47 protein-coding genes (1 of these 47 running past the window's edge) are annotated in these 57,671 nt (G+C 61.1%); 28 read left to right on the top strand and 19 right to left on the bottom strand.

The annotated features are described in order from the left end of the window. Positions 1-259, bottom strand: the 5' end (the start) of a protein-coding gene (locus LDN12_RS17225) for a CHAD domain-containing protein (RefSeq protein WP_223923879.1). Its footprint begins 1,289 nt before the window's first position; 259 of the gene's 1,548 nt are visible here — the first part of the coding sequence; its start codon is at positions 257-259; its stop codon lies beyond the left edge, outside the window. A gap of 102 nt (positions 260-361) precedes the next feature. Next, on the bottom strand, positions 362-766 hold the full coding sequence (locus tag LDN12_RS17220) for a hypothetical protein (RefSeq protein WP_223923878.1): 405 nt from the start codon (positions 764-766) through the stop codon (positions 362-364). A gap of 327 nt (positions 767-1,093) precedes the next feature. Here LDN12_RS17220 and fdnG point away from each other — a divergent pair, with 327 nt between their 5' ends. The 4 genes from fdnG to fdhE all read left to right on the top strand — a co-directional run bounded on the left by fdnG (position 1,094) and on the right by fdhE (position 6,824). Then, entirely contained in the window at positions 1,094-4,150 is a 3,057-nt protein-coding gene (gene fdnG / locus LDN12_RS17210; RefSeq protein ID WP_274382227.1) for a formate dehydrogenase-N subunit alpha, read from the top strand. Positions 4,151-4,385: 235 nt separating this feature from the next. Further along, the gene (gene fdxH / locus LDN12_RS17205) at positions 4,386-5,276 is read left to right on the top strand and encodes a formate dehydrogenase subunit beta (RefSeq protein WP_223923875.1); all 891 of its coding nucleotides are present in this window, start codon (positions 4,386-4,388) and stop codon (positions 5,274-5,276) included. Continuing rightward, entirely contained in the window at positions 5,260-5,892 is a 633-nt protein-coding gene (locus LDN12_RS17200; protein WP_223923874.1) for a formate dehydrogenase subunit gamma, read from the top strand. Before fdxH ends, LDN12_RS17200 begins: the two co-directional genes overlap by 17 nt. Continuing rightward, the gene (fdhE, locus tag LDN12_RS17195) at positions 5,889-6,824 is read left to right on the top strand and encodes a formate dehydrogenase accessory protein FdhE (RefSeq protein ID WP_223923873.1); all 936 of its coding nucleotides are present in this window, start codon (positions 5,889-5,891) and stop codon (positions 6,822-6,824) included. Before LDN12_RS17200 ends, fdhE begins: the two co-directional genes overlap by 4 nt. A gap of 223 nt (positions 6,825-7,047) precedes the next feature. Here the strand turns inward: fdhE and LDN12_RS17190 are convergent, their stop codons facing one another. Beyond that, a complete protein-coding gene (locus LDN12_RS17190) occupies positions 7,048-7,269 on the bottom strand; it encodes a hypothetical protein (protein WP_223923872.1) in 222 nt (73 codons plus the stop codon). Positions 7,270-7,669: 400 nt separating this feature from the next. Between LDN12_RS17190 and LDN12_RS17185 the strand changes: the two genes are divergently transcribed. Together LDN12_RS17185 and LDN12_RS17180 are read left to right on the top strand one after the other, a co-directional pair. Further along, on the top strand, positions 7,670-8,767 hold the full coding sequence (locus LDN12_RS17185) for a hypothetical protein (protein ID WP_223923871.1): 1,098 nt from the start codon (positions 7,670-7,672) through the stop codon (positions 8,765-8,767). Positions 8,768-9,094: 327 nt separating this feature from the next. After that, positions 9,095-11,089 (top strand): methyl-accepting chemotaxis protein, encoded by a 1,995-nt coding sequence (locus LDN12_RS17180; RefSeq protein ID WP_223923870.1) that lies wholly within the window; start codon positions 9,095-9,097, stop codon positions 11,087-11,089. 52 nt (positions 11,090-11,141) lie between these two features. Here the strand turns inward: LDN12_RS17180 and LDN12_RS17175 are convergent, their stop codons facing one another. Continuing rightward, on the bottom strand, positions 11,142-13,067 hold the full coding sequence (locus tag LDN12_RS17175; protein ID WP_223923869.1) for a PAS domain S-box protein: 1,926 nt from the start codon (positions 13,065-13,067) through the stop codon (positions 11,142-11,144). A 534-nt stretch (positions 13,068-13,601) separates the two neighbouring features. On the opposite strand from LDN12_RS17175, the gene LDN12_RS17170 reads away from it, so the two are divergent. From LDN12_RS17170 to prfB, 11 genes are all read left to right on the top strand, one after another. Next, positions 13,602-15,323 (top strand): diguanylate cyclase, encoded by a 1,722-nt coding sequence (locus tag LDN12_RS17170; protein ID WP_223923868.1) that lies wholly within the window; start codon positions 13,602-13,604, stop codon positions 15,321-15,323. Between the two features lie 257 nt (positions 15,324-15,580). Further along, a complete protein-coding gene (locus LDN12_RS17165; RefSeq protein ID WP_223923867.1) occupies positions 15,581-17,302 on the top strand; it encodes an Ig-like domain-containing protein in 1,722 nt (573 codons plus the stop codon). A 35-nt stretch (positions 17,303-17,337) separates the two neighbouring features. Then, a complete protein-coding gene (locus LDN12_RS17160; RefSeq protein ID WP_223923866.1) occupies positions 17,338-17,991 on the top strand; it encodes an outer membrane protein in 654 nt (217 codons plus the stop codon). 169 nt (positions 17,992-18,160) lie between these two features. Beyond that, a complete protein-coding gene (locus LDN12_RS17155; RefSeq protein WP_223923865.1) occupies positions 18,161-18,448 on the top strand; it encodes a hypothetical protein in 288 nt (95 codons plus the stop codon). Positions 18,449-18,484: 36 nt separating this feature from the next. Further along, the gene (locus LDN12_RS17150; protein ID WP_223923864.1) at positions 18,485-18,766 is read left to right on the top strand and encodes a DUF503 domain-containing protein; all 282 of its coding nucleotides are present in this window, start codon (positions 18,485-18,487) and stop codon (positions 18,764-18,766) included. Between the two features lie 128 nt (positions 18,767-18,894). After that, positions 18,895-21,348 (top strand): HD family phosphohydrolase, encoded by a 2,454-nt coding sequence (locus LDN12_RS17145; protein ID WP_223923863.1) that lies wholly within the window; start codon positions 18,895-18,897, stop codon positions 21,346-21,348. After that, a complete protein-coding gene (ybeY, locus tag LDN12_RS17140) occupies positions 21,335-21,709 on the top strand; it encodes an rRNA maturation RNase YbeY (RefSeq protein WP_238482118.1) in 375 nt (124 codons plus the stop codon). The genes LDN12_RS17145 and ybeY overlap by 14 nt, the downstream gene beginning before the upstream one ends. Continuing rightward, a complete protein-coding gene (locus LDN12_RS17135; RefSeq protein WP_223924102.1) occupies positions 21,670-22,413 on the top strand; it encodes a diacylglycerol kinase in 744 nt (247 codons plus the stop codon). Before ybeY ends, LDN12_RS17135 begins: the two co-directional genes overlap by 40 nt. A 200-nt stretch (positions 22,414-22,613) precedes the next feature. Next, positions 22,614-23,468 (top strand): hemolysin family protein, encoded by an 855-nt coding sequence (locus LDN12_RS17130; RefSeq protein WP_223923861.1) that lies wholly within the window; start codon positions 22,614-22,616, stop codon positions 23,466-23,468. A gap of 59 nt (positions 23,469-23,527) precedes the next feature. Continuing rightward, the gene (gene lnt, locus LDN12_RS17125; protein ID WP_223924101.1) at positions 23,528-25,036 is read left to right on the top strand and encodes an apolipoprotein N-acyltransferase; all 1,509 of its coding nucleotides are present in this window, start codon (positions 23,528-23,530) and stop codon (positions 25,034-25,036) included. 169 nt (positions 25,037-25,205) lie between these two features. Further along, positions 25,206-26,325 (top strand): peptide chain release factor 2 gene (prfB, locus tag LDN12_RS17120; RefSeq protein WP_223923860.1). Its coding sequence is split into 2 segments (ribosomal slippage): positions 25,206-25,274 and positions 25,276-26,325, totalling 1,119 coding nucleotides; the frame shifts between segments, so codons are not numbered across the junction. 92 nt (positions 26,326-26,417) lie between these two features. Here prfB and LDN12_RS17115 read toward each other — a convergent pair. Beyond that, positions 26,418-26,804, bottom strand: a complete 387-nt coding sequence (locus LDN12_RS17115; RefSeq protein WP_223923859.1) for a hypothetical protein — start codon at positions 26,802-26,804, stop codon at positions 26,418-26,420. A gap of 267 nt (positions 26,805-27,071) precedes the next feature. Here LDN12_RS17115 and LDN12_RS17110 point away from each other — a divergent pair, with 267 nt between their 5' ends. The 5 genes from LDN12_RS17110 to LDN12_RS17090 all read left to right on the top strand — a co-directional run bounded on the left by LDN12_RS17110 (position 27,072) and on the right by LDN12_RS17090 (position 34,329). Continuing rightward, positions 27,072-27,935, top strand: coding sequence for an NlpC/P60 family protein (locus tag LDN12_RS17110; RefSeq protein WP_223923858.1), 864 nt, complete (start codon positions 27,072-27,074; stop codon positions 27,933-27,935). A gap of 230 nt (positions 27,936-28,165) precedes the next feature. Further along, on the top strand, positions 28,166-29,407 hold the full coding sequence (locus LDN12_RS17105) for a DUF1015 domain-containing protein (protein WP_223923857.1): 1,242 nt from the start codon (positions 28,166-28,168) through the stop codon (positions 29,405-29,407). Positions 29,408-29,418: 11 nt separating this feature from the next. Next, positions 29,419-30,228, top strand: a complete 810-nt coding sequence (locus LDN12_RS17100; RefSeq protein WP_223923856.1) for a Sir2 family NAD-dependent protein deacetylase — start codon at positions 29,419-29,421, stop codon at positions 30,226-30,228. 109 nt (positions 30,229-30,337) lie between these two features. Further along, complete coding sequence (locus tag LDN12_RS17095) at positions 30,338-31,234, top strand: hypothetical protein (protein WP_223923855.1); 897 nt, start codon at positions 30,338-30,340, stop codon at positions 31,232-31,234. Positions 31,235-31,533: 299 nt separating this feature from the next. Then, on the top strand, positions 31,534-34,329 hold the full coding sequence (locus tag LDN12_RS17090; RefSeq protein ID WP_223923854.1) for a PAS domain S-box protein: 2,796 nt from the start codon (positions 31,534-31,536) through the stop codon (positions 34,327-34,329). A 125-nt stretch (positions 34,330-34,454) separates the two neighbouring features. Here the strand turns inward: LDN12_RS17090 and LDN12_RS17085 are convergent, their stop codons facing one another. From LDN12_RS17085 to LDN12_RS17035, 11 genes are all read right to left on the bottom strand, one after another. Continuing rightward, positions 34,455-35,147 (bottom strand): response regulator, encoded by a 693-nt coding sequence (locus LDN12_RS17085; protein WP_223923853.1) that lies wholly within the window; start codon positions 35,145-35,147, stop codon positions 34,455-34,457. Between the two features lie 3 nt (positions 35,148-35,150). Next, positions 35,151-36,644, bottom strand: a complete 1,494-nt coding sequence (locus LDN12_RS17080; RefSeq protein WP_223923852.1) for a DUF4118 domain-containing protein — start codon at positions 36,642-36,644, stop codon at positions 35,151-35,153. Positions 36,645-36,688: 44 nt separating this feature from the next. Beyond that, complete coding sequence (locus LDN12_RS17075) at positions 36,689-38,668, bottom strand: APC family permease (protein WP_223923851.1); 1,980 nt, start codon at positions 38,666-38,668, stop codon at positions 36,689-36,691. After that, on the bottom strand, positions 38,661-38,870 hold the full coding sequence (locus LDN12_RS17070; RefSeq protein WP_223923850.1) for a hypothetical protein: 210 nt from the start codon (positions 38,868-38,870) through the stop codon (positions 38,661-38,663). Before LDN12_RS17070 ends, LDN12_RS17075 begins: the two co-directional genes overlap by 8 nt. Positions 38,871-39,285: 415 nt before the next feature. Continuing rightward, on the bottom strand, positions 39,286-40,692 hold the full coding sequence (locus LDN12_RS17065; protein WP_223923849.1) for an efflux transporter outer membrane subunit: 1,407 nt from the start codon (positions 40,690-40,692) through the stop codon (positions 39,286-39,288). 7 nt (positions 40,693-40,699) lie between these two features. Beyond that, a complete protein-coding gene (locus LDN12_RS17060; protein WP_223923848.1) occupies positions 40,700-42,658 on the bottom strand; it encodes a MacB family efflux pump subunit in 1,959 nt (652 codons plus the stop codon). Between the two features lie 2 nt (positions 42,659-42,660). Continuing rightward, positions 42,661-43,869: a macrolide transporter subunit MacA gene (macA, locus tag LDN12_RS17055; RefSeq protein ID WP_223923847.1), complete on the bottom strand. Its 1,209-nt coding sequence runs from the start codon at positions 43,867-43,869 to the stop codon at positions 42,661-42,663. Between the two features lie 15 nt (positions 43,870-43,884). Next, positions 43,885-44,523, bottom strand: coding sequence for a CerR family C-terminal domain-containing protein (locus LDN12_RS17050; protein ID WP_223923846.1), 639 nt, complete (start codon positions 44,521-44,523; stop codon positions 43,885-43,887). 267 nt (positions 44,524-44,790) lie between these two features. Then, positions 44,791-45,171: a PDZ domain-containing protein gene (locus LDN12_RS17045; protein ID WP_223923845.1), complete on the bottom strand. Its 381-nt coding sequence runs from the start codon at positions 45,169-45,171 to the stop codon at positions 44,791-44,793. Positions 45,172-45,263: 92 nt separating this feature from the next. Continuing rightward, the gene (locus LDN12_RS17040; RefSeq protein ID WP_223923844.1) at positions 45,264-45,890 is read right to left on the bottom strand and encodes a Spy/CpxP family protein refolding chaperone; all 627 of its coding nucleotides are present in this window, start codon (positions 45,888-45,890) and stop codon (positions 45,264-45,266) included. A gap of 69 nt (positions 45,891-45,959) precedes the next feature. Continuing rightward, positions 45,960-46,232, bottom strand: a complete 273-nt coding sequence (locus LDN12_RS17035; RefSeq protein WP_223923843.1) for a hypothetical protein — start codon at positions 46,230-46,232, stop codon at positions 45,960-45,962. 234 nt (positions 46,233-46,466) lie between these two features. Here LDN12_RS17035 and LDN12_RS17030 point away from each other — a divergent pair, with 234 nt between their 5' ends. Both LDN12_RS17030 and LDN12_RS17025 read left to right on the top strand, forming a co-directional pair. Then, entirely contained in the window at positions 46,467-47,933 is a 1,467-nt protein-coding gene (locus LDN12_RS17030; protein ID WP_223923842.1) for an ATP-binding protein, read from the top strand. Further along, positions 47,930-48,601 (top strand): response regulator, encoded by a 672-nt coding sequence (locus LDN12_RS17025; protein WP_223923841.1) that lies wholly within the window; start codon positions 47,930-47,932, stop codon positions 48,599-48,601. Before LDN12_RS17030 ends, LDN12_RS17025 begins: the two co-directional genes overlap by 4 nt. Before the next feature lie 245 nt (positions 48,602-48,846). Here LDN12_RS17025 and LDN12_RS17020 read toward each other — a convergent pair whose 3' ends face one another. Then, complete coding sequence (locus LDN12_RS17020; RefSeq protein WP_223923840.1) at positions 48,847-50,073, bottom strand: DUF3443 domain-containing protein; 1,227 nt, start codon at positions 50,071-50,073, stop codon at positions 48,847-48,849. Beyond that, positions 50,060-50,530, bottom strand: coding sequence for a DUF2844 domain-containing protein (locus LDN12_RS17015; protein ID WP_223923839.1), 471 nt, complete (start codon positions 50,528-50,530; stop codon positions 50,060-50,062). The genes LDN12_RS17020 and LDN12_RS17015 overlap by 14 nt, the downstream gene beginning before the upstream one ends. A gap of 416 nt (positions 50,531-50,946) precedes the next feature. Here LDN12_RS17015 and LDN12_RS17010 point away from each other — a divergent pair, with 416 nt between their 5' ends. Then, positions 50,947-51,852: a hypothetical protein gene (locus LDN12_RS17010; protein ID WP_223923838.1), complete on the top strand. Its 906-nt coding sequence runs from the start codon at positions 50,947-50,949 to the stop codon at positions 51,850-51,852. 188 nt (positions 51,853-52,040) lie between these two features. Here the strand turns inward: LDN12_RS17010 and LDN12_RS17005 are convergent, their stop codons facing one another. After that, complete coding sequence (locus LDN12_RS17005; protein WP_223923837.1) at positions 52,041-52,775, bottom strand: Crp/Fnr family transcriptional regulator; 735 nt, start codon at positions 52,773-52,775, stop codon at positions 52,041-52,043. A 214-nt stretch (positions 52,776-52,989) separates the two neighbouring features. Between LDN12_RS17005 and LDN12_RS17000 the strand changes: the two genes are divergently transcribed. The 3 genes from LDN12_RS17000 to LDN12_RS16990 all read left to right on the top strand — a co-directional run. Then, positions 52,990-53,451, top strand: a complete 462-nt coding sequence (locus tag LDN12_RS17000; RefSeq protein WP_223923836.1) for a universal stress protein — start codon at positions 52,990-52,992, stop codon at positions 53,449-53,451. Positions 53,452-53,728: 277 nt separating this feature from the next. Continuing rightward, the gene (locus tag LDN12_RS16995; protein WP_223923835.1) at positions 53,729-55,426 is read left to right on the top strand and encodes a sigma-54-dependent Fis family transcriptional regulator; all 1,698 of its coding nucleotides are present in this window, start codon (positions 53,729-53,731) and stop codon (positions 55,424-55,426) included. A gap of 251 nt (positions 55,427-55,677) precedes the next feature. Then, the coding region (locus LDN12_RS16990) for a methyl-accepting chemotaxis protein (RefSeq protein WP_223923834.1) at positions 55,678-57,671 on the top strand (1,994 nt) is incomplete at its 3' end.

The raw sequence follows: 57,671 nt of genomic DNA, 5'->3' as shown, positions 1-57,671 counted from the left end.
GCCAGAACCGCCGTCCGCCACCGGCCCGCTCCTCGCACACCGTCGCCCCCGGCCAGCCATCCTCGCGGACGCACAGGCGATACACCCCGTCGGAGCTGTACAGGACATGCCCGCCGAACCACAGGCCCCACTCGAACGTATCCCAAAACGTCAAGGTCCGGGACTCCTGCGGGTGGAACTCCACATCCCACTCCTCCCGCAGGCATTCCGGCCCAAGATCGCCGGGGAGCGTCAAACGAACCGATTCCTTACCGTACACCCCACCCTCCCGTGGCCGGCACTCCGAAGCTGGGCTGCCCACCGCCGTCACGATCCAACACCGGCAATTTTACCACAAAAGCAGGGGCGCGTCCGGTGCGGATCACGGCTTTTTGGAAGCCCCATTGGCGGCCTGGGGGATCTTGCCCAGCTTTTCCTCCACCGCCAGGACGATGAATTCATTCATGCTGATGCCGGCCTCGGCAGCCTCTTTTTTAACGCTCTTGCGCACCGATTTTTTCATGCTCACCAGGAACTTGGTCGGCTTGTCCTCCTTCGCCGCCTTGGGAGCCTTGGGAGCCTTCGGTGCTTTCTCGGCCTTGGAGGCCTTCGGCTCGGCAGCCTTCCCGGCGGCTTTCTCCGGCTTTGCTTTTTTTACCTTGGGAGCCGCTGCCGCCGCTTCTTCTGCCTTTTTGTTTTTTTTCTTTTTCTTCGCTGCGGCGTCCTTGTCCGGTGTCTCCGTTGCAAGAGGTTTCACGGCGGCCGGTTTCGGCTTTTCATCTTTCATGGTCTTCTCCTCGTTCACGGGTATCTGAAACTGCCGCATCGGCAGTTGTGCAGTATTTTCAACAACTTTCATAGCGGCATACATCATCATATAATAACTATTATAATTATAATACTTATAGTGGAAAATGCAATCCTTCCCGTGCCACGATTCCGCAGCCAGCCCGCCATGACCGGCCGAAGACTTTTCAGGCCGGATTTTTTTTTCGCATGAGGGTTGATTTTTGCTCTTTGAGCGCTAGAATCTTTAAATCGTTGAATGAACCACCCCAGTCGGGACATCGGGAAGCTATTGACCATACAGACAACGAACCAAGGAGGGTCAAACATGCAAATAACACGAAGGCAATTTTTCAAATTCTCCGCCGGGGGATTGGGGGGTTCCAGCATTGCGATGCTGGGCTTCTCACCTTCCGTTGCGCGTGCCGAGGTGCGTGAATTCAAGTTGGCCCGCAGCAGCGAGACCCGCAACACCTGTCCCTATTGCTCGGTAAGCTGCGGCCTGATCATGCACAGCCTGGGAGACCGGGCGAAAAACGCCGAGCCGGCGATCTTCCACATCGAGGGGGACCCGGACCATCCGGTGAACCGCGGCACCCTCTGCCCCAAGGGCGCGGGGCTGGTGGACTTCATCCACAGCGAAAGCCGCCTCAAGTTCCCGGAATACCGCGCCCCCGGCTCCAAAGAATGGCAGCGCATCTCCTGGGATGAGGCGTTCACCAGGGTGGCGCGGCTGATGAAGGACGACCGGGACAAGAACTTCATCGCCAAGAACGCCGCCGGCGCCACGGTCAACCGCTGGGTGACCACCGGCTTCCTGGCGGCCTCCGCCTCCAGCAACGAGTCCGGTTACATCACCCACAAGGTCATCCGCAACCTGGGGATCCTGGCGTTCGATAATCAGGCCCGGGTCTGACACGGACCAACGGTGGCCAGTTTGGCCCCCACATTCGGTCGCGGTGCAATGACCAACCATTGGGTAGATATCAAGAACGCCAACGTCATCGTCGTCATGGGCGGCAACGCCGCCGAGGCTCACCCCTGCGGCTTCAAATGGGTGACCGAGGCCAAGGCCCACAACCACGCCACCTTCATCGTGGTGGACCCCCGCTTCACCCGCTCGGCATCGGTGGCGGACTTCTACGCGCCCCTGCGCACCGGCACGGACATCGCGTTCCTGGGCGGCGTGATCAACTACCTGCTCTCCCACGACAAAATCCAGCACGAATACGTCAAGTCCTACACCAATGCCTCCTTCATCATCAACGAGGGCTACCGGTTCGACGAAGGCCTGTTCTCGGGCTACGACGAACCGGCGCGCAAGTACGACAAGGCCACCTGGTCCTACGAAATCGGCCCGGACGGCTTCGCCAAGGTGGACGAGACCCTGCAGCACCCCCGCTGCGTGCTGCAACTGCTCAAGCAGCACTACTCCCGCTACACGCCGGAGGCGGTGAGCAACATCTGCGGTACCCCCAAGGACGCCTTCCTCAAGGTGTGCGAGACCATCGCCACCACCTCGGCGCCCGACCGCACCCTGACCTTCATGTACGCCCTGGGCTGGACCCAGCATTCGGTGGGTTCGCAGATGATCCGCACCGCGGCCATGGTGCAACTCCTCCTGGGCAACGTCGGCATGGCGGGAGGCGGGGTGAACGCCCTGCGCGGCCACTCCAACATCCAGGGTCTCACCGACCTGGGGCTCTTGTCCAACCTCCTGCCCGGCTACCTCACCCTGCCGGGTGAAAAGGAGACCGACTACCAGGGTTACATCGACAAGCGGGCTCTCAAGCCGTTGCGCCCCGGCCAGATGTCCTACTGGCAGAACTACGGCAAGTTCCACGTCAGCCTGATGAAGTCCTGGTTCGGCGACGCGGCGACCAAAGAGAACAACTGGTGTTACGACTGGTTGCCCAAGCTGGACAAGGTATACGACGTGCTCCAGGTGTTCGAACTGATGCACCAGGGCAAGCTGAACGGCTACATCTGCCAGGGCTTCAACCCCCTGGCCTCGATCCCGAACAAGGCCAAGCTGATCCAGGGCATGTCCCAGTTGAAGTACCTGGTGGTGATCGATCCCCTGGCCACGGAGACCTCGTGTTTCTGGGAGAACCACGGCGAATACAACGACGTGGACCCGGCCAAGATCCAGACCGAGGTGATCCGTCTCCCCTCCACCTGCTTTGCCGAGGAGAACGGCTCCCTCACCAACTCCGGGCGCTGGCTGCAATGGCATTACAAGGGCGCCGAACCGCCGGGAGAGGCCTTGCCCGACGCCGACATCATCGCCGGGATCTTCCTCAAGCTGCGTGATCTGTACAAGAAGGAGGGGGGCGCCTTCCCCGACCCGGTCCTGAACCTCACCTGGAACTACAGCATTGCCCGTGCCCCGTCGCCCGACGAGCTGGCCAAGGAGTACAACGGCAAAGCCCTGGGCGATCTCGCCGATCCCAAGGACCCGACCAAGGTCCTGGTGAAAAAGGGCCAACTGCTGGACGGCTTCGCCCAACTCAGGGACGACGGCTCCACCTCCTGCGGCTGCTGGCTCTATTCGGGGGCCTGGACGGAGAAGGGGAACATGATGGCCCGACGGGACAATTACGATCCCTCGGGTCTGGGCAACACCCTCAACTGGGCCTTTGCCTGGCCGGCCAACCGGCGCGTCCTGTACAACCGCGCCTCCTGCGACCTGTCCGGAAAGCCGTGGGACCCGAAACGCAGACTGGTGTACTGGGACGGCAGCAAGTGGGGCGGCGCCGACGTGCCCGACTTCAAGCCGGATTCCGATCCCGCGGACCACATGAACCCCTTCATCATGCTCCCGGAAGGGACGGGGCGGCTCTTTGCCCTGGACAAGATGGCGGAAGGACCGTTCCCCGAGCACTACGAGCCGTTCGAGACCCCCATCGACACCAACTCCCTGCACCCGAAGGTGATCAGCAACCCGGCGGCGCGGGTGTTCAAGGGCGACCTGGAGGCCTTCGGCAAGAGCAAGGAATTCCCCTACGCCGCCACCACCTATCGCCTCACCGAGCACTTCCACTTCTGGACCAAGCACACCAGGCTGTCTGCCATCATGCAGCCGGAGCAGTTCGTGGAGATCAGCGAGGAGTTGGCCAAAGAAAAAGGGATCAAGGACGGCGGCCGGGTCAAGGTCTGGTCGAGCCGCGGCTTCATCAAGGCGGTCGCGGTGGTGACCAAGCGCATCAAGCCCCTCACGGTGAACGGCAAGACCGTCCACCACGTGGGCATCCCGATCCACTGGGGCTTCAAGGGGGTGGCCAAGAGCGGCTACCTGGCAAACATCCTGACCCCCTTCGTGGGGGACGCCAACACCCAGACGCCGGAGTTTAAGTCGTTCCTCGTCAACATCGAGAAGGCTTAGGAGGTTGTTGAAAAGCCCAGGTTGTTCAAAAATAGTCAGATCGCCGCACCCGCAGTATAATCGCCTACGGCGATTATCGGTGACGAAGCGGAGCGGAGTTCATCCCGCAGGGACAGAACCGGAACGGTTCTGCTAAAAGCCATGAGGAGGCGTAGCAGCGCTACGCCGCACGAAAGGGCTTTCGAGGACGGTGGCGAGATGGCTGTTTTTCAACAACCTCTATAGGAGATGGATTATGGCACTGCAATCACTTGACATCACCCGCCGTTCCGCCACCACCACCCCTTCGCCGGGCCAGCGCCGGACCATGGAGGTGACCAAGCTGATCGACGTCACCAAATGCATCGGCTGCAAGGCCTGCCAGGTGGCGTGCATGGAGTGGAACGACCTGAGGGACGAAATCGGCACCTGCCACGGTGTTCTCGACAACCCCATGGACCTCACCGAGAACTCCTGGACCGTCATGCGCTACGCCGAGGTGGAACTGGAACCGGGGAAACTGGAGTGGCTGATCCGCAAGGACGGCTGCATGCACTGCGGCAACCCCGGCTGCCTCAAGGCCTGCCCGGCGCCCGGCGCCATCGTCCAGTACAGTAACGGCATTGTGGATTTCCACGAGGAAAACTGCATCGGCTGCGGCTACTGCATCACCGGCTGCCCGTTCAACATCCCCCGCCTGTCCCAAAAGGACAGCAAGGTCTACAAGTGCACCCTCTGCTCCGACCGGGTGGCGGTGGGGTTGGAACCGGCCTGCGTCAAGACCTGCCCCACCGGCGCCATCGTCTTCGGCTCCAAGGAAGACATGCTCCACCACGCCGAGGAACGTATCGCGGACCTGAAGGCGCGGGGCTTCGCCAAGGCGGGGATCTACGACCCCAAAGGGGTGGACGGCACCCACGTGATCTACGTGCTGCACCACGCCGACAAGCCGGAGATCTACAGCGGCCTTCCCAAGGAGCCCTCCATCGGCGCCATGGTCGAGGTATGGAAAGGGGCCGCCAAACCGCTGGCTTCCCTGGCCCTCGGCGCGATCGCCGCGGGAGCCTTTTTCCACTACGTGACCACGGGGCCCAACGAGGTTTCGGAAGAGATCGAGAAGGAGTGCAAGGATGATACGAGATCCTGAAAAATTAGACCGTTATACGGCCCCCGAGCGGGTCAACCACTGGCTGGTGGCGCTGACCTTCATCCTGCTGGCCCTCTCCGGCCTGGTGCTGTTCCACCCGTTCTTCTTCCCCCTGAGCCAGGTGTTCGGCGGCGGCGTCTGGACGCGCATCCTCCATCCCTTCATCGGGGTGGCGTTGATCATCTTCTTCGGCAGCATGTTCTTCCGGTTCCGGAAGTTGTGCATCATGTCGCCCGGCGATTGGGAGTGGCTGCGCCATAGCCGGGAGATGATGAGCGGCGACGACCGGAACATGCCGGAGGCGGGCAAGCTGAACGGCGGCCAGAAGTTGCTCTTCTGGCTGCTGGTGGCCTGCATGGCGCTGCTCGTCCTGTCCGGCGTCGTCATCTGGCGCGCCTACTTCACCCACCTGTTCCCGGTGGGCCTGGTCCGGTTCGCCGCCATCGTGCACGCCGCCGCGGGAGCGGGGATCATCGCCCTGATCATCGGGCACATCTACCTGGCCATCTGGACCAAGGAGAGCATCGGCGCCATGCTGTACGGCAAGGTCCGGCGCGCCTGGGCGAAACAGCATCATCCGGCATGGTTCCGGGAGATGACCGGAGGGCGTAAATGAGCATGGCAGACCGCATCCTCAAACCGGGGGAGATCGAGGCCCCGGCCGGTGAGATCCGCTTCCTGTTCCTCCCCGGCCGCGACCTGTTCGCCCGCCGTGCCGAACGTTTCCGGCTCCTTGCCCCCGGCCACAGCCTGGGGGGATACCTGGGTTTCCTGGCGCTGTTGGCCGATGCGCAACAGGAGGCCTTGGACGGCTTCCCCCCCCTGCCCCCTCCCACCCTGGAAGAACAGACGCTGTGCCGCGAACAGGGCATGCCGCTCCTGGACGCCCGGCTCCGGTCCCGGAACCGGGCCTGGCGGGAGGGCCTGGCGCTGATCCTGCGCCGCATGGCCGTGGCGGAGGTGCCGACGGCTGCCCGCGAAACTGCGGCCGGCCTGTTGTGTGCGGCTGAAAGCAGGCTGGAGGAGATGGCGGACTGGATACTGGCGGGCGAATCGGCCGCCGTCCCTCCCCAAGAGTCTCCCTTTATCGCCGCCGCCCTCCAGGTCTATTGGGTGCACATGGCAACGGCCCTGGGGGAACACGTCTTTGTCCGGCTGGAAGCGGGCGGGGTCTGCCCGGTGTGCGGTTCGGCCCCGGCCAGCGGCGTCGTCCACGCCCACGGCTCGGAGCAGGGTTTGCGCTATCTCTCCTGCTCCCTCTGCGCCACCCAGTGGCACATGGTCCGGCTCAAATGCAGCAGTTGCGAGGCCACCGAGGGGATCGCCTACTACAGCCTGGAGGGGACGAACGGCGCGGTCAAGGCGGAAAGCTGCCCGGACTGCAACACCTACCTGAAGCTGTTGTACCTGGACAAGGACAACCGGATGGAGGCCACGGCCGACGACCTGGCCACCCTGGCGTTGGATATGCTCATGGACGAGGCGGGCAAGGCACGGAGCGGTCCCAATCTGTACCTCCATCCCGGCGGCGAGGTGGAGGAGGGCTGAGGCGGCCATCGCGCTGCATCAAAACGATACAACCAGGGGCACCCGGAGACGATCCTGGTGCCTTTTTTTGCGTGATATCTGGGTGATGAGCGGATTACTGGAGTAGAAGGATAGACTGCCTTTGGGCGGGTACAGGGACGTTTTCCATCTCCACCTTCACACACCGAAAGGGCCGCTTCATGGGCGGCCCTTTCATTGCTGCGCTTGTTTCATGATCTCCTCCTTATGCGGTATGTTTCTCCGTTTCCTTCCCGGTCAATCCCTTGGCAAAGCCGATCATCATCAACACTGCCGGTATCGCCTGCCCTATGATGACCAAAGCTCCGAAGCCCAAGAAGATCCAACCCATTAACCCTGTGTTTTCCACTGTTGCCGTGGTGGCCGCGAAAGCGGCGGCAGGTACGAACCCTGCGATTGTTCCGATTATGGTAGTGAGCGTTCTCATGGCATCCTCCTTGTTCTGCGTTTTTGTCCTTTTGTAAATCTAAAATTGCATCAGCGGTGCCAGCGCGGAAACATATTTTTCACCGCATGGATAACATGCTGAAACAATAACATATTTTATTTTAAAGACATTGAAACAGGCCTCTATCCGGGTGAGAATGAAGGTGCGGGTGTATATGATACGTATACGGTACGGTGGCGGGGGTCACCACGCAAATCGGCTTGTAATGGGGTTTTACACGGATCAGGCGTTGGCTGGGGGGTGTATAGGGATTAAGGACAGACAGGGAGGCGTGTCCGCAGCGGGCTTCCCGTTCCTGAATGCAATGCAGTTGCCGTATTTGATCGGATGTGGCATAAATGGATAGTATAGGGTTAGACCGTAACGCGAGGCATGACCAATGGCACGTCTTGGCGAAATACTTCTTTCGGAAAAGGTCCTTACGGCACGGGATCTGGATACGGCGCTGGAAAACCATGTGCTGCACGGGGTCAAACTCGGGACCTGCCTCGTGGAGATGGGGCTGGTCGCCGATGACGATCTGGCCCGGTGCCTGGGCAAACAGACCGGCCTGGCCTTTCTCACCAAGGAACAACTCCTGGGGTTCGGAGCCCGGAACCTTTCCATCATCCCCCCGGCCGCCATCAAGAAGCACCGGCTCATCCCCGTGGGGAGCAACGGCACGGCGGTCCGCATCGCAACCGATCAGGCCATTTCTCCCAAAAAACGGGCGGACCTGGAACTGTTTCTCGGGCGGAAGATCGAGCCGGTGGCTGTTTCCGGCTACGCCATCGACCTCTTCTTCGAGCAGATGTTCGGGATACAACGCCCCGGCAGATTCCTCCCCAGATATTCGGACCTGAAGACCCGGGAAAAGACGCCCGCAACCGCACCCAAGGCCGACGGAAAAGTACCGCCGGTCATTATCGACGGGATCGAATGGAGGCGCCTGGGGGACGCACCCCAGCCCGAAGGAGCCGCCGCGTCCGATGGCGACTCCGCCCTGCCCAAGGGACGTGGCGGTGCGCCGCCCTCCCTGTCCGACGCCGCCGGCCGCCTGAACCGCGCCACGTCCAGGGACGATGTGGCAAGGACGGTCCTGGATTTTCTTTCCTACACCTCCGGCACCGTTGCCCTCATGATCATAAAGGACGGCCTCGTGCGGGGCTGGAAGGCCTGCTCGAACCGCAAGAAGGTCCGCGAATTCGAGACGTTCTCCCTGCCCGTGGAGTCGTTGCCGGAATTGATGCAGTGCATCGCCACCAGGAAACCGTATCTGGGGGAAGCCGTATCCCCGGAGACGAAACGGCTTCTGCACAGGCTCCGCAGCACGGGGGAGGGCTCGGCATTCTTCCCCATCTTCATCCAGCAGCAGGTCGTCGCCGTGCTCCTGTGCGACGCCTCGGATCAGTTGAATCCCACCGAAACCGCCGAATTGTGCCGCAAGGCGTCCTATGCGCTGGAAATCCTGATCCTCCGGTCGAAACTCCTGCGGTGAGTTTAACAGGTTGTCTGCGAACCGGTCGGAGAGGTTCGCAGACAACCCGCCTCGAATCAAACCCACCTCGCGGCAGCACCCATTCAAAACACCCTGAAAACAAGCGCTTTTATTCATCGACGGTCCCCGAATGGCCGTTTCCGCCGCTTATTTGTGTTACAAATATATTGCAATAATACAATATCATCTATAAATTAGACCCGCCTAACCGGCGCGACCGGGCACGGGAATCCGGCCTGGCCATGCACGGCGGCAAGCGGCTGCGGTCCGGAAACCGGGGAGTCGCGGCAAAAAATGGAAATTAACAGCGGTAATCCGGGAGGCAACATGCAGTGGTCGGACCTGAAGGTGAAAACAAAATTGACCATCCTGATCGGCATGACGTGCGTTGCGCTGGCCGTGGTGGCGGGCCTGGGATTTTACGGCATTCGCGATACGGCCGGCGGCATCAACGAAGCCGATGAAAGCATCGACCAGGTGGCGGTTGCAGGCCGTCTGGTGAAGGATTTCCTCACGATCCGCCTGGACCTGGTCTATATGATGCTCCTTCCCGACACGGCGCGTCAGGAAGAAAAACAGGCCGACATGGTCAAAAAGGTAGCCGCCGTCCGCGAGGGGATCAAACAACTCAACGGCACAGCCATGCCGGACCGGGAAAAGGAACTTTTCAGGGAGTTCAGCGACGGCTTCGAGGCGTATCTGGTCCAGGGGGAAAAGCTGGCGAAACTTTCCCTCGAATCGACGGCCAACGGCGGCAAAGACCACGCGGCAGTCGTTGATTTCGCCACGAAAACGGTGGCGCCGCTCTACACGAAGCCGGCCGAGGCGATCGCCGGGGTCGTGGATATCAAGCAGAAGGCGGCCCTGACCATGAGCAAGGAAGACGCCGTCCGCGCCACGAGGATCGAAGGGGCCATGGTCGCCGTGGGGCTCGCGTGCATCGCCCTTGCAACCCTCTTCGGCGCCATGATCTTCCGCTCCATCACCAGGCCGCTGGCCAGGGTCATGGAGGTGTTGGCAACCGTCGCCTCCGGGGATCTGAAGGCCCGCTCGGGATTCGACTCCCGCGACGAGATGGGCGTGCTGGCCCGCGAGGTGGACGGCATGGCGGAAAAACTGGCCGAAACGATCGGCAGGGTCTCGACAAACAGCATCCAGGTGTCGGTCGCCGCCAACCGCGTCCATAAACTGGCCGACGGCCTGGCGAAGAATTCCGAGATCCTCGCCAGCCAATCCACCACCATAGCAACCGCCAGCGAGGAGATGGCCGCGACATCGTCCGACATTGCCCGCAATTGCAACGATGCGGCCCATGAAGGCCGGGATGCCGGCGAAGTGGCCGCCTCGGGGGCCGAGGTGGTGGACAGGACGGTGACGGGAATGGCGCGGATCGCCGAGCAGGTCAAGGGTTCGGCAAAGATCGTCGAGGAGTTGGGCCGCCGCTCCAACCAGATCGGCGAGATCGTCGGCACCATCGAGGACATCGCCGACCAGACCAACCTGCTGGCCCTGAACGCGGCCATTGAGGCGGCCCGGGCCGGGGAACAGGGGCGCGGCTTCGCCGTGGTGGCCGACGAGGTCAGGGCCTTGGCCGAGCGCACCACCCGGGCGACCCGCGAGATCGGCGATATGATCAAGTCCATCCAGGGTGAGACCAGGTCGGCTGTGGCAGCCATGGAGGAGGGAGTGGCCGAGGTGGAACGGGGGAGCGAGGGAGCGGCCCAATCGGGAGAAGCGCTACAGCACATCCTCCAACGCATCGATGTGGTGACGAGCCAGGTGAACCAGATCGCCACGGCTGCCGAAGAGCAAACCGCCACCACCACCGAGGTGTCGCGCAACATCATGAATGTCACCGAGATCGCCCACGCCACCTCGAATGAGTCGCGCGACATCACCGCCGAGGCCAACAAGCTCAACGGCCTGTCGGCGGCTTTGATGGAGGCCGTGGAGTCTTTCAGGATCGAGGAGAGCAATTCCCTCATCATCAACAAGGCCAAGAGCGCCCATATGATCTTTGTGGGCAAGATACAGGCCCACCTGGACGGCGCGTCCAAAACCGACCCGTCAACCCTGCCGGACCACCACGGCTGCAACTTCGGCAAATGGTACGACACCATGGGCACCGATCATTGCGGCCATCTCCAGGTCTTCAAGGATATCGTCCAACCCCATGCCAAGGTCCATGAACTCGGTAAGGCCGCCATCGTGGCGTACAACGGCGGGGATCGCCAAAAGGCGGCCGTCCTGTGCCGAGAGATGGTGGACAACTCCGTAGCCCTGCTCGGCAACCTGGAAGCATTGGAAAAACAGTGCGCGTGACCCGGCGATAAGAGCGGCAGCAGCGGGACCGGGGGCGTTCGCCCCCGCCTCGTCAGCCTCCCTCCAGGCACCGTTTCATCTCATCGTTCAACGCCCCCATCTCCAGCGGTTTGGACACATAGCCGTCAAACCCCTGGGAGAGAAAATTTCCCCGGTCCTCCTTGAGGGCATGGGCCGTCAGGGCAATAATCGGGACATGCCCCCCCCTGGCCGCTTCTCGCCCGCGGATGACGGCGGTCGCCTCGATACCGTCCATGCCCGGCATCTGCACATCCATCAGGATCATGTCGAAGGAGCCGTTTTCCCATTTCTCCACCGCTTCCCTGCCGTCCTGGGCCGAATCCAGGATATGACCCATCTTTTGCAAAATCCTGACGGTAAACATGCGGCTGATCTCCTGATCCTCCACCAAAAGGATACGCAGGGGCGAACCTCCCCATGCCGAAGGAGACCCCCCGGCCTTGCGGTCACGGGGCAACGGCCGGGGCTGGTTGACCATGAACGGGATCGTCACCTGGAACAGGCTGCCGCCTCCCGCGAGACGTTCAACCCCGATGCTTCCACCCATGAGGTCCACGAACCCCTTGCTGATGGAAAGCCCGAGCCCGGTCCCGCCGAACCTGCGGGTGGTGGATGAATCCGCCTGGCTGAAGGGGGCGAAGATCTTGTCCATGGCGCTCTCGTCGATGCCGATGCCGGTGTCCGCGACACTGATCCGGATGAGAGCGGTGGTGTCGCGGGCTTCCAGCAGGGCTGCCGACACCCTGATCTCGCCACGTTCCGTAAACTTGACGGCATTGCCGATCAGATTGACCAGGATTTGTCTCAGCCGCAGTTGGTCCCCGGTCAGGGCGTCCGGTACCTGGGCGGGGATGTCGGTCTTCAGCGTCAGTCCCTTGGCACGGAGGCTCGCCATGTGGACCTTCACGGATTCGCCGATGCACCCCCGCAGACTGAAAGGGATCAACTCCAGCACGACCTTCCCGGCCTCGACCTTGGAGAGGTCCAGTATGTCGTTGATGAGCGACAGGAGATTTGCCGAGGAGACATGAATGCAATCCAGATATTCGCGCTGCTCGTCGTTCAACTCCGTCATCTTCAGCAAGCTGGTCATGCCCACGATACCGTTTATGGGCGTCCTGATCTCGTGGCTCATATTGGCCAAAAACTCGCTCTTGGCGCGGCTGGCGGCCTCGGCCTGCTCCTTGGCGACCCCGAGCTCCTCCTCCTGCCGCTTGCGGCCGGTGATATCCTCGGTGGAGATCACGATGCCGCTTACCGCCCCCGTGGCGTCCCGCCACGGCCGAATCTCCCAGCGCAGCCACTGCACCGATCCGTCGGCCCGAACGAAACGGTCGGCCTCCTCCCGCAACACTTCGCCCGCCAGCCCGCGCCGGTGATCCTCCTTCCAGCGTTCGGGTATCTCGGGAAAAACCTCGTAGTGGGACAGACCGACCAGGTCGCGCTCCCCCAGACCGTAATCGCTCCGCCAACGACGGCTCACGTACAGATAACGCATGTCCCGGTCGAACATGGCCAGGGCTGCCGGGGCATGCTCTATGAAAAGTCGCAGCCGCTCCTCGCTCTCCCGCAGGGCGTTTTCCGCCCTTTTGCGCGCGCCGATGTCGACGATGGTCCCCACCATGCGCGCCGGCTTGCCCTGCTCATCATAAGCGACGACCGTGCCCCGCCCTTCGATCCATCTGACCGTGCCGTCCTTCGAGATCATCCGGTACTCGATCAGGGAAATGGCGCAGTTACCCCGGAGGTATTCCTTAATGGCCTCGAAGACCCGCTGACGGTCGTCGGGATGGATAATCGACTTGAAAAAACGGCTGTCGAAGACCGTGTCATCGGGAGAGCAGCCCACCAGTTCGCAGTAGCGCGGGCTCAGGTACACCCGGTCTGTCGCCAGGTCCCAATCCCAGAAGCCTTCGTTGGAAACGGTCAGAATCAGGTCGCTACGGTCGATTGCCATATGATTCTCCCCGCATTGGCCGCCGGAACGGCGGTTCCCGGCGCTACGCTCCATCCGTTTCTCGTGTCCTGCGCGGTTGGTCGTGGGAGGTAATTCCATGCTATTTTGACCGATGCCGGGGCGCGGCGACGCGGGCGAAGGCCTGCATCAAGGAGCCGCAACGACGGCAGCGGTCGGAAGAGCCGGACTTATGAGTACGAACTAACGCGCAGGACACAAGTATACCGTATAAAATCAATATGGAAACATGGGGGATCCGAACTGGTGCCGGACGAAACAGGGCCAGCCGTCCGGACGTGGTTCAGGCGCCTTTTTGCCGGGTGAAAAAAGACTGTTTCGCGCCCCCAACTGGCGTGTTACATTTTTTATAGCGCACCGGAATTACGTTGAAGTTCATGATTTCGTCATGTAGAAAGAATGGCTATGAACGCGACGGGGCAGGTTAAAATTTTGGGAGGGGGACCGGCAACGACAGGGGGGCGGACTCCCCGTGCTTGCAGGCCGGGTGGGGGCACCCAGCCCCTGTGTGATGTCATGAAACGACTTTTCGCCTACCTGATCCTGGTCGTCGGACTTGCCGCAGCCTTGCCGGCTACAGCCGCCGACCTGGTCGTATCCCGTGCCGCCCTGGAGGACAAGGCCGCTACCCTGACGATCTCCGACGTTGTGGGGCGCGACTTCGTGCCGGTCGGGGCCACCCTGTCCAGAGGGGTCAGCAACTCCGCGTTCTGGATTCGTCTGCGCGTTCAGGCGCCCGCTGAGGGCAGCCGGGTGGTATTGTTCATCCGCCAGCCTTTTCTCAACGAAATCCGCCTCTACGAGGCCGATGCAGGCGACCCGCGGAGCTGGAGGACGCGGGTAACCGGCAACTACTACCCATACGGCGAGCGCGACCGCGCCAGGAACTCCCTCGGCTTCATCGTCAACGTACCGCCTTCCGGGGCGACCTTTTACCTGCGCCTCAAGACCAGGAGCGCGTCCCAGTTGAGCGTGTCGGCCCTGACCCCGGACGAAGCGGACCGGCAGGACACCAGGTTCGACCTGATGGAGGTGATTTTCGTCACCGCCATGTTGTTGCTGTTCCTCTGGGCGGCCCAGAGCTATCTGCTGGACCGGCAGCCGGTGGTGGGCCTGTTTGCCCTCCATCAGGCCATGTACACCCTGTTCGGCGTCGCCATCACCGGCTATCTGGCCCCCTTTATCCCGGCCGGCTTTCCCCGGCTGGCGGAGTGGAGCACCGCCGGCCCTTACTGCGCGGTCAGCTTCACCACCCTGCTCTTCTGCCGCGCGCTGTTCAAGCCCTATGAGCCTCCGCCGCTGCTGATGCGCGGCCTCGACCTGTTCCTGCTGGTCTTTCCCCTGGAACTGGCGGCCATGGCCCTGGGTTACACCCCCGCAACCATGGTCGTCAACGCCATTTTGATCAGGATTTCATGGTGGTATTTCATCGTCATGGCCTTTACCCTCCGCAAGGAGCACGCGCCGAGCCGGCGCGTGCTGCAACTCGTCTTTGTCACCGTCACGCTCGTCTTTACGGTATTCTGGTTTACCAGCCGCAGCAGCCAGGCGGGAACGAACATCAACATCGGCAGGCAGGTGTTGATCGTCAACGGCATGTTCATCGGCTGCCTGTTCGCCATGGTACTGAACGCGCGTCTGCGCAGGTTGCTCCAGGAAGCGCAGCAATCAGCCATGGAACTCATCCTGACCCAGAAAACCCTGGAACTCGAGCGCACCCTCAAGGAAGAGGCCGAGCTTCAGGCGCGCACCGACTACCTGACCGGCATGTTCAACCGTCGCCACTTCATCGAACTGGCCGACCATGAACTGGCACGCGCCCTGCGCTACCGGAGGCCCCTGTCACTCCTCATGATCGACATCGACCGGTTCAAGACGGTCAACGACACGTGGGGACACAGTACCGGGGATACGGTACTCCAGGAGGTATCGCTACTGATCCGGGAGGCGATGCGCGACGCGGACATCGTAGGCCGCATGGGGGGCGAAGAGTTCGCCGCCCTGTTGGTCGAAACGGACACGGAGCAGGCCATGCAGGTAGCGCAACGGCTCTGCGCGGCGGTGGCGGACGCGGTCATCGTCTCGCCCCAGGATGTCCCGGTGCAGGTCACCATCTCCCTGGGACTAGCCGGGTTGAAGGGGCGCAACATCAATTTCGACCGGTTGCTGCACGAGGCTGACATGGCCCTGTACCGCGCCAAGCAGGAGGGGCGCAACAGGATCGCGTACAGCGATTAGGAGTTGGCGAAAGGGTCAGGTCGGCTCCATCCCCTGTCCCTGATTGACGAAAAGGTACCGGGACACGGTCCGGGCGCCTTTTTTGTCATGCAAAAACAACCGGTTTTGCGCATGTCACAAGAAATGTGAATATTTTTAACACACTGTAATTACGTTGAAATTTATGATCTATCAGTGTAGTTACATGGTAGAGATTCCTGAAACGGAGAAACGGGTTTTCACCGTTCACAAGGCTCCCACCTTTTTGGAGGAAGTATATGCGCAACCTGCTCTGGTCAGGTTTTTTCATGATACTGCTGCTGTCCGGCTGCGGCTGGGACGGGACCGCATCGCGTGAGAACGACGTCACCCCCCTCACCGCCATCACGATCACCGCCGACTACTCCACCATCGCCCTGAACACCTCCGTCAAGCTCAAGGCAACCGGCAATTTCTCGGGTTACTACACCAAGGATATCAGCGACCAGGTGGCCTGGACCAGCGCTACGCCCACCGTGGCGGCGTTCGTGACCACGGCCAACCCGAGCCGGGTGACCGGCAAGGGCGCGGGGAGTTCCGTCCTGACCGCGACCATGGGGGGCGTGTCGGCCACCTTCAATCTGACCGTGAGTTCGGCCACCGTCACCTCCGTTACGGTCTCCCCAGCCGCCCCGACCCTTGCCAAGGGGCTGACCAAGCAGTTCACGGCCACCGGCATCTTCTCGGACGCCACCACCCAGGACCTGACCTTCGATGCCGCCTGGACCTCCAGCGACACGACGGCGGCGACCATCAGCGACGTTGCCGACGACACCAAGGGGCTGGCCACCGCCCTGGCCGCCGGCACCACGACCATCAGCGCCACCTTCGGCGGCATCAGCGGCTCGACGCTCCTCACCACCACGGCGCCGGTGCTGCAATCCATCGCGATCACGCCTGACACCCCCACGGTCCTCTCCCTGTCCAGCGTGACCTTTACGGCCATCGGCACCTATTCTGACGGGACGACCCCCGACATAACCAGCCAGGTCACCTGGGCCTCGTCCAGTACGAACGTGGCGCCCGCGCCCACTGCCGGGACCACCGTAACCTCCGCCCCCGGTACCACCACCATCAGCGCCGCCTTGGACAACGTCAGCGGGACAACCACCCTCAAGGTGACGGGGGGCACCCTGAGCAGCATCAGCATCTCCCCCAACAGCCAGACCCTCGTCAAGGGAACCCTGGGACGCATCAGCGCCACCGGCGTCTTCAGCGACGGCAGTTCGCGGGACATCACCGGGGCGCTCACTTGGACGGTTGACAACACAAACCGCGCCTCCCTGACCACGCCGTCGGGCAATGTGATGTGGGCCAACGCCCTGGCGAGCGGCGGCGTCACCATCACGGCCAAATCCGCCTCCCTGAGCAAGACGGCCTCTCTGACGGTCACCGCCCCGTCGCTCAATCACCTTGAAATCGCCCCGATCAGCCTCGCCCTTACCAAAGGAACCACCGGCCGCTTCACCGTGACCGCAATCTTTAACGACGGCACGTCCCAGGACGTGACCGACAGCGCCACAACCGGCAGTCCCACCACCTGGAGTTCAAACAACACCTCCGTCGCCACGGTCGGCGCCACCGGGCTGGCGAGCGGCCAAGTCGGTGCCGTGGCTGCGGGCACCGCCACCATCACCGCCAACTATGGCGGCACGAATATCACGGGGAGCGTTACGGTTACGGCTAAGACCCTCAAGAGCCTGGCCATCTACCCGAGCAGTACGACGACTCTGTCCATCGGCGTCGCCACAGCCTTCACCGCGACGGCCACCTACACCGATGCCACCACCGCGGATGTGACCAAGGACACCACCTGGACGGTCTCCGACGCCAATGTGGCCATCCCGGCGGACAGCCAGCAACTACAGGGGCAGATCATGGGGGTCAACAGCGGCACGGCGACCCTCACCGCCACGTTCGACGGCAAGACCGCCACGGCCGTGAACTTGAAGGTGCCCTAGTGTCCGATACCAACATTTATGAAGGAAGAGATGGCATGAAACGAACCTGCCGGATAATAATCGCCCTCTGCCTGCCGCTTCTGTTCTGCGGCCCGGCCTGGGCCGTGCACTCGGGCCCCTATGCGGGGGCCTTTCTGGGCGGCAACGCCCTGATATCCGCCAAGGCTTCCGACAGCCAGGGGGACTTCGGCCTCACATTCAATCCCGGCCTACTGGGCAGCGCCGTTCTGGGATGGGACTTCGAACCGGGCAACACCGCGGGCGAGGGGCGCATCGAGCTTGAGTACAGCCACCGAACCAACCGGCTCGACAAAGCCAAATTTGCCGAGGGGAGCGTCCCGGGAAGCGGCAGCGTGACGGCTGATAGCCTGCTGATCAACTTCTACGGCGTCTTCCACGACGTGGACCGGTCGTGGTCGCCCTATGTCGGGGCCGGTCTCGGCGCCGCCCGCGTCGTGACCTCGGACCTGACGGTAACCGGCCAGCCTTTCAGCGGCGACTCGACCTTTGTCTTCGCCTACCAGGTGGGCGCGGGGATCGATTATGCGCTGACGGACCGGCTGAGCCTGGACCTGGGCTACCGCTTCTTCGGCAGCACCCGCCCCAAGTTCAGCGAGGCCAGCGGACCGGCCTTCACGATGGATTATTACAACCACAGCGTAGTTATCGGTCTGAGGGTGGGGTTCTGAGGGAGGAGTTATAGGAACTATGGGACTTATGGGACCAATAGGACTTATGAGACTTATGAGATCTTTATAAGTCCTATTGGTCCTATAAGTCCTATAAGTCCCATAAAACACCCTCTGCCTTGCAACCTGCTTACGAATTTACTCCCCGGTGTAACGGAGATGCACAGCAATGGATTTGGTTCAAAGCACATACCGGAAGCGAAAGAAACTGTACCTTGTGCTGCTGGCAAGCGTGGTTGCCCTTGTCGTCGTCTTTCGCCTGACCGCCCCGCCCGCCGGGCAGGCCTCCTTCCAGGCCAACCTGCTGAAGTTGGCCTGTCTGGCCGTGATTCTTCTTGTCGCCCGGAATATCTTCCGCTGCCCCAACTGCGAGGCGCGCCTGGCCCCGGCATTCTATTCCACATGGTTCAGGCTGCGCACTTGCCCAAAGTGCGGGGCGAAGCTGACGGAAGATTGAATCATCCGCGCCGCCGCCTGACGAGGGTCGAACCCCATGTTCATCTTTTGCCTCGAACTCCATCTGGACCTGCCCGCCCGCTCCCTCAAGGAGAAGCGCGGCATCGTCAAGAGCATCCTGGGGCGCTGCCGCAACCGCTTCAATACGGCCTGCGCCGAGGTGGACCGCCAGGACGCTCCCGGTGCGGCGGTGCTGGCGTTCGTGACGGTCAGCCCGGACAAGGTCATTGCCCGGCAGGTGCTGGAACGCGTCGAGGATTGGGTCTACGAGGGATGGCCGGACGTGGAGATAACGGCCTCCGACATCAGCGAGGTGTGAATATCCGGGCGGGAAGGAAATAAGTGCTATATTGACACTGCGCTTCATGCAGGGTATATTTAAATCTTATTTCAAATACTTATATTGCATGGACCGTATAACGGGCCGTGCCGGACCACCAACCCCCTATGCCTGATCAACCGGTTGACAATCAGGGCCAAAATACGCTGACACACCTGACCAAACTGGGGTCGAACCTCCTCGATCTGATCGTGAGGCGGTTCTCCGACCCCAGAACGGCCCGCCGGAACAGGTTTATCCTGCTCTTTACGACCACACTCCTGCTCACGATCATCCTGCTGCCCGGCCAGCGTTTCCGCTCCGCCGAATTCAAGCCGGGGGACATCGCCACCTCCGATATCCGCGCCGCCCAGGATTTTCTGGTTGAAGACCGCCCCCTGACCGAACAGCGCCGCAAGGAGGCCGGCAACAATGCGCCGGTCGTCTATAACCTGAGCGACCGCGTCCCCTCCATTATCATCGGCAAGCTCGAACAGGTCGTGGGCGCCGTCCGCAAGGAGCGCACGGCCAAAAGCCAGAAAAATACGGAAGAGTGGCGCGCCCTGTTCCTCCCGCTCCTGGACACGGAGCTGAGCGAAGCGGAGATCCGCGCCTTCACCCGCATCGCCGCCGACCGGGTCTTCCTGGCGGACGCCGGCCGCATGGTGAACGAACTGTACCGGCGCCGGATCGTCCTCGACGGCAAGGCCTTCCAGACCGACACCCGCAGGGGCGTCGAGTTCATCGACGACAACGGCAGGCTGGTCGAGGACAGCGACGCAACCATCGATTTTACCGAGATCAGGGAAGCACGCAAGCTGGTTGCCTCCTGGCAGTTTTCCGGCCTGAACGACCGCGCCGACGGGAACGCCATTGCCCGCGTGATCGCCCGCATCCTCCTGCCGAACCTGTTCTATAACCGCGAGGCGTCGGAGGCCCGGGCCAAGGCGGCCATGGAGGCGGTCAGGCCGGTCCTCTTCAAGGTCCAGAGGGGTGAAATGATCGTCCGGGTCGGGGAGCGGATCAGTCCCGAACAGGCCCACAAGCTGCAAACGATCTTTCAGGAGAACAACAGCGGCAACCGCTACTACTCGGCCGTCGGCATCTTCGCCCTGATCCTGGTGCTGTTCTATTTCCCGTACCGGTTCGCCCTGAAGAACATCCGCAAGTTCAACCCGACCAACAAGGACATCCTGATCATATCGCTTCTGGTTACCGGCAGCTTCCTCCTCTTCAAGATTGCACTCCTGATTGCCCACAACATCGGGCCGGTCTTCCCGGACATCGACATCAACAGCTTCTTTTACCTGTTCCCCTTTGCCGCCGGCCCCATGATCGTGCGCATCTTCATCAACTCGGAGGTGGCGCTGGTCTACTGCGCGATCCTGGCCCCCCTCCTGGGAATCATGTTCGACAGCAACATGTCGGTGGTGATCTATGCCCTGCTGGGGAGCATCGTGGGAGCACACGGGGTGCGCCAGTGTTCGGACCGGAGCACCATCTACACCGCAGGCCTGAAGGTGTCGGTGGTCAACCTGGCCATGGCCCTGGCCTTTCAGACCTCCAGCGCCACCGTCTTCAGCATGCAGACGGTCTATGTGGTCTTTTTCGCCCTGGTGAGCGGCGTATTGAGCGCGGGCCTCGTTTCCGGCTTCATTCCGCTCATCGAGACGCTCTTCCACTACACCACCGACATCAAGCTCCTGGAGCTGGCCAACCTCAACTCGCCCATGCTGCGGGACCTGATGGTGCGGGCTCCGGGGACCTATCACCATAGCGTGGTGGTGGGCAACCTGGTGGAGTCCGCGGCCGAGGCCATCAACGCCAATCCCCTGCTGGCAAGGGTTTCCGCCTATTACCACGACATCGGCAAGATTTCCAAACCGCTCTATTTCATCGAAAACCTGGGGGGCGAGGAGAATCGCCACGACAAGCTGACCCCGAGCATGAGCGCCCTGATCCTGATATCACATATCAAGGAGGGGTCCGAGATGGCCCGGGAACGGCACCTGGGGCAACCGATCATGGACATCATCCGCCAGCACCACGGCACCGGGCTGATCAAATTCTTCTATGACCGGGCCAAGACCCAGGCCGAGGCCAACGGCCAGACGGTGGAGGAGCAGGATTTCCGCTACCCCGGCCCCAAGCCCCAGACCCGGGAAGCCGGCATCGTCATGCTGGCCGACTGCGTCGAGGCGGCGTCCCGCACCCTGGTCAACCCCACCCCCGACCGCATCCAGGGGATGGTGCAGAAGATCATCAACAATATCTTCATGGACGGCCAGCTTGAGGAATGCGAACTGACCCTCAAGAACCTCCACGAGATCGCCAAAAGCTTCAACCGCATCTTAAACGGCATCTTCCACCACCGGATCGATTACCCGGAGCCGGTCTACAAGGGCGGCGGCGGGTCCAAAAAGGTCGAGCATAAAACCATCTCCGGCGAACACGCCAAGCCGGGAAACGGAGACGCAACGAGTGCTGATACAACTGAACAACCGCCAGCGGCGGCACCGGATCATGGCGCCCCGGCTAAGAAAGGCGGCGGAGAGGATCTTAAGCGCCTTGGCATGTCCTGAGGAGACCGAGCTGTCCGTCTCCATCGTGGGCGATCGGGCCATCCGCATCATCAATCGGGAGTACCTGGCCAAGGATCGGCCCACCAACGTCATCTCCTTCTCGCTCCAGGAAGGGGAATACGCCGGCATTGCCCCCCACGCCCTGGGAGACGTGGTCATCTCGGCGGACACCGCCGCGCGGGAGGCCGCGGAAGCGGACATGACGACCTTCGAGCGCCTCAGTTTCCTGCTGTTGCACGGCATCCTGCACCTGTGCGGTTACGACCACGAGCGGAGCGGCGAGGCCGAGGCGGCGCGCATGGAAAAGAAGGAGAGTGAGCTATTCGGTCTTCTGAAGAAGGAAGGGTTCCTGAACCCGTAAAACCGGACCGGTTCATCGACTCGGTCAACTGCGCCATCGAGGGGATCATCCACGCGGCCCGCACCGAGCGGCACATGCGCAACCACTTCATCGCCGCCGCGGTGGTGCTGCTGGCGGCGCTGTTCCTGCGGGTGAACCCCGTGGAGTTCGCCCTCCTGGCGCTCTCGATCCTGTTCGTGCTCTTTGCCGAACTGCTCAACACGGCGGTGGAGGCGGTGGTGGACCTGGTTTCGCCCGGCTACAACCATCTGGCCAGGATAGCGAAGGACACCGCGGCCGGGGCGGTGCTGGTGGCCGCCTGCGGGGCCGCCATCATGGGCTACCTGATCCTGGCCAAGTACATTCTGCCGCTCTACGGGGAGGTTCTCGCAATGTTCGGCGCACCCTCGGATATCGGTACCATGGTTGCGATCCTGATCGTCATCATCGTGGTGATCATGCTCAAGGGGCTGACCGGCAAGGGGACCCCCCTGCACGGCGGGGCGCCCAGCGGCCATGCCGCGGTCGCCTTCTCCATCGCCACGGCGGCATCCCTCAACTCACGGGACCCGCTGATCTCGCTGCTCTCCATCGCCCTGGCGCTGATGGTCAGCCATTCCCGGCTGTTCATGCGCATCCATACCATGAGCGAGGTGGTGATGGGCTCATGCCTCGGGGCGGGGATCACCCTGATTGTTCTGTTTTTGTTTAAACTGCTTGGATAGCTATAAATTATTGAAAAACCCCAGGCTGTTCAAAAATAGTCAGATCGTCGCATCCGCAGAAGGCCCTTACGTGCGGCGTATAATTATGCGTGAGCATAATTATCGGTGACGGAGCGATAGCGTAGTCATCCCGTTTAGCGGGACGCCGATAGGCGCTAAGATGGCTGTTTTTCAACAACCTGCCGAAGGAGGAGAAGGAAGTGGAAGAAGGCGGCAGTAGGAAGTCCGGATTCATCGAGCTGGTAAGCCGGTTCGTGACCGGACGCAAAAAGATCACCGAAGAAGAGATTCACGACTTTATCGAGGCCAGCGAGGAAGAGGGGCTCGTCAACGAGGAGGAGAGCGAGATGATCCGCTCCATCTTCTCCCTGAGGACGACGGTGGTGCGCGAGATCATGGTGCCCCGCACCGACATGGCCTGCGTACCGGTGGAAGCCACCATCCCCGAGCTTCTGGAAACCATCATCGCCTGCGGCCACTCCCGCATCCCGGTCTTTGAGAACACCATGGACAACATCATCGGCCTGCTCTACGCCAAGGACCTGCTCAAGTTCTGGGGCGACAACCGGGAAGGGCTCCAGGTGCGCGCCATCATGCGGCCCCCTTACTTCATCCCCGAGACCAAGGAGCTGGAACAACTGCTTCAGGAGTTCAAGCGCAAGCGGGTCCACCTGGCCATCGTCATCGACGAATACGGCGGCACCTCGGGGCTGATCACCATCGAAGACCTCCTGGAGCAGATCGTGGGTGACATCCAGGACGAATACGACCGGGAGGAGGCGCTCTTCACCGCCAACGACGACGGCTCCATCACCGCCGACGCCCGCATGCCGGTGGAAGACCTGGAAGACCACTTCGACGTGGAGATCGAACGGGACAAGTTCGACACCGTGGGGGGCCTGATCTTCCACCTGGCCGGCAAGATCCCTGCCATCGGCGACACCGTGGAGGGCTCCGGCCTGAGCCTGACCATCCTGGATGCCGACGAACGCAAGGTCAAACAAGTCCGTATCGCACGTCTGGACGCCACCGGCAAAGAGCAGGGTGACGAGTGACCATTTCCAGTCTGCGTACCCATGCGGCGGCGTTCTTCGACCGGCCCGGCCTTCTGGCCATGGTTTCCGGCGTCCTGATCGCCCTTTCCTTCCCCACGGCCGGGCTCTCCTTCCTGGCCTGGGTCGCCCTGATACCGCTTCTGATCTCCCTGGAAGGGGCATCCCTGCGCCGGGCCTTTCGCCTGGGCTTTACCTGCGGCCTGGCCGCTTACGCCCTCATCCTCTACTGGATCAATATCGTCGTCACCCATTTCGGCCATCTCCCCTGGGCGGTCAGCATCCCGCTCTACCTCTTCCTGGCGTCCTGGCTGGCCCTGTTTTACGGCCTGGCCACCCTGATCGCCTGCTATGGGAAGCAGGGGGGGATCAAGCCGGTCTTCACCCTGCCGGTTGCCTGGGTGGCGCTGGATTTCCTCCGTTCCTTCCTGCTCACCGGCTTTCCCTGGGCCATGCTGGGGCACTCGCAGTACCGCATCCTGCCCCTGATCCAGATTGCCGACCTGACCGGCGTCTACGGCATCACCCTGTTGATCGTGCTGACCAACGTGGTCCTGTACCGGGTGCTGCGGGCGGTTTCCGGGGCAGGGGTCCCCTACCCCGTCAAAAGCGCTTTGCTGCTTCTGGTGCTGTTCACCGCCACCCTCTTCTACGGTTTCTACCGCCTGAACGTGGAGGAGGCGGCCGCGGGTCCGGCGCTCAGGGTGGCCCTGATCCAGGGGAACATCGACCAGGACGTCAAGTGGAGCCCGGCCTTTCAGGAACGGACCATGGAGATCTACGAGCGGCTCACCCGCGAGGCCGCCAAGGGCGGCGTCGACCTGGTGGTCTGGCCGGAGAGCGCCGTGCCGTTCTTCTTCCAGGACGAAGTGCGGCAGGCGGAGCGGATACGCACCCTGGCGCGCGAGACCAACGCCTATATCCTCTTCGGCAGCCCGGCCCATGAGTTGCGCGACGGCAGCCGAACCTTTCTCAACAGCGCCTTCGTCGTTGCCCCCAACGGCGAAACCATCGGCCGGGGAGACAAACTGCACCTGGTCCCCTTTGGCGAATACGTGCCGCTCAAGGGCCTGCTCCCCTTCGTCAACAAGCTGGTGGTGGGGATCGGCGATTTCTCCCCCGGCGAACACGCCGCCCCGCTGGACGTGGGCAAGACCCGGGCCGGGCTTCTGGTCTGCTACGAGGGGATCTTTCCGGAGCTGGCCCGGGAGTACGTGAACAACGGCGCCCGCATCCTGGTGAACATCACCAACGACGCCTGGTACGGCCGTTCGTCGGCCCCCTACCAGCACTTTTCCATCGCGGTGTTCCGCGCCGTGGAGACCCGGACGCCGCTGGTCCGGGCCGCCAATACCGGCATAACCGCCATCATCGACCAGAACGGCCATATCCGCTCCATGAGCAACCTCTTCGAGGAGGACTTCCGCACCGGAGAGATCAAGCCGGGCAACGGGGATTCCCTGTACCTGAAAATAGGCGACGCACCGGCCTGGTTATGTGCTATCCTGACCCTGGGCGTGGTGCTGTTGGCCTGGTTCAGGCGGGAGAAGCAGCCAGAGCGGAAAGACTGACATCTGCCACAGAGACACGGAGACACGGAGGTTCACAGAGAAAAGCAAAAGGCGTCTTTTGGGTAAAACCATCGTCGGGGAACGTTGTTTTTTTGCCTGTCTTACTCCTGGTTTTCTCTGTGTCTCCGTGGCAGATGTGCTTTAAATAATCATCAAGGAGTACGAAAACATGTTTCGTGAAGAAGTAGCCAAAATGCAGGACTTTGAGGAACGGATCGCCAAACTTCGGGGGTCTCTTTGACATAGATGACAAGCGGGAGGCGCTCCAGGAGATCGAGGCCCAGATCGCGGCGCCCGGTTTCTGGGACGCGATGGACAAATCCCAGGAGGTGCTCCGCAAGCGCACCGCCCTGGAAAAGCTCCTCCAGAGCTGGGACACCCTCACCCGGCAACTGGACGACGTGCGGGTGATGATCGAGTTGGGTGAAGAGGTCCAGGACGAGGCGACCCTTGCCGAGGTGCGGGAGATGAACAACCGCCTGCAGCAGGGGGTCGAGGCGGCCGAGTTCCAGCGCATGCTCTCCGGCACCCATGACCGCAACTCCTGCTTCCTTTCCATCAACCCGGGGGCCGGGGGGACGGAATCCCAGGACTGGGCCGAGATGCTCTTGCGCATGTACCTGCGCTATTGCGAAAAGAAGGGGTGGAAGACCACCATCACCGATTACCAGGCCGGCGACGAGGCGGGGATCAAATCGGCCACCTTCAGCGTCAGCGGCGAGTACGCCTACGGCCACCTCAAGGCCGAAGCGGGCATCCACCGCCTGGTGCGCATCTCGCCCTTCGACAGCAATGCCCGTCGCCACACCTCCTTTGCCTCGGTCTACGCCTTTCCCGAGATCGAGGAAGAGGACATCAGCATCAAGATCTCCGACTCGGACCTGCGGGTGGACACGTACCGGTCCAGCGGCTCCGGCGGTCAGCACGTCAACACCACCGACTCGGCGGTGCGCATCACCCACCTGCCCACCGGCATCGTGGTGGCCTGCCAGAGCGAACGGAGCCAGATCCTCAACCGGGCCACGGCCATGAAGGTGTTGCGCGCCAAACTGTACGAGCGGGAGGTGGAGGAGCGGAACGCCAAGGCCTCGGAGATCGCCGCGGAAAAGAAGGAGATCGGCTGGGGAAGCCAGATCCGCTCCTACGTGCTCCACCCCTACAAGATGGTCAAGGACCTGCGGACCGGGGTGGAATCGGGCAACCCGGACGCGGTTCTGGACGGGGCCCTGGAGGATTTCGTGGTGGCCTACCTCATGGGGGTGCGCCGCCAGACCGCCGATGTGGAGTAGAGTGCCCCGGTCCACGACAAAAAAAAAGCCGTTCCCCGGCGCTGACCGGAGAACGGCTTTTTACTGGCAATTACTTGTATAACGGGCCGGACCTAGACCTTGGCGCTCACCGAAGGATCGGAGTACATCATGAGGTCTTCCGTGCGCGCAACCATCACCGGCGGCGTCTGGTACACCAGATTATTGGTGCGGTCCATAAACTTGATACGCAGTTCGCCCTTCGAATTGTAGACGAACAGCACGGCGCCGACCCTGCCGATGGTCTTGTCGGCCCCTTGCTTGGAGCCGTTCCCGGTGGTGTCCCGGACCTGCCCCTGCAACGTGACCGTATCGGCTGCGGCGGATTTCGCGTCAGTGCCGACCGTACGGCTATCCGTGGCGGAAGTGGCGGTGTCGGCCCCAATGGACATAACGGAGAGAACCGTCGCTGCGCCGGTTGCCGTTGCTGTGCCCCCTGTTGTTACCGGATAGGTAGTCATGGTGTTTCCCTCCTTCAGAGCAAGGGCGGATAAACGTAAACTTTAATTAATAATATCCTTTCTTTATCATATTACAAATAGCAATTTACCGCAATTGTTTTTTTAAATTTTATCGGGACAGCCACGAGGGCCGTCGGGGTGCCACGCCTGCATACAACACGGCGGGTACGCAGTCCGGGACAAAAAGTTCTTTACTCGCGCCGGTCAATTATGGATACTAGCTTCATCGACCTTTTTCATATCACAAACCAAGACCATCTTCGAGCCATGCCCTTTACCTTCAAACCAGCCATTATCGTTGTGCTCGGCCTGTCCCTCCTTCTCGGGACCGGCTGTGTGCATGCGGCGCCATCTTCGGGGCTCAACCGTCTCGGCTACGCCATCCAGATGGGCGCCTTCGCCGACGTGAAAAACGCGGAGCGCTTTACCGCAGCCCTCCAGAAGAAGGGGATCGAGGCCTTTTACTTCCGCAAGGATAACGGCATCTATGCCGTGCGCTTCGGCGATTTCGCCACCAGGGAGAAGGCCCGGACCGCGGCCAGAAAACTGGTGGCCGACCGCATGATAAACAGCTTCTACATCGCACCTCCCCACCAAATCGTCTTTACCGGCCCCAGGGAGGCGGGGTGGCAAAAACCGCCCGCGGAAGAACTTACCCCCCCCCGTGCCGCCGAAGTCCCCAAGACTCCCAAGGACAGGGGGAAAACAGGAGAGCGGGGGGAGAGCATCCGGCAGAAGTCTGCGCGGAGTTCCGGGGACATGGGCGCCATTGCCGCCCGCACCGCCGAACGCTTCGTGGGCATTCCCTACCGCTGGGGCGGGGAGAACGTGGTGGACGGCATGGATTGCAGCGGCTTTGTGCGGGCGGTCTACAACCTGTGCGGCCTCAGCATCCCCCGAACCTCGCGGGACCAGTTCAAGGCGGGCGACCCGGTGCGGAAGGATGACCTGCGGGACGGCGATCTGCTCTTTTTCGGGTCATCGGCCGACAGCATCAACCACGTGGGCATCTACGTGGGCAACGGCAGGTTCGTGCACGCTCCCCGCCGCGGCGAGGACATCAAGGTGTCCGGCGTGGACGAGAGCTACTTCGAGCGGCGCTTCGTCGGCGCACGCAGGTATTTTCAATAGACGGGAACGAGACAGGCGGTTTGCCACAGAGCCGCTGAGACACGGAGAAAAGCAGACGTAAGGCAAGCATAAACAGAGACTCGTGATGACGGTTTACCGCAAAAAAGCTTTTTGCTTTTCTCTGTGGACCTCCGTGCCTCCGTGTCTCTGTGGCGTATGTCAGCCTTTCCATGGCATATGTTTTTTCCGGAGTTATTTGCGAACAAGTTCTACAACCACGAGGTTTTATCATGGCATTCATCAAACCGTTCCGGGCGTTGCGCCCCCCCAAGGACCTGGCCGACAAGGTGGCGGCCCTCCCCTACGACGTGATGAACGTGGAAGAGGCCTGCCGCATGGCGGCCGGCAATCCGAACAGCTTTCTCCACGTCTCCCGGCCCGAGATCGACCTCCCGGCCGATATCGATCCCCACGACGAACCGGTCTACGTGCAGGGGAAAAAGAACCTGGACGAATTCATCCGGCGCGGCATCCTGGTCCAGGACGACCGCGAATGCTTCTACGTCTACCGCCAGCGCATGGGAGAGATTACCCAGACCGGGCTGGTGGCCTGCACCAGCGTGGACGACTACCAGTCCGGCGTGATCAAGAAACACGAACTCACCAGGGCCGACAAGGAGGACGACCGGGTCAAGCACATCGACTACCTGGACGCCAACGATGAGCCGGTCTTCTACATCTCCCGCTCCGACGCGGAGATCGAGGCGATCATCGCGGGGATTGCCGACGCCCCCCCCGAATACGACTTCACCACCGACGACGGTGTCGGCCACACCCTCTGGATCGTGGCCGATCAGGCGTCGATCGCCCGGTTGACCGGCCTGTTCGCGGCCGTTCCCCGCCTGTACGTGGCCGACGGCCATCACCGCAGCGCCGCAGCCGGAAGGGTGCGGGAACTGCGCCGGGAAAAGAATCCGGGCCACACCGGCCGTGAGGAATACAACACCTTCCTGACCGTCATCTTCCCCGAAAGCCAGCTCAACATCATGCCCTACAACCGGGCCGTAAAAGACCTGAACGGCCAAAGCCCGGCGGAGTTCGTAACCAGGGTGGAGGAGAGCTTCAAGGTCCTCCCCTCCCCGGTCCCGGTCGTACCGTGCGAGCGCCACCAGTTCGGCATGTACCTGAACGGCCACTGGTACCAGCTCCACGCCCGCGACACCATTGTGGACGAGTCGGACACGGTGGGCCGCCTGGACGTGTCGATCCTCCAGAGCCGCCTGCTGGAACCGGACCTGGGCATCGGCAATCCCCGCACCGACAAGCGCATCCATTTCGTCGGCGGCATCCGGGGGAACGAGGAACTGGAAAAACTGGTGGATTCGGGCGAGTATGCCGTGGCCTTCTCCCTGTACCCCACCTCCATCGGCGAACTGATCGAACTGGCCGACCAGGACCGGATCATGCCGCCCAAATCCACCTGGTTCGAGCCCAAACTGCGCAGCGGCCTCTTCGTGCACCTGCTCTCCTGACGGGACCGGTTATGTTCCGGCACGCTGCGGAAGCGGTCAGGGAAGCCCAGGTCTTCATCATCACCGCCGGCGCGGGGATGGGGGTGGATTCCGGCCTGCCCGACTTCCGCGGCGACCGGGGTTTCTGGACCGCCTATCCCCCCTATGCCCGGTTGGGCATCTCCTTCATCGATGCGGCCAATCCCGAGCATTTCGACCGCGACCCGGCCTTCGGCTGGGGCTTTTACGGCCACCGCACCAACCTGTACCGCGCCACCGTTCCCCACGAAGGTTTCGCCATCATGCGGGGCTGGATCGAGCGCAACCGGGCCGCCTCCTTCGTGGTCACCTCCAACGTGGACGGCCAGTTCCAGAAAGCCGGCTACCCGGAGGAGTCCATCCTTGAGGTCCACGGCTCCATCCACTGGCTCCAGTGCACCACGCCGTGCAACCGGCGCATCTGGGCCAACCGGGAGGAGATCCCGGTCAACCCGGAAACCATGCGGGCCCGCTCCATCCCCCGCTGCATCTCCTGCCGCACCGTGAGCCGCCCCAATATCCTCATGTTCGGGGATTACGCCTGGCTTCCCGAACGGACCACGGCCCAGGAGCGGCGCTTCGCGCGGTTCCGGGAGGAATGCCGCGGCAGGCGCACCGTCGTGATCGAACTGGGGGCCGGTGGGGCCATCCCCACCATCCGCCGCACGTCGGAGCGGCTCGGCGACGAGCCCCATACCACGGTGATCCGCATCAATCCACGGGAAGCGGAGATCGACGCCCCCCACCTGTCCCTCCCCTGCGGCGCCCTTGAAGCCCTGCGGCGCATCGGGGAATTCCTCTGAAGCCGTTCGCGGCAACCGTTCCCTCTCCCCCTATTCCTCTGGATATTTTTTCTCATTAAGGGTATAAGTCATTGAATGTGTGATTATCTGCCGCAAAAAGGAACCGGTGATGTTCAAAAGACCGCTGCCTGAGGAAACCCGTTATACGATCATCCTGATCGCCGCCGTGATCGTGCTCCCCATCCTGTTCTTCTCCCTCAACAAGTATTACAACTCGACCCCATCGGCGCTCAGCTCCGGCAAAGACAAGGAAAAAACCGTGATCGTCTCGGAGGCCGAAAAGGCCGACATCCTCACCAAGGCGACCGCCAAGCCGGTCGCCGCCACCGTGCGCGACGCCTTGAGCCAGGGGGACTACTCCACCGCCCACCTGGAACTGAGCAGGCTCCCCAAGGATTCACCGGAATACGAGAAACTCAGCAAGCAACTGGCCGCGGACCCCCGCGCCCGCAAGCTGCCCGGCGTCCGGAAAGAAGCCGATACCACCCAGAGTCCCGTGCGCTATCTCGACGAATCGACGCCCCACGACCGGTTCAGCGATGGCCTCTACCTCTACCTTGTCGAGGTTTCCGGCAGCGTCTGGCCGAGGTTCTGCATCCAGTCGGTCGGCAAACAGGCGCTGGATATCACCGCCTTCCGGATCAAGGCGGGCGTCAGGACCTACACCATACCGGCCACGGCCATCAAGCAGGAAAAGTCCACCGGCAAGGTAGCCGAGTATTACGACGTTCCGGTGGACCAGCTTTCCTATGACGTCATGCTCGCCCTGATCAAGACGCGCAAGGCATCCCTCACCTACATCGGGAAGTCGGGCGAGCGGGTCCGGGCAATCACGGACGACGAGATAAAGGGGCTGACCAGGATGATGCACGCCTATACCGCCCTGGGCGGCAGTTTCGCTTTCGTCCAACACGAGAGCGGAGGCCTGACCGGTGCTACGCACGACAAATCCGCCGCAGCGACGCGGAAACGCGGGGAAAACCGGGAACAAGGCACACAAAAATAACGAATTCCGCTGTTGGCGTTCCCCTGTGAGGTGATGCCTTCCCCTGTGCCCCTGCGGCGGATGTCGATCATGGCGGTCGTCGGCCCCGCGCTTTTCTCCGTACCCTGTTGTTCCACGGCCCGGCTACCGGTTTGAAATTAAATTATTGTTATTTTTTCGCCCACTGGGGTAATGTTTGCCGACAGCGGCAGACATCGGGCCGCCGGCTTGCCCGCCATGTCCCGGCATGGCGTGTTTTCAGCGCAACAAGCCCAAAATCATGCCATGCGGCGACCTTCTCCAGGAGGCGTATGAACTCCATGAAACCCAGCCCCGTTATCGCTCGCGTCCTGCGGTTCTTCGCACTATCGTTCCTCTTCCTCCCTGCCGCCACCTGCATCGCCTCCCCCCAGGGAAACCGCGTCTCCCCCAAATCGATCCGCGTCGTCATGGACAATAATTACCCGCCGTATGTCTTTAAAGATGACCGGGGACAGTTGAAAGGCATAACGATCGACCAGTGGGCTCTTTGGGAGAAGAGGACCGGTATCCGTGTCGAGATAACCGGAACCGACTGGAACGAGGCCCAACGGAGGATGGAGGCGGGCGAGTTCGATGTGATCGACACGATCTTCCGCAATGCGAAGCGCGAAAAAATATACGACTTTACCAAACCCTACGCGATTATCCCCGTGCCGCTGTTCTTCCATAAAGACATCTCCGGCATCAGCGGGCCTGACGATGCCAGGGGATTCATGGTGGCCGCCAAGGCCGGCGGCAATGTCCTTGACGTTCTCCGAAAACACGGCGTCACCGACATCGCGGAATACCCCAGTTACGAGAAGATCATCGAGGCGGCCCGCGACGGCAAGGTGAAGGTATTTACCGTCGACCGCCCTCCGGCTTTATATTATTTGAACAAAATGGGTATTCAGGATCGTTTTCGGGAGACCGCGCCGCTCTATAACGGAGAATTTCACCGCGCGGTGCCCAAGGGCAGGAGCGACCTCTTGGCGACGGTCGAGAAAGGCTTTGCGGACATCACGCCGGCCGAATACCGCGCCATCGACAAGAAGTGGTTGGGGACACCGCTCAGCGTCTCGCCCTATTTCCGTTATGTGGGCTATTCCGCCCTGGCGATCGCCGCCCTCGTGGCCGGGCTGCTGGTGTGGCTGAGATTGCTGAAGAGGGCCGTATCCCTTAAAACCCAGGAGCTCTCGGAGAGCGAGGAGCAATTACGGGCCTTTATGGACAACGCTTCGGCGGTGATCTTCATGAAGGACATACACGGCCGCTATCTTCATGTGAACCCGCTGTACGAAGAATTGTTTAACGCAACGAGCACGACCATCAAGGGAAAGACCGACTTCGACATCTTCCCCCATGATCAGGCCGCCCAGTTGGTCAAAAACGACCGGATGGTCATGGAGAGCGGCCGGCCCTTGAAGATCGAGGAGGTTGTGGAGCAGGACGACGGCCCCCACACCTACCTGTCCGCCAAATTTCCGCTTAAAAGAGTCTCGGGGGAAATATATGCCGTCTGCGGAATATCCACCGACATAACCGAACTGAAGCGGGCCCACGGGAAGATCAACAGGAGTGAAGAGCGCTTCCGCGCCATCATGTCCCTGTCCCCGGACATCATCAGCATTGTCCGCAAAGATGGGGTTTTCCTATACAAATCGCCGTCGGCGGAGCAGATCCACGGGTATGCCCAGGACGAGATGCTTGGGCGCCCGGTCTTTGACCTCATTCACCCGGAGGACCGGGAAAACGTCGAGCGCGTCTTCAGCGAACTCCTGAAAAATCCCGAGAAGATCGCCAGCGTGCAGTACCGGCACAGCAACAAGGACGGCAGCTACATCTGGATGGAATCCTACGCGTGCAACCAACTTGCCAACCCCCACATAGACGGGATCATCGTCATATCGAGAAACATCGAGGACCGGAAAAAGGTCGAGAGCGAACGCCTGAAGCTGGAGCAGCAACTCCTCCACGCCCAGAAGCTTGAAAGCCTGGGGGTATTGGCCGGCGGCATCGCCCACGATTTCAACAACATCCTGATGACCATCATGGGCAACGCCGACCTGGCCCTGATGCGCATGGCCCCCGAATCCCCCGCCGTCGACAACCTGCGCCGGATAGAAAATGCCGCCGCCCAGGCCGCCGATCTGGCCAAGCAGATGCTTGCCTATTCCGGCAAGGGAAAATTCATTGTCGAGCATATCGACCTGAATTCCCTGCTGAAAGAGATGCTGCACATGCTTGAGGTCTCCATCTCCAAGAGCGCCGTCTTACGTCTCAACCTCGCCAAGGACCTGCCGCTCGTGGAAGCCGACGTCACCCAGATGCGCCAGATCATCATGAACCTGGTGATCAACGCCTCCGAGGCCATCGGCGACACCAGCGGCGTCATCGCCATCACCACCGGGTGCATGGAGTGCGATGCCGGTTATTTGAGAGACGCCTGGCTCGACGAAGACGTCGCCGAAGGGCACTATGCCTATCTGGAAATTGCCGACACCGGCTGCGGCATGAACAAGGAGACCCTCGCCAAGATCTTCGACCCCTTTTTCACTACCAAGTTCACCGGTCGCGGCCTCGGCATGGCCGCCGTCCTCGGTATCCTGCGCGGGCACAAAGGCGCCATCAAGGTTTACAGCGAACCCGGCAAGGGGACCACCTTCAAAATCCTCCTGCCGGTCAGCAACCAGCCTGCCAAAGGGTTCAGCCGCGACAGCCGCCGGGACGACTGGCACGGCGAAGGAAAGGTCCTGCTCGTGGATGACGATGAAACCATCTGCAGCATCGGGGCGGAAATGCTTGAAGAACTGGGTTTCAGCACCGCCACCGCCAAAGACGGCAGAGAGGCGGTGGCCCTCTTCAAAGAGACCCCCGGCATCGCTTTCGTCATTCTGGACCTGACCATGCCGCACATGAACGGCGAGCAGTGTTTCCGGGAACTCAGGCGCATACAGCCCGACGTGAAGGTGATCATGTCCAGCGGCTACAACGAGCAGGAGGTTACCCAGAAGTTCGTGGGCAAGGGATTGGCGGGGTTCATCCAGAAACCCTACCGGCTGTCGGCGCTGAGAGAGGTCATACAGAAGATGTGAGCGGGGAGAGGCGTGTGTCGCAGAGACGCTAAAAAACCGTAAAAGGATTACCACAGAACTCCCGCACCCGAAAAACCATCTGCACAAAACCCCTTACAAGACCGGAATCAGCCCAATCTTTCTGCCTAATCATTTGTTTTGAGCCGATACCCCACGCCCGGCTCCGTAATAATGTATTTCGGCCTTGATGGGTCCAATTCCATCTTGTGGCGTAGATTGCTTATGTTTACCCGCAGCACATGGGGTTGTTCCAAATAGGCAATGCCCCATACCTTTTTGAGTATCTGGCCGTGGGTAAGCACCTTGCCGGCATGGGTGACCAAGAGCCGCAAGATATCGTACTCGGTCGGTGTGAGCGAGATCTCGTTGCCATACGCAGTTACCCTGCGGCTTGACAGGTCTACGGTGAGATCGCCGCAGGTAAACAGCGGTTCCGGCGTCTGTTGCAGCGTTCTTCTCAACGATGCGCGGACTCTGGCCTGCAACTCGTTGACGCCGAAGGGCTTTGATAGATAATCGTCGGCGCCGGCATCCAGAGCGGCCACCTTGTCATCCTCCCGCTCCCGGACCGACAATACGATTATCGGCACGTCAGACCACTCGCGAATGCGTTTGATCACCTCGATACCATCAAGATCGGGCAGGCCAAGGTCCAGCAGGATCACATCCGGTTTTGTCGTTGCCGCGGCGGCAAGACCGGAATGCCCATCTTCCGCCAAATGGATGGTGAATTCGTTTTCGAAAATAGTCTGGAGAAAACGACGAATCGGCAATTCATCTTCTATCACCAGGATGCGGAACTGCTTGTCTCCGTTCATCGTCTACCCTCTATCACTGATCATCTCCCCTGCCGGCAACAGTACTTCCACCCTCAAGCCACCCTCCGGCCTGTTCGAAACGGTGATTTTCCCGCCATGAGCCTCGATAATCCCTTTCGCTATGGAAAGTCCCAGGCCGGTGCCTCCGGTTTTCTCCGGGACCGTAACGCGATGGAACTTATCGAAGATGCGCTCTTCCTCGCCGCCGGGCACTCCGGGCCCGCTATCGCACACGCTGAGAATGACGGATGTGCCGTCCAACCGTGCCGATAGCAGGATATCGGCATCTTCGGGCGAATGCTTGATGGCATTGTCCAGCACATTCACCAACGCCTGGGTCAACAGGGCCAGGTCGGCGGAAACCAAAGGCAAATCCGGTTCCAATGAGGTCACAATGCGATGGTTGCCCAGGCGCTGTTCGACGCCGCCAACGGCACATCCGACAATTTCTTCCATTTCGCAGGCTGCGAGCCGGGGGGTGAGCACTCCCGCCTCAAGCCGGGTCATGTCGAGCAGGCTGCCGACAAAACGGTTGAGACGGCCCGCTTCTTCGGAAGCTGCCGCAAGCATGGCCCGACGCTCTTCTGTGCCGTATCTCTCGTCATTGTTCAACAACAGGTCGAGAACTCCGGAAATGGTCACTAACGGGGTGCGAAGATCGTGGGATATGGAGTTCAGAAGCGCCTGCTCCAAATGGTTTTTTTGACGAAGTATCCGTGCCTCCTCGGCTTGGTGCGACAGATATACCCGTTCAAGCGCCATTGCCGCCTGGCCGGAAAACGCCTCGACCAACTGAAGGTTCTCGGCCAGCGACGTCTCGCCCTCTTCAATTACCATTGCTCCGACGGTTTGTCTCCCGGTCTTGATCGGAACGAACAGAAACGAAGAATCGGAATAAGCCGCTGTCCCTTTTCCGGCACATCGGCCGCTTTTCATTACCCAGGCGGCAATCTCGACACTACTGTCATCAAGAGGAAGCGTCGTGGAGCTATCGACCGTCTGGAGTTCATTTTCATGATCGAGCACAACCGCCAGACGGGAGCCGAGATTGCGGCGGACCGCCTGTTGCAGGGCGCCAACGACAGCCGGCACGTCGGCGGCGGCCGACAGGTCGCGAGTAAGGTAATAGAGGCTGCTGGTCCGGGCTTCCTGCCGTTCGACCTGATCGACCTTGTCGCGTATCTGCGCGACAAGGGAACTGATGATGACGCCCACGACAAAAAGGGCGAAGAAGGTTATCAGATACTCCGGGTCCAAAACCCGAAGAGAGAAACGGGGCGGGACGAAAAGAAAGTCGAAAGCCAGCACCGACAGCACAGCACTCAGAATGGCCGGCCGTAGTCCGAGCCGTGCGGCCGTCAGCACCACGGCAAAAAGATACAGCATCACCATGTTGGCTGGTGCGATGGACGTTCTGACGGCCCCGCACAGCAATGTGGCCACCGCAACAAGGGCGACGGCACCAAGATAGCCGGGAAGTGCGCGAGAAATCTTCATGGAGGTAATCTTACCCTTGAACCGGGATGATGTCAGCAGCAGAATTATGTTCTCACCCTGATCGGCATGATCACGGTCGTCAGTCCGTCCCATTGGAGACGGCGCTGGATGGCAAAGGCCGTCTCGTTATGCAGCAGCCGGTGATAGAACTTTTCCAGTCTGAAGGTGATCTGGCCCGTGAAAACGGTTGACCGGGGAAACTCTTCCGCCGTCTCCTTGCACAGTTTAACCGCGCTCTCCACAACATCGGTAGCCAACGCGGTTCGATACTCGGCAGCCATGCCCAGTTTACGGGCCATGGCCACATATTTCTCCAGGCTGGCCCTCACCGACGACTCAAGCGCCTCAATCTCTTCGGCTCCTTTAAAAGAACCGGAATCGATCATGGCCACGGATATGAAGACGACATTTCGATAGGTATTGGGGAAGGTGGACATAATGGAAAAAAGCGTATGTACTCCGAAACCGCTATATTCCGAAACCAGTTGGATGGCCGTCGGAGCGTTTTTGTCAAGTGCCGGCGGCTCTCCATGTTGCGAGATTGGAACATCGAGCAGGGTATCGTCCAAATCCTTCATGCCTTGACGAACGCTCGCATAGTGTCCCTTGATCATGTAGCACAGCCCAATCACCACCGACGTAATGACCAGGGTGATCCATCCGCCCTCGGCAAATTTCTCAAAAGTCGTAATTACCAGGATGGTCACACAAAGTAAGAGCCCAACCAGATGGACCATAAGATGGCGAAGCCACCGGGGGTCTTCTTTCCTGCGCTGAATGAAAAATTTGGACATCCCGAGCTGCGAGAGAGAGAAGGTAATGAAGACATTGATGGAGTACATGACCACCAATGCCGAAACGGACCCTCCCGTATAGAACAACAGGGCAATGGCGGCGGTACCCAGCATAAGAATGCCGTTACGCATGGTCAGACGAACGGACAGTGCGGCGAAGCGGTGCGGGAACCATGAATCGATGGCCATGTTGGACATGACCCGCGGGCCGTCGACGAACCCCGCCTGGGCGGCCACCAACAGCAATGCCCCTTCGGAAAATATGGTAATAAATGAAATCCAGCTTCCCATCGGCCATGCGGCAAAGAGGGTATCCGCCAGAACGGCATTGAGGGTCTTTCCTTCCACAGGAGCGACCCCCAACAGGGAGTAACAAAGAAAAAGGACCCCGGCGGTAAAAGCAAGGGACGTCGCCATGTAGAGCATGGTGCGTTTACCGGTCTGCACTCTGGGTTCGCGCATAATCTGCAAGCCGTTCGAAACCGCCTCGATCCCCGTGTACGTACCGCCGCCCAGGGAATAGGCCCGTACAAAGAGCAACAGGATGCCGAACATGCCGATACTTGACAGGTCATGGTTCAAGCCGTGGCGTATGTCGCGCGCCAGGGGTGCAATTTTGTCGGTATGCGTCATGACCCCATCGAGCAGCATTACTATGTGCGTGCCGACGAAGACCATGAAGATCGGAGCCAGAACCGATATGGATTCCTTGACGCCGCGAATATTGAGAATTATCAGGATCACCGTAAGGATGCAGGCTACCGCCACCTTGTAATGATGGAAGCCCTGAGGAACGTAACTGAATACGGCATCGCAACAGGAGGCAATGGAAATAGTGATCGTCATTACATAATCGACCAGCAGGGCACTGCCTGAAACCACCCCGGCTTTCTCGCCGAGCATGTGGGTAGCGACAATATAGCCGCCGCCACCGTGCGGGAAATGCTCTATGATTCGCGAATAGGCATAGGAGATGATAAATACCGTCAGTGCGGTGGCCAGGCCGAGGAAAACCGCCAGGTAGGTATGCTCCCCAAGGGCGCGGAAAGCCTCTTCAGGACCGTAGGCCGATGACGATAACCCGTCTGCGCCAAGACCGACCCAGGCCAGAACGGGAATCAGCGCCATCTTGTGAAACAGGTGCGGGTCCTTCAGGTATTTGGGAGAGCCGAATATGGTTCGGAAGGCCTTGCCGAAAAACGATGCGGGTTTCTGTTTATCTTCAGTCATTGCGGGCTACCGATTTCTTCAGGCTGTCGATCGGCACCAACTTCCAGTTATGGTCCGTGCGGTCATAAACCGGTAAGTGTCCCTCGTGCGCCACGGGCGGGGCCAGGCTCGTGACCCCCTCCTCTTCGCCCACGTCGCCGGGGTCCCAGAAATCTTCACCTTCATACAAGCCGCTGTTGGTATCGAACAGATACACTTTCATAACCACCTCCATGATGCAACAATAGCCATTTGTGCATAAAGAAGGTGTCAAGATGGGGATGGAGGACATCAAGAAAACATCAAGAGGTATTTTTGGGCCGCATAGGCGCCGCGAGGGTCATGCCTGAAACTGTTACCTATGTGATATATTCGCGATAAATAAATACGAAACAAATAGAAGCACCTGCAAGTGAATCAGATACAAACAAAATGGTTTTTCAATAAAATCGGAGCGTTCAAGGGAAGCAATCCAATTATCGGTCGTTTAATCAGTTGGTATTCTTATTCACACAACATCCTACACAACCGCCTTCGCACATTACTGTTGTGCTTTCCTCTGTGTTCCTCTGTGTCTCCGTGTCTCTGTGGCGGATGTTGATGTATTTTTCTGCCTTCCCGGACCGGCATTTCCCGACCTATTCCCCCTGCACAACCTTGCCCATCTCCCCGCCCAGGGCCTGATAGAGCGTCATCAGGTTCTTGAGCCGGTTCAGGCGGTTCGCGGCCAGGGTCTTCTCGGCGCTGCGCCGGCTCTCCTGGGCATCCAGCCAGAGCTGCACCGCGGTATACCCGGCCCGGTAGCGAACCTCGGCCAACTGTTCGGACCGCTTCGCCAGGGCCAGCGCGTCCTCCAGTTGCTTCCCTTCCGCCTCGTACTGGGTGCGGCCCGTCAGGGCGTTCTCCACATCGCTCAGGGCGGCGTACAGGGTCTGCCGGAAATTCACCACCGCCACCTCGTAGTCCGCCTCCGAGATCTTCACGTTCAAGCGCATGGTGTTCCACTGTAAAAACGGCAGGGTCAAACCGGCGCCCAGGGCGGCGACCGGGTTTTGCAGCACGTTCGCCAGGCTGGTGCTGCTGCTGCCCAGGCTGCCGGTCAGGGTGAACGTGGGGTAGTAGTTTGCCCGGGTAGCATCCACGTTGGCCAGGTATTCCCGCAGGCGCAGTTCGGCGGCGTGCACATCGGGCCGTTGCCCCAGCAGGCTGGCCGGCAGGCCGGCCGCCACCTCGGGGAGCGGGCCGTCCGGCAAGGCCGTACGTTCCGGCACGCTCTTCTCCGGCGCCTGGTCGAAGAGGATCGCCAGGGCGTTGCGCGCCTCGGCCCGCTGGCGCACGAGCGAGGCCAGATCGGCCTTCTGGGTGGCCACGGTCTGCCGGGCCTGGACCAGGTCTATGCCGGAAACCGCCCCGGCCCGGTACTTCACCTCCACCAGTTCCAGGGTCTTTTCCGCATAGGCGATGCTCGCCTCGCTGGTGGCGATGAGCTGGTTCAGGTAGGCGACCTGCCAGTAATCCGCCGCCGTGGTGCCGATGAGCGACAGGGCCGTGCTCTGCCGGTCCACCTCCGTGGCCTGCGCCTCCCAGCGGCTGGAGTCCCGCGCGGCGGCAAGCCTGCCCCACAGGTCCACCTCGTAGCTCAGCGAGCCGGTGACGCTGTGGGTCTGGGTATCGGCATGGCGCTTCAGGTCGCGGCTGATGTTGCTGCTCCCCTCGACGCTCACGGTGGGGGTCAGGTTGGTGTCGGTCAACCGGGAGGAGAGCTGGGCGCGGCGGACCTTGATGGCGGCGGCGGCCAGATCGTTGTTGGTTTTAAGCGCCCGCTCGATCAGCTCGTTCAGGAGCGGGTCGCCAAACCCTTCCCACCATTTTTCCCGGCTCGCCACCGCCGTGCCGGTGGTGGTCTTCCCCTGCCACTGCTGCGGCAGGTCGACCCGCGGCGCGGTATAGTCGCTGCGGGGCAAAAGGCTGCACCCGCCGGTCGAAAGGGCGGCGGCGAGGAGCAGGCAGAGCGCCCGCCGTGGATTCTTGCGGTATCTGGTCATAATGATCTTACTCCCGTGCCAGCGCTTCGATGGGATCGAGCCGGGCGGCGTTGCGCGCCGGCAGGAACCCGAAGACGATCCCGATCAGGGATGAGCAGAAAAAAGCCGAAACGATGGATAGTATGGAAAACTTCATGGCAAAGCTTTTGACGAACATGGCGAAGACCACTCCCACGCCGTAGGAGAACACGATGCCGATGGAACCGCCGAGCAGGCAGACCAGCACCGATTCGATCAAAAATTGCTGCAGGATGTCGTCCTGGCGCGCCCCCACCGCCATGCGGATGCCGATTTCGTGGGTACGCTCCGTGACCGAGACCAGCATGATGTTCATCACCCCGATCCCCCCCACCACGAGCGAGATGACGGCAATGGCCGAGATCATCAGGGTGAGGGTGGCGGTGGTCTTCTTCACGGTCTTCAGGATGCTGTCGCTGCTGTTGGTATAGAAGTCCTTGACGCCGTGGCGCTGTTTGAGCAGCTTGATGATGCTCTGTTCGGCGATCTGGTTGGAGACCCCCTCCCGCACCCGGACCGTGATGGAGCTGAAATAGGTCTGCCCCAGAAGCCGGCTCATGGCGGCACTGTAGGGCATCCAGAGTTCCAGGTTCTGGTTGCTGCCGAAGGGGCTGTCCTTCTCCTTGGTCACGCCGATGACCTGGCAGGGGAGCGTGCCGATGAAGAGGATCTTGCCGATGGGGTCCTCCTTGGCGAAGAACTTCTTGCTGGTGTTCTGGTCGATCACCACCACCTGGGCCTGCCGCTTGACATCATCGGCGTCGAACGCCGCCCCTTTTTCAATCTCGTAACCGCGCACGCGGAAATACTGTTCACCCACACCCTTGATGGAGGCATTGGCCTTGATGTTGCGGTAGCGCACCAATTCGTTGTCGCTGGTGCCGGGCGTGGCGCTGTCCACGTAGACCTGGGACTTCAACGCCTCCATGTCGGACGGGACCAGGGTGTAGATGCTGCCCGCGTCCTCGTCCCCCCAGTCTTTACCGGGATAGACATCGATGACGTTGGTGCCCATGGAACTGATGTCGTTGATCACCTTCTGGCGCGCCCCCTGCCCCAGCGCCACCACCGAGACCACCGAGGTGATGCCGATGATGATGCCCAGCATGGTGAGGAGCGTCCGCATCCGGTGGGAGGCCATGGCGATGAGGGCCATCTTGAACGCCTCGGCGAACCGCCCCCAATGGGCCTGGAGCGGGTTGCCCTCCCCCTCCCCAAGGGGTTTTTCCGGCAATACGGCCTTGTCCTTGGCCACGGCGTTGGGGTTGGGCTGGTCCCGGATGATCTCGCCGTCGCTGATCTCGATGATGCGCTCTGCGTTACCCGCCACCTGCATGTCGTGGGTGACCAGGATGATGGTGTGCCCCCGGCCGTGCAGTTCCTGCAGGATGTTCATCATCTCCTGGCCGCTCTTGCTGTCCAGGGCGCCGGTCGGCTCGTCGGCCAGGATGACGTCGCCCCCGTTCATGAGCGCGCGGGCGATACTCACCCGCTGCTGCTGGCCGCCCGAAAGCTGGTTGGGGCGGTGGTCCTGGCGGTCTTCAAGACCGAGGCGGGCCAGCAGTTCCTGTGCCCTGGCCCGGCGCTGGGCCTTTTTCACCCCGGAATAGACCGCCGGGATCTCGGTGTTCTGGGTCGCGCTCAGGTGCGGCATCAGGTGGTAGCGCTGGAAGATGAAGCCGAAGTATTCCCGGCGCAGCCTGGCCAATTCGTCGCTGGACAGGGCTCCGGTTTCCTGGCCGTTGACCTTGTAGCTCCCCTCGCTGGGACGGTCCAGGCACCCCAGGATATTCATCAGGGTGGATTTTCCCGAGCCGGAAGCGCCGACGATGGCCACCATCTCGCCCGCATGGATGGTCAGGTTGATCCCCTTCAGCACCGGGATCTCCACCCCCCCGGTGACGAACCTGCGCCCCAGTTGGGAGAGTTCGAGTAATGGCGTGCCCATGGTCAGCGCCTCCCGCCCGGCGGTCCGCCGGGGTGCTGGGCGGTCGTCGCGGCCGCCGGCACGGAGGTGCTGTCCCCCACCACGACCTTGTCGCCCTCCTGCAAGCCCTCCAGCACCTGCACGTAGACACCGTTGCCGATGCCCGCGCGGACGGTGCGGGTCTCGGGCTTGTCGTTGCGCAGGACCCGCACCGTATAGCGGCCGTCCTTCAGCTTGTCGCCCAGGGCCGACGTGGGGATGGCCAGGGCATGTTTCGCCTCGTTCAGCACGATGGACACCTGGGCGGTCATGGAGACCCGCAGCTTGTTGTCCGGGTTGGGGACCTCGAACAGACCGTAGTAGTAGACCGCCGACGAACTGGTGCTGGTGCTGCTACTGGTGCTGCTGGTGCTGGTGCTGCTGGAGACCGGGCCCGGCTCTATGGCCCGCAATTTACTGTAGTAGCGGGTATCCGCATCCCCCAGCAGGGTGAAGTAGGTCGTCAGCCCCGGTTTGACCCGCATAACGTCGGCCTCCGAGATCTTCGCCTTCACGGTGATGGTATCCAGGGTGGCCAGGGTGATGATGGTGGTGGCGGTTTGGGTGGACACCACGGTCTGGCCCTCCTCCGTATCGATGGAGATGACGACCCCGTCGATGGGCGCGCTGATCTGGGTGTACCCCAGGTTGGCCTTGGCCGTATCCACGGCAATAACCGCCTTCTTTATCTGGGCATCCAGGGAGGCGATATCGTGGCGGGTACTGTCGAGTGCAGCCTGGGCGCTTTCCAGGTCCGCCTGGGAGGCGGCGTCCTTGGCCGCCATCTGGCGCTGGCGCTGCCAGGCCAGGGCATACTCCTTCAGGAGCGCCTGCTTGGAGAGTTTCTGGGCGCGCAGGTTCTCCACCTGGGCCTCCGCATCCTTGAGGGAGTTCAACTGGGTCACCGAGTCGATCTCGGCCAGCAGTTGCCCCTTTTTCACCTTGTCCCCCAGGGCCACGTGCAGCGTCTTCAACTGTCCGGACACCTGGGCGCCGACCGCGACCGTCTTGAAGGCCTTCAGGATGCCGCTGGCCAGGACGCTCTCCTCGATATCCATCCTGGCGGCGCTGGCGGTGACATACGTGACCTTCTCCTTGGTGAAGAAGAAGTGCTTGACCAGCCACCCCGCACCCAGGAGGACGAGGACGGCACCCAGCGAGACGATTTTTTGCTTACGCGATAGTTTTATCATTGGACCGATCCGTTTCTATGCCTGGCCGCGAACGGCTGCTATTCCGGCCAGGGAAAATGTCATCACATGATCTGCAAACGCCTCAAGATCTTCGATGGGAGCATGGCCGCCGTGCCTTTTGCTCCCGTCCCCCTGCTTGACCCTTTTCATCACCATGGGATTGATGCACATGCTGACGATGCTTATCTCGCAGAAATGCACCTGGGTATCGGAGGCCCGCGGCCCGAGCAGCTCGCGCACCAGGGACTCGGTCTTCTCCCGCAGGGGATTGAGTTCCGACCTCATGACCTCTGACAAGAGGCCGGTAGGGTTGGCAAGCTCCATCCGGGAGATGGCGAAGTCCTTGCACTTCTCGTCGGCAATTCGGGCCAGGAGCGCCCTGACCTGCCCGCGAAGCCGCTCTGCGGCCGGTGCGGCGGCACTCACCCCCCCGTCCGGCGGATGCGCTTTTATGGCCTCGGTAAAGGCATGCAGCCAAGCCTCCCGGTACAGCGCCTCCTTGCTGCCGAAGTAGTAATTCACCGCCGAGATGTTCGCCCCGGCCCGGTTGCAGATATCCGCAACAGTGGCATCGCGGTACCCCTTTGCGACAAACACCTCGCTTGCGGCGGCCAACAGCCTTTCCCGCGTTTTGATGGAATTCTTTTTTGTCATGGCTTTGCCCTGGACACATTTAAAATACATATTTTAAATATACATTTAAAACTGCTATTTTAAATTGTCAAGGGGATTCGTATTTTTTTCAGGATGGATGCCGCGTGTCTGAGAAGAGGGGTGAGAGCCCCCTTGGGGCCGGGAAGCGTTATCTGGCCGAGTCGAAGAGTGTTCCTCCGTCGTTGCCCGCCGGTGTGCGGGCGATTCACAGGGTACCGGGCATCGCCCCGAAGAGGGCGCCGCCCCCCCTGAAACGGTCCCGCGCGGCTAACCGGCCGCCAGGGCGGGTCGCGTCTTTTCTGCACAACAATCCTCGTCGAAAGGGATGGTGAAGTAACGCCAGGTGCCGATACGCAGGAACAGGAGCCTGAACGGTGTTTGCGGATCGTGCGCCGCCAGCAGTTTTTTCAGGTCCTTGAGGCTTCTGGTGGGACTTCCGTCCACCTCCGAAATGATATCGCCGCTCGCCACCCCGGCCAGGTCGGCCGCGCTCCCCCACCTGACCGCCGTGACGATGAGCCCGGCCGCCATTTCCATGCCGCTCCGCAGGGCGGAAACCTGGTCTATTTCAGTGACCGCCATACCCAGAACATCGCACTTCGTCGGTTTTTTACTCTGCGGACCTTTAATATAATCGCCAAATTGCATCGTTGCCTCCCCGATACCCACAGGTATCTCCTGCGCCCCTCCCCCGGGCGGACGGACCGCCCGCGGGAGGGGCGGCCATCCCCGCCGCAGCCCTATCCCCGCTCCTCATCGGAGCCGGGGCAGGGACCGCGCATTTCGTCACCGTCGCCGTACTCTCCCGCTCCCGGCCATCTCCCGCAACCGCACGGCGGCGGCGGTGGCGGCGGCATGAATCCGGCCTCCGGCCCGCGGAACCAAGGCCCCTGCCCGCGACGAAACGGCGGCGGAAACTTCTCGGCGGCAACCCGCTGTTCCGGGGTCAACAGAGCGCTCACCTGGCTCCGTACCCGCTCGCGGGCAACGATCAGCTCGACCTCGGCCTGGGCCTGTTTGGTGGCCAGAGCCCGGATTGCCGCCTCATCGAAGGTTGCGCCGCGGGCGGCATCGTGCAATTGCTTGCGGTATTCACCCAGTTTTTGCATGAGCGTCGCTGTTTTTTCCCGGTCCGCCGCAAAGACCGCCTTGATCTTCGTCTGCTGATCGCCGGTCAGCTTGAGCTGCCGCGTCATATGTGCAATTATCTCTTCGGGAGGCGGAGGAGGAGGCATCATGCCGATCGGCCCGTCCCCCTCTTCCCCCCTCATTCTTTGTCCGTGATCGTCTCCGCCCCCGGCCCAGACGCCGTTCACCCCGAGCGCCGTGGCTGCCAGCAGGGCACACATGATAATCTGCCGTTTCATAAGGATTCTCCTCCCGTAGATTAGTGCCAATTCTTGGCGGTTGTCATCGTTTACCGCGTGCCGGGCCCGCTATTTCTGAGGCCCGGGCGGCGGACCGTCGGGGGCGGCCACCAGGGTTCCGTCCTTGAACTTTTTACAGGTCGCCTTGATCGTATCGCCGCGAGGGGTGACGATCTCCACCGCGGCCCCCTCACTCTTGTCCTTGCAGATATCGAACGCCGCCTGGGGCGGCTTCCTTGGCTCACCGCCCCCCGATGTCCCCAGGCTGGCCCATACCGGGACCGGGGCCAGGGCACTCGCCACACCGAAGATCACCAACCGCTTCACATCGCGTATCCCCATCACATGCTCCTTTCTCCACTCCGCTTATTCCGGCAACACTTTTCCCGCGCTCGCCCGCAAAGGCGGCGGCCGTTTTTTCCCCACCGTTTCCGACAAGACACGTTAACAAGCCAGTATGGCCAAAATATGTAATAAATATGAAAAGAACCGGCACACAATCCTGATGGTGGTGCTCTGTCCGCTGTTTGTGATACTAATGGTAGCAGTCTTGTTTCAGGTCGGCCTGCACGGGTAATGGCAAGAAAGGAACAGAAGTTGATAAAGATACGCATCACCTACCGGTTGTTCCTGGTGATCCTGGCGGCCACGATCCTGACCGTGGTGAGCATGTTCTTCATCATGCAGTGGGGTCTCGAACGGGGCTTCCGGCATTATATGCACGAGGTGGAGCAGACCCAGTTCGCGCGGCTGGCGGTACGGCTGGAGGCGGGCTATGCCGCCCGGGGGAGCTGGGATTACCTGAAGAACGAGCCGGAACAATGGTTCCGGCTCATAATGGAAACGTTCCCGCAAGGACATCCCGCCCCCCCCGAGGGAGGGCCGCCGGAAGCCCGCCGGCCCGGAGACCGGGAACCGGGTCCGTTCCCCTTTGGGCACCCCCCCCGGGAGATCGGCAAACTGTTCCTCCTGCTCGACGGGAATAAACAGCCGATATTCGCTCCACCCGTCATCCCGGCCGATGTCCAGCTCAAGCAGCTCCAACACGACAAGAAGACCGTGGGATACCTGGGACTGATGGCCCACCGGCGGCTCCCCGATGACATCCAGAGCCGCTTTCTCAAGGACATACAATCGGTCCTCACCCTGATGGCGGGAACCCTCGTGCTGCTGGCGGCGGGGCTCGCCCTCCCCCTGGCGCGGCGCCTCGTCCGGCCGATCAAGGCCCTGGCCGCGGCCACCGACCGCCTTGCCGCCGGGGAATTCTCCACCAGGGTGCCGGTGACATCGGCGGATGAACTGGGCCATCTCGCCCGGGGCTTCAACTCCCTGGCCCTGACCCTGGAAAAGAACGAACAGACGCGACGGCAATGGGTGGCCGACATCTCCCACGAGTTGCGCACCCCCCTGGCCATCCTGCGGGGCGAGCTCGAAGCCATTCAGGACAGGATCCGGCCGGCAACCCCGGACGCCATCGATTCGCTCCACGGGGAAGTCATGCGTCTGGAGCACCTGGTGAACGACCTGTATCAGCTTTCCCTCTCCGACGTCGGCGCGCTGACCTATCGCAAGGTGGAAATGGAGCTGGAAACCCTGTTGTCATCGGTATTCGCCAGCTACCGCCCCCAGTTCGCCGCCCGGGGGATCGCCACCACAGCCGCCATACCCCAGGATGGAAAGGCCGTGGTGTTCGGCGATCCCGAACGGATGCACCAGCTTTTTGCCAATCTTTTCGACAATTCCTTGAAATATACCGATCCGGGCGGCACGATCGCCGTTCGCCTGGCCCGCCGCGCTGATCGCGTTACCATCGACGTCGAGGATTCGGCCCCCGGCGTACCGGATAGCGAGCTTGACAGGTTGTTCGAGCGCCTCTATCGCGTGGAGGCATCCCGCAACCGGGCGGCCGGGGGGGCGGGGCTCGGGCTGGCCATCTGCCGCAATATCGTCGAGGCCCACGCCGGTACCATCGACGCCCATCCCTCATCGCTGGGCGGCCTCTGGATAAGAATCGAATTACCGTTGACGGGGAGATGCTCATGAATGGAAAAATACTGATCGTCGAAGATGAAGAAAAACTGGCGGGACTATTGCTCGATTATCTGGAACAGAGCGGTTTCGAGGCCCACTGCTTGACCAACGGCATCCCGGTGGTCGCCTGGATCCGGGAGAACACGCCCAGCCTCATCCTGCTCGACCTCATGCTGCCGGGCCGCGACGGCCTGGAGATCTGCAAGGATATCCGGACCTTCTCCAACGTGCCGGTCATCATGGTCACCGCCCGCGTCGAGGAGATCGACCGCCTGCTCGGGCTCGAACTGGGGGCCGACGACTACATCTGCAAACCGTTCAGTCCGCGCGAGGTCGTAGCGCGGGTCAAGTCGGTCCTGCGCCGGGCCGGAAGCGAACAGACGATCCAGGCGGAGGGGCTCACCCTCGACGAATCGCGCTACCGGGCCACCCTCACGGGTCACGACCTGGACCTCACGGCGGTGGAGTTCAAACTGCTGCAGTTCCTGGCTACCAGTCCGGGACGCATTTACGGCCGGCAGCAGCTCATGGACCAGATCTATCGCGACCAACGCACCGTGTGCGACCGCACCATCGACAGTCACATCAAAAAGCTGCGCAAAAAGATCGCCGTGGCCGATCCCGACCGGGAACTGATCCATTCGGTGTATGGGGTCGGCTATAAATTCGAGATGCTGTAACGGCTTGCGCCTCCGGGAGGCGAAACAGGATCACGGGAAACGACAAACCCCACTGCGGCGCACGGCTGCGGTGGGGTTTGTGCATAAGCGGCAACTCTTGATCCTGAAAAAGCATGTGCCACGGAGGCACGGATAAGATCGCCACGGAATCTACAACCGTTTATCCCCTGCTTTTGATTTTCCTCCGGGCCTCCGTGACCTGGCTGCCTTTACGCTTGTTATGAGTCAAATCCCGGAGACGCCGCTCAATATGCCCAGTACGGCCCGGTCCCCAGGGTGGAGGTCTTGTTGTCGATCCCCACGTAGACGGTCCGCCCCAGGAAGAACGGCAATCCCCAGTCGAACCCGCCGCTCATTGGCCCTCCAAGCGCTGGGAACACCGCGTTGGACGTATTGAACATGGTGATCGCATTGCCGATGGTGAAGGCAACGGTGCCGGACGGCGAACCGGCGTACCCCGCGTTGACGGCGGTCAGGCTCTGGGTCGTGGAGGGGCAGAACCAATCGGAATAGCCGGGGACGGTGCAGGCCGGCAACAGGCTCGTGGACGGGAAAAACAGGCCGTTGGAACCGGTGTCCAGAAAACCGTAGTAGCTCGTACCGTTATAGGTCGTCAGGAATTCGGCATACTGGTCGGAGGGATAGGCCGTTACCGACGATGGGACGTTGTTGGTCTGGGTGCCGATCCCCAGGGTGAGCGAACCGGTGGCCGACGTCGCCCCTGCCGTGGCGACCGTGGGGAGCGTCACTATCACGCCGTTGTTGTCCACCGGCAGGGCCGCGACCGGGTTGATGACCTGGCTGGCAAGGGGAGCGACGCTGGCGACCGTGCTCGTCCCCGAGACACTGTAGTACTGCCTGTTATCGGCATAGTCGCGGCAATCCGTGCCGCAATCCTCTGCGAACAACCCCACCCCCAGGATGCCGTTGAACCCTGCCGCGCTGGGGCTTGCGTCGGCGCTGCTGCAGGTCGCCGGGAGCGTGCCGAAGCCGGAGTTGATCACCTGGATCGGCATCTGCACGGCGTCTTCTCCTCCCAGGACCACATCCGCCGTCATCACCGGACCCCACAACTGCGACCCATCCCCGAACTGCACGCATTCGGCCAGCGACCCGCCGCCGTCGCTGGCAACCTGGGTGAGGGTCACGCCGGTCAGGGCGGTATTGAAGATGCGCAACCCGTAACTGCCGGTATCCAGCAGGATATCGTTGACGGTCTGGCAGGTCGAGGTGCCGGGGCTGCAGATCGTCACGCTGACGCACGGCTTGTTGGGATAGGAACTGGAGGTGCTGCTGGAGCAGAGCGAGCCGTTGACGGTGACGGTAAGCACATTGCTCGCCGTGGTGGTGGTCGTCGTATCGGTACCGCCGGTCGAGGTAGTGCTGGTGGTGCTGCTCGTCCCGCCCCCGGAACCGCAGGCGGAGACGAGTGTCATGACGAGGAAGGCAAAAAACAGGTTACTTGATCTCATCGATGGTTACCCCCGAAGGAATCAAGGCCGGGCTATAGGCCCTCCCCTGCAGATTCCGCATATGGCCCCACTTCTCCACCACGACCTGGTCCGACTGCACCTCTTGCCGCCTGAGCCCCCGCTTGCGCGCGGTTTTCCGCAAAGCGGCCTGATATTCGCCGGCATAGGAGCCGAGAAGGGTGGTGAGGTCCGGATTGACCCGGCCGTTCCAGGCAACGGCGAACACCACGCCGGCCGACGACACGTACTCCCGCACCGTGGTCGAATCGGACTGGTACTCCTGGACCGTGTAGGCGCTGCGGGTCGTGGTGGCGCGGTGCACCGCCGCAAGGGCCGTGCGATCGGCGGTGACCGAAGCGGCGGTTCCGCCGAGGGCGGCCTCCCCGTGCCGGGCGAGGATGAATACGCCCGCGAGGATGCCGAGACAGACTAACCGGACATGGATGCTATCTTTCATAAGGGCCGCCTTTGCAATGTTGCCGCGATAGGGAAATACCGACCGTACTCAACGAACAATTGTATTCTATCAAAATTACACTGTTAAAAATAGAGGATAAAGATGGAAGAACTATGCAGGCATTATGAAAAAGCGGGCGATGCGGCGGCAAATCGCGCTCGAAAATTCCTTTTTTCTTTCACGATATATCCACAGTTCGCGTGTACACATAGGACACTGCCATGAGCAAAAGACGCCGGAGCCGGTTTTCGAGAGGGGCGCGGGACGGTTGCCCCACTCTCCGGGAAAGGAGGTAAAAGAGGCTGATTATATGGAAATTCTCGCGTAGCGCGTGAATGCCCACACGGCGCAAACCACCCCTGACCGCGGAACCAGGCGGTTCCGGCCGGTCGCATCCCACCAGAAGGAGGTCACAAATGTCAATTTCCGGTATTTCTTCCAGCAGCTACAACCCCTTTGTCAAGATCAAGCAGGACTTTCAGGACATCGGCGCCGCCCTGCAATCGGGCAGCCTGACCGCCGCCCAATCGGCGTTCGCCACGCTGCAATCGGACACATCCACGCAAGCGGGCGATACCGACAACCCCATGAGCCAGGACATCCAGAGCCTCGGCACGGCGCTCCAATCCGGCGACCTGACCGATGCCCAGGACGTGCTGGCCAAGATCCAGCAACACATGAAGGGTCACGGGGATTTTGCCAAACAGCAGATGGACCTGGCATCGTCACTCTCCACGGACTCGACGGACTCGACGGACTCCACCGACTCGGCGGATTCGACGAACTCTTCGGACACCAATCCCCTGGCGCAGGACTTCGCGGCCCTGAGCGCGGCGCTCGCCTCGGGCAGCCTGTCCGATGCCCAGACGGCGTTCGCCACGCTCCAGAAGGATGTCGCCGCGCAGAGCGGCGGCCAGGGCAACGACCCGTTCAGCCAGGATATCGCAAGCCTGGGCAGCGCCCTTCAATCCGGCAGCCTGACCGATGCCCGGCAGATCTTCTCCCAGATCGAGGACAAACTTTCCTCTCCGCCGCCGAAACCGCCTGAAGAAACCGCATCCTCCGCATCTTCATCATCCGCGAGCGCCACCCGGGACACCGTCGCCCAAACGCTCCAGGCCCTGCTGGACGCCCTGAACAGCGCCTCGTCGTCCACCTCCTCGACGTCGTCGTCCACGTCAACGGATACGGGCAGCGACAGTTCCGTCACCAACCTGCAAACCCTGCTCAGCTCGGCGCTGAAGAACTACATGCAACTCAGTTCCAACAGCTATGCCCATAATGCGGAAAACAACGCACAGATAGCATCGGCAACCGTCTAGGGAACCGACGGCCTGTTCCGCCACGCGACGGCAGACCGCCATCAACCGGCTGGCCCTCATCGAGGAAGCCTGAAACAAATGCCGACCGACCGAGGCATTTGCACCCCTGAACGAACAATGGCGGACAGTGAACAGACGGGAACCGTGAAGGGACATGGGGCCGGATCGAATGATCCGGCCCCATGTCGTTACCGGTCCGCGGTGAAGTTCTTGTAGAGCGGGGACTGGCGGTACTTGTCGAAAAAAACGGGAAGCAGCTTGAAGTGCCGCCCGACCATCTCTATCTCGTTCTGATCCTTCATCTTCCTCAACACCCTGGTCACCGTCTCGCGGGTGATCTGGACGCGGTCGGCAATGCTCTGCTGCGAGAAGACGGAATTGATGATCACGCCGTGACTGTCCTGCGTCCCCAGGGTCGTGCTGTAATGGGCCAGGGTTGCCCTGATCTTCGACTCCGCATCGTTTATCCCGATGATATTATGGAAGAGCCAACTCTCCCGCAGGCGTCGGCAGAGCACGGCGACAACCTGGAGCAGCGCCTTGTTGTTGTCCAGAAACAACTCGTCGAACGCCTCCTTGGAAATCAACAGAACCCTGCTCGGTTCCATGGCGATCACCGTGGCGAAATCGGTCCTGCCGTCCAGCAGCCCCATGTCGCCGAAGTAATCGCCGCGGTGGCGGAACGCCATTACCCGTTCCTCCCCGCCGGCCGTGATCTCCACAACCCGGACCCGCCCCTTGAGGATGATGTACATCCGCCTGGCAGGGTCATCGGCATGGATGATGATCTCGTCCTTGTGGTAGCTGTAGATGGCGGCTTTCTCCAGCAACGACGCGATCTCCTCATGGGAGAAGCAGGAAAACAGCGGGACATCCCTAACGATCTTGGTCGCCAACTCCGGGTCAAACGTTCTTCGGATCATCGCACGCTCCTTGCCCTGCACCGCTTCCTCTGTAATGCCATACATGGCATACTAAATAGAGTATATCAAATTTTTTTCCATTGGCTTGAACGGCATGCGGTCGCCCGGACCGTATGCGCCCCTCAAGTAGAACGCCTCCCTGGTTGAAATCCGGTGTATAATGAATATATGCAGTTCATGCAGTACGACAGATTTCGGGCAAGGAGGCCTGATCATGGAAGATTTCAAACGCATACTCGTTGTCAGCAGGATGACCATGTACTGCCGGGAAGCCGTCCATTACGGCATTTCGCTGGCACGCAAATACAATGCGGAGCTTTCCATCCTGCACGTTGTCCATAATCCTTTCGGGATCGAAGGATGGAATTTGCCCATCGTCTCCCTTGAGGCGGAATACCAAAAACTCTTCGAAGAGGCGAAAGCGGACCTGGACCGGATCATTCGGGAGGAAAAGGCCAAAGGATTTCCGATCCGGGAACTGATCAAGAGCGGAGACCCGACCGAAGAGGTCCTGAAGACGGTCAAGGACGAAAAGATCGATCTCCTCATCCTGTTGGCGCATGAGGAGGGGCGGATCGAACATTTTCTGTTCGGCCGCAGCAATGAAGAATTGATCCGCAGGATGCCCTGTTCGATCATGCTCGTGAAGAAGGAGCCCAAAGCGATACACTGGTAGGCCGATGGCGGGCGGAGGGGATCTGACGGACGGCGGACGCATGGCCGCCGGCAAGGAGAGCCGGAACGGCAACGATGCGGAGTAATGTGCACTCATTTCCACACACATGCTTTTCTCCCTGCAATAGCCCCAAAAGCGCTCTCGCACGAATATTTCCCTCCGAGGCCCGATCCGCACTTTCCCTCATTGAAAAAATAGCCGATAAATCGTATACTACCGGCCCTAATGAGAGAAGGTCGCCCCTGCCTTCCGAAGAGATACGGCGAGGATAGCGAATATGCCCCACACCGCCCTGGTAGTCGATGACGAACAATCGATACAAAAAATGCTCTCGCTCCTGCTGGCCAAGGCGGGGGACCTTGCCGTCGATTGCGCCTCAAGCATCTCCGAGGCCGAGCGTTTTCTGGCCGATAAGAGATACGATCTGATCATAGCCGACATCTTTCTCGGCAACGGCACCGGCATCGACCTGCTACGCCGCATCAGGGAGTACGACACGAAGGCCCAGGTGGTCCTGATCACCGGACGCCCCGAGGCGGACTCGGCCGCGGAGGCGCTCAGACTGGGGGCGAGCGATTATCTCGCCAAACCCTTCACCCCGCAGCAGATCATCGCCGTCGTCCAGCGCGCCATGCGCACGAAACGCCTGATGGAGGAGAACGAACGCCAACAGGCGAACCTGAACGCCATCTTTCACAGCGCCTCGGACGGCATCATCCTGGTGGACCGCGACAACCGCCTGGCCCAGATCAATGAAGCGGCCCTGCGGTCCTGCCGTTACGGCACGGAGCACCTGGGCGCCTCCCTTCCGGACATCGAATCGGGCTGCACCGGCACATGCGGAAAGGTTCTGGCCGATGTGCTGCGCGACGGCGTCCAGCGCACGATCCGCCGCCTCGAATGCCGGAAGACGGACGGGACAAAACGGATCATCAGCCTCAGCGTTTCTCCCGTGGTCGACGGCGAGGGCGCCATCAACGGGGCCGTGGCCATTCTGCGCGACGAGACGGACCTGGTCTTCCTGGAAAAACAGGTGCACCGGAGAAGCGGCTTTGGCGGCATTGTCGGCGGCAATAACGCCATGCAACGGATGTACACCCTGATCGAGATGCTGGCCGACGTGCAGACCACGGTCCTCGTAAACGGCGAAAGCGGCACCGGCAAAGAGCTGGTGGCGGCGGCGCTGCACCATCAGGGCGTCCGGCGCGACAAGCCGTTCGTGAAGGTCAACTGTTCGGCGCTGGCGGAGCACCTCCTGGAGAGCGAACTGTTCGGCCATGTGCGCGGCGCGTTTACCGGCGCGGTATCCGCCAAGATCGGCCGCTTTCAGAAGGCGAACGGGGGGACGATCTTTCTCGACGAGATCGGCGACATCTCCCTGGCCATGCAGATGAGGCTGTTGCGCGTATTGCAGGAGCAGGAGTTCGAACCGGTCGGCGACTCCACGCCCATCAAGGTCGATGTGCGGGTCGTCGCGGCAACCAACCAGGACCTGGTCGAAAAGGTCCGGCTCGGCACCTTCCGCCACGACCTCTACTACCGCCTGAACGTGGTGCGCCTCGTGATCCCCCCCCTGCGCGACCGCAGGGACGATATCCCGCTTCTGGTGGACTATTTTCTGGAAAAATTCCGCAACAAGTTCGGGAAGGACCTGGGTGCCGTGTCCCACGAGGTCATGACGCTGTTCATGCGCCACCCCTGGCCGGGAAACGTGCGCGAACTGGAGCACGTCCTCGAACATGCCGCGATCCTCTGCCCCACCACGGTCATTGCGGTGGAAGACCTGCCGCAGGACTTCTGCGCCTCCTTTCAGCAGCAGCCGGCGGGCGGCACACCGCCACCCCCTTCGACCATGGAGGATGCCCTTGCCATGGCGGACGGCAACAAGGCCAAGGCCGCCCGCCTGTTGGGCGTCAGCCGCAGCACGCTCTACCGGATGCTTCACGAAGACCCCGCCTCCGACGACACCCCCTGACCGGCGCCGCCCGGTGACCGGGTCTGCGCACACTTCTGTAGCAGGCGACTGACACACATTGTGTGCCATGATACGAATGCGACAGTCCCCATCGGCTTTTCGTCAGCCGTCCCCATTCGCTATTCCCCCTGATTTTAATGAAATTTTTATCCCCCCCCACCCCCCCGCACGAGTCTGGCACACAACGTGGAATAGATACTATCGTGGCCATGACCAGACACAATATGAATCACTAAAAGGGGGATAGCACAATGGCTTTTCTGTTCGGAAACCGCAATGACATGAAAAAAGTTATGGTGTGCCTGTCGGAGTTCGCCAAGGGTAATTTCGATGCGCCGATAGAGCAGTTCCCCGGCAAGAGAGCGATCATCAATGAAACCGTCGAGACGTTACGCCACAACTTGAAAGCCCTCGTTTCCGACGCCGCCATGCTCTCCAAAGCCGCCGTGGAAGGCAAGCTGGCGACCCGTGCGGATGTTTCCGGGCACCAGGGGGATTTCCAAAAGATCGTCTCCGGCGTCAACGATACCCTGGACGCCGTCGTCGGCCCGCTGAACGTGGCGGCGGAATATGTGGACCGGATCGGCAAGGGGGACATTCCGCCCCTGATAACCGACACCTACAGCGGCGACTTCAACGAGATCAAGGTCAACCTCAACCAGTGCATCAACGGCTTGCAGGGATTGGTGGAAGCAAATCAGGTCCTGCAGCGAATCGCCGTAAACGACTACAGCCTGAGCGTAGAAGGTTCCTACCAGGGCATCTTCGCGGAGGTCGCCAAGGCGACCGATGCCGTCAAGGAGCGTGTCGTCAGCGCACGAAACGTTTGCCAGCACATCGCCATAGGGCAATACAAAGAGGACCTGAACGCCCTTAAAAAAATCGGCAAGCGCTCCGACAACGACACCTTGATACCGGCGCTTGTCACCATGATGGAAGCTATTGAAGCGCTGGTGGATGACACCACCATGCTCTCCAAGGCTGCTGTCGGCGGCAAGCTGGCCACCCGCGCCGATGTATCCAAACACCACGGCGACTTCCAGGGCATCGTCTCCGGCATTAACGATACCCTGGATGCCGTCGTCGGCCCGCTGAACGTGGCGGCGGAATATGTGGACCGGATCGGCAAGGGGGACATCCCGCCCCTGATAACCGACACCTACAGCGGCGACTTCAACGAGGTCAAAGTCAACCTCAACCAATGCATCAACGGGCTGCAGGGGCTGGTGGAATCCAAGGAGGTTCTCAAGGCCATGGCCTTGAACGATTACACCCGAAAAGTGGAGGCGTCCTGTCTCGGCATCTTTGCGGACATAGCCCAGGACACCAATGAGGTTCGGGATCGCCTGCTGAACCTCCAGAGGATTGCCACCAATATCTCGAAAGGGGATCTGAGCGATTACGAGGTGTTGGCGAAGATCGAGAAACGATGTGAAAACGACCATCTGATGCCGTCATTGATCTCGATGGAACACGCCATCAAATCTCTCGTGGATGATGCGATCATGCTCTCCGGGGCCGCCGTGGAAGGCAGGCTCGCCACCAGGGCCGACGCCTCCAGACATCACGGGGATTTCCAGAAGATCGTGTCCAGCGTCAACGAGACCCTGGACGCGGTTATCGGCCCGCTGAACGTGGCCGCCGAATACGTGGACCGCATCTCGAAAGGCGACATTCCGCCGGCGATCACGGACAACTACAACGGCGATTTCAACGAGATCAAGATCAACCTCAACATCCTCATCGACGCCACCAACAAGATCACCGCGGCGGCCAAGGAGGTGGCGGGCGGCAACCTCATGGTGGAGTTGAAGGAGCGTTCGTCCGAAGACCAACTGATGCACGCCCTCTCCGACATGGTGGCCAAGCTGGTGGAGGTGGTGAACAACGTGAAGGCCGCCGCCGACAACGTGACGGCAGGCAGCCGCGAGATGAGCGCCAGTTCCGAGGAGATGTCCCAGGGCGCGACGGAGCAGGCGGCCGCGGCCGAGGAGGCGTCCTCCAGCATGGAACAGATGACCGCCAATATCCGCCAGAGCGCCGACAACGCCTCCCAGACCGAGAAGATCGCCATCAAGAGTTCCGAAGACGCCAAGGAGGGCGGCAAGGCGGTGGCCGAGACCGTTTCCGCCATGAAGGAGATCGCCGGCAAGATCTCCATCATCGAGGAGATCGCCCGCCAGACCAACCTGTTGGCCCTGAACGCCGCCATCGAGGCGGCCCGGGCCGGGGAGCACGGCAAAGG

The organism is Geobacter sp. AOG2 (genome assembly GCF_019972295.1).
In the GTDB taxonomy this organism is placed as follows: domain Bacteria; phylum Desulfobacterota; class Desulfuromonadia; order Geobacterales; family Pseudopelobacteraceae; genus Oryzomonas.
This window is presented reverse-complemented; position numbering and strand designations above follow the sequence as displayed.

Bases quoted from the DNA above. Each gene is read 5' to 3' on its own strand.
- LDN12_RS17220 (WP_223923878.1), bottom strand. From the start codon at position 766: ATGAAAGATGAAAAGCCGAAACCGGCCGCCGTGAAACCTCTTGCAACG.
- fdxH (WP_223923875.1), top strand. From the start codon at position 4,386: ATGGCACTGCAATCACTTGACATCACCCGCCGTTCCGCCACCACCACC.
- LDN12_RS17200 (WP_223923874.1), top strand. From the start codon at position 5,260: ATGATACGAGATCCTGAAAAATTAGACCGTTATACGGCCCCCGAGCGG.
- fdhE (WP_223923873.1), top strand. From the start codon at position 5,889: ATGAGCATGGCAGACCGCATCCTCAAACCGGGGGAGATCGAGGCCCCG.
- LDN12_RS17190 (WP_223923872.1), bottom strand. From the start codon at position 7,269: ATGAGAACGCTCACTACCATAATCGGAACAATCGCAGGGTTCGTACCT.
- LDN12_RS17185 (WP_223923871.1), top strand. From the start codon at position 7,670: ATGGCACGTCTTGGCGAAATACTTCTTTCGGAAAAGGTCCTTACGGCA.
- LDN12_RS17180 (WP_223923870.1), top strand. From the start codon at position 9,095: ATGCAGTGGTCGGACCTGAAGGTGAAAACAAAATTGACCATCCTGATC.
- LDN12_RS17175 (WP_223923869.1), bottom strand. From the start codon at position 13,067: ATGGCAATCGACCGTAGCGACCTGATTCTGACCGTTTCCAACGAAGGC.
- LDN12_RS17170 (WP_223923868.1), top strand. From the start codon at position 13,602: ATGAAACGACTTTTCGCCTACCTGATCCTGGTCGTCGGACTTGCCGCA.
- LDN12_RS17165 (WP_223923867.1), top strand. From the start codon at position 15,581: ATGCGCAACCTGCTCTGGTCAGGTTTTTTCATGATACTGCTGCTGTCC.
- LDN12_RS17160 (WP_223923866.1), top strand. From the start codon at position 17,338: ATGAAACGAACCTGCCGGATAATAATCGCCCTCTGCCTGCCGCTTCTG.
- LDN12_RS17155 (WP_223923865.1), top strand. From the start codon at position 18,161: ATGGATTTGGTTCAAAGCACATACCGGAAGCGAAAGAAACTGTACCTT.
- LDN12_RS17150 (WP_223923864.1), top strand. From the start codon at position 18,485: ATGTTCATCTTTTGCCTCGAACTCCATCTGGACCTGCCCGCCCGCTCC.
- LDN12_RS17145 (WP_223923863.1), top strand. From the start codon at position 18,895: ATGCCTGATCAACCGGTTGACAATCAGGGCCAAAATACGCTGACACAC.
- lnt (WP_223924101.1), top strand. From the start codon at position 23,528: ATGGTTTCCGGCGTCCTGATCGCCCTTTCCTTCCCCACGGCCGGGCTC.
- LDN12_RS17115 (WP_223923859.1), bottom strand. From the start codon at position 26,804: ATGACTACCTATCCGGTAACAACAGGGGGCACAGCAACGGCAACCGGC.
- LDN12_RS17110 (WP_223923858.1), top strand. From the start codon at position 27,072: ATGCCCTTTACCTTCAAACCAGCCATTATCGTTGTGCTCGGCCTGTCC.
- LDN12_RS17105 (WP_223923857.1), top strand. From the start codon at position 28,166: ATGGCATTCATCAAACCGTTCCGGGCGTTGCGCCCCCCCAAGGACCTG.
- LDN12_RS17100 (WP_223923856.1), top strand. From the start codon at position 29,419: ATGTTCCGGCACGCTGCGGAAGCGGTCAGGGAAGCCCAGGTCTTCATC.
- LDN12_RS17095 (WP_223923855.1), top strand. From the start codon at position 30,338: ATGTTCAAAAGACCGCTGCCTGAGGAAACCCGTTATACGATCATCCTG.
- LDN12_RS17090 (WP_223923854.1), top strand. From the start codon at position 31,534: ATGAAACCCAGCCCCGTTATCGCTCGCGTCCTGCGGTTCTTCGCACTA.
- LDN12_RS17085 (WP_223923853.1), bottom strand. From the start codon at position 35,147: ATGAACGGAGACAAGCAGTTCCGCATCCTGGTGATAGAAGATGAATTG.
- LDN12_RS17080 (WP_223923852.1), bottom strand. From the start codon at position 36,644: ATGAAGATTTCTCGCGCACTTCCCGGCTATCTTGGTGCCGTCGCCCTT.
- LDN12_RS17075 (WP_223923851.1), bottom strand. From the start codon at position 38,668: ATGACTGAAGATAAACAGAAACCCGCATCGTTTTTCGGCAAGGCCTTC.
- LDN12_RS17070 (WP_223923850.1), bottom strand. From the start codon at position 38,870: ATGAAAGTGTATCTGTTCGATACCAACAGCGGCTTGTATGAAGGTGAA.
- LDN12_RS17065 (WP_223923849.1), bottom strand. From the start codon at position 40,692: ATGACCAGATACCGCAAGAATCCACGGCGGGCGCTCTGCCTGCTCCTC.
- LDN12_RS17060 (WP_223923848.1), bottom strand. From the start codon at position 42,658: ATGGGCACGCCATTACTCGAACTCTCCCAACTGGGGCGCAGGTTCGTC.
- macA (WP_223923847.1), bottom strand. From the start codon at position 43,869: ATGATAAAACTATCGCGTAAGCAAAAAATCGTCTCGCTGGGTGCCGTC.
- LDN12_RS17050 (WP_223923846.1), bottom strand. From the start codon at position 44,523: ATGACAAAAAAGAATTCCATCAAAACGCGGGAAAGGCTGTTGGCCGCC.
- LDN12_RS17045 (WP_223923845.1), bottom strand. From the start codon at position 45,171: ATGCAATTTGGCGATTATATTAAAGGTCCGCAGAGTAAAAAACCGACG.
- LDN12_RS17040 (WP_223923844.1), bottom strand. From the start codon at position 45,890: ATGAAACGGCAGATTATCATGTGTGCCCTGCTGGCAGCCACGGCGCTC.
- LDN12_RS17035 (WP_223923843.1), bottom strand. From the start codon at position 46,232: ATGGGGATACGCGATGTGAAGCGGTTGGTGATCTTCGGTGTGGCGAGT.
- LDN12_RS17030 (WP_223923842.1), top strand. From the start codon at position 46,467: ATGGCAAGAAAGGAACAGAAGTTGATAAAGATACGCATCACCTACCGG.
- LDN12_RS17025 (WP_223923841.1), top strand. From the start codon at position 47,930: ATGAATGGAAAAATACTGATCGTCGAAGATGAAGAAAAACTGGCGGGA.
- LDN12_RS17020 (WP_223923840.1), bottom strand. From the start codon at position 50,073: ATGAGATCAAGTAACCTGTTTTTTGCCTTCCTCGTCATGACACTCGTC.
- LDN12_RS17015 (WP_223923839.1), bottom strand. From the start codon at position 50,530: ATGAAAGATAGCATCCATGTCCGGTTAGTCTGTCTCGGCATCCTCGCG.
- LDN12_RS17010 (WP_223923838.1), top strand. From the start codon at position 50,947: ATGTCAATTTCCGGTATTTCTTCCAGCAGCTACAACCCCTTTGTCAAG.
- LDN12_RS17005 (WP_223923837.1), bottom strand. From the start codon at position 52,775: ATGATCCGAAGAACGTTTGACCCGGAGTTGGCGACCAAGATCGTTAGG.
- LDN12_RS17000 (WP_223923836.1), top strand. From the start codon at position 52,990: ATGGAAGATTTCAAACGCATACTCGTTGTCAGCAGGATGACCATGTAC.
- LDN12_RS16995 (WP_223923835.1), top strand. From the start codon at position 53,729: ATGCCCCACACCGCCCTGGTAGTCGATGACGAACAATCGATACAAAAA.